This is a genomic window from Pseudarthrobacter cellobiosi (genome assembly GCF_023913755.1).
GTDB lineage: Bacteria > Actinomycetota > Actinomycetes > Actinomycetales > Micrococcaceae > Arthrobacter > Arthrobacter cellobiosi.
Window position 1 is genome coordinate 1 of record NZ_JAMXBJ010000034.1, and the last position, 57671, is coordinate 57671.

The 57671-nt window shown below is 64.7% G+C and carries 53 protein-coding genes, 1 pseudogene and 1 riboswitch (1 of these 55 running past the window's edge); of the genes and pseudogenes, 23 read left to right on the forward strand and 31 right to left on the reverse strand.

Features of this window, described 5'->3' with window-relative positions; all coding sequences use genetic code 11:
• Positions 1-101: 101 nt before the first annotated feature.
• The 15 genes and pseudogenes from NG696_RS04705 to NG696_RS04775 all read right to left on the reverse strand — a co-directional run.
• Positions 102-515: pseudogene (locus tag NG696_RS04705) on the reverse strand (MazG nucleotide pyrophosphohydrolase domain-containing protein); the annotation flags it as partial.
• Positions 516-576: 61 nt separating this feature from the next.
• Positions 577-1725, reverse strand: a complete 1149-nt coding sequence (locus NG696_RS04710) for an adenosine deaminase (RefSeq protein ID WP_252566458.1) — start codon at positions 1723-1725, stop codon at positions 577-579.
• 39 nt (positions 1726-1764) lie between these two features.
• Positions 1765-2493: a DedA family protein gene (locus NG696_RS04715; RefSeq protein ID WP_252566461.1), complete on the reverse strand. Its 729-nt coding sequence runs from the start codon at positions 2491-2493 to the stop codon at positions 1765-1767.
• Between the two features lie 105 nt (positions 2494-2598).
• A complete protein-coding gene (locus NG696_RS04720; protein ID WP_252566464.1) occupies positions 2599-3228 on the reverse strand; it encodes a DedA family protein in 630 nt (209 codons plus the stop codon).
• A gap of 5 nt (positions 3229-3233) precedes the next feature.
• Positions 3234-4547 carry a thymidine phosphorylase gene (locus NG696_RS04725; protein WP_252566467.1) on the reverse strand — a complete coding sequence of 438 codons (1314 nt, stop codon included), beginning with the start codon at positions 4545-4547 and terminating at the stop codon, positions 3234-3236.
• Positions 4544-4960 carry a cytidine deaminase gene (locus tag NG696_RS04730; protein WP_252566470.1) on the reverse strand — a complete coding sequence of 139 codons (417 nt, stop codon included), beginning with the start codon at positions 4958-4960 and terminating at the stop codon, positions 4544-4546. The genes NG696_RS04725 and NG696_RS04730 overlap by 4 nt, the downstream gene beginning before the upstream one ends.
• 5 nt (positions 4961-4965) lie before the next feature.
• Positions 4966-6291, reverse strand: a complete 1326-nt coding sequence (locus tag NG696_RS04735) for an ABC transporter permease (RefSeq protein WP_252574421.1) — start codon at positions 6289-6291, stop codon at positions 4966-4968.
• Complete coding sequence (locus NG696_RS04740; protein WP_252566476.1) at positions 6288-7655, reverse strand: ABC transporter permease; 1368 nt, start codon at positions 7653-7655, stop codon at positions 6288-6290. Before NG696_RS04740 ends, NG696_RS04735 begins: the two co-directional genes overlap by 4 nt.
• Positions 7648-9306, reverse strand: coding sequence for an ABC transporter ATP-binding protein (locus NG696_RS04745; protein ID WP_252574423.1), 1659 nt, complete (start codon positions 9304-9306; stop codon positions 7648-7650). Before NG696_RS04745 ends, NG696_RS04740 begins: the two co-directional genes overlap by 8 nt.
• Before the next feature lie 176 nt (positions 9307-9482).
• The gene (locus tag NG696_RS04750) at positions 9483-10592 is read right to left on the reverse strand and encodes a BMP family lipoprotein (protein ID WP_445260426.1); all 1110 of its coding nucleotides are present in this window, start codon (positions 10590-10592) and stop codon (positions 9483-9485) included.
• A gap of 296 nt (positions 10593-10888) precedes the next feature.
• The gene (locus tag NG696_RS04755) at positions 10889-11911 is read right to left on the reverse strand and encodes an NADP-dependent oxidoreductase (protein ID WP_252566480.1); all 1023 of its coding nucleotides are present in this window, start codon (positions 11909-11911) and stop codon (positions 10889-10891) included.
• The gene (locus NG696_RS04760) at positions 11908-12339 is read right to left on the reverse strand and encodes an organic hydroperoxide resistance protein (protein ID WP_104060963.1); all 432 of its coding nucleotides are present in this window, start codon (positions 12337-12339) and stop codon (positions 11908-11910) included. The genes NG696_RS04755 and NG696_RS04760 overlap by 4 nt, the downstream gene beginning before the upstream one ends.
• Positions 12340-12384: 45 nt before the next feature.
• Positions 12385-12819 carry a MarR family winged helix-turn-helix transcriptional regulator gene (locus NG696_RS04765; protein ID WP_252574426.1) on the reverse strand — a complete coding sequence of 145 codons (435 nt, stop codon included), beginning with the start codon at positions 12817-12819 and terminating at the stop codon, positions 12385-12387.
• Positions 12820-13000: 181 nt separating this feature from the next.
• Positions 13001-14200: an amidohydrolase gene (locus NG696_RS04770; RefSeq protein WP_252566489.1), complete on the reverse strand. Its 1200-nt coding sequence runs from the start codon at positions 14198-14200 to the stop codon at positions 13001-13003.
• A gap of 87 nt (positions 14201-14287) precedes the next feature.
• Entirely contained in the window at positions 14288-15421 is a 1134-nt protein-coding gene (locus NG696_RS04775; protein WP_252566492.1) for a mannose-1-phosphate guanylyltransferase, read from the reverse strand.
• A gap of 256 nt (positions 15422-15677) precedes the next feature.
• Here NG696_RS04775 and sdhC point away from each other — a divergent pair, with 256 nt between their 5' ends.
• The 5 genes from sdhC to NG696_RS04800 all read left to right on the forward strand — a co-directional run bounded on the left by sdhC (position 15678) and on the right by NG696_RS04800 (position 20094).
• A complete protein-coding gene (gene sdhC / locus NG696_RS04780; protein ID WP_308291944.1) occupies positions 15678-16058 on the forward strand; it encodes a succinate dehydrogenase, cytochrome b556 subunit in 381 nt (126 codons plus the stop codon).
• Positions 16059-16061: 3 nt separating this feature from the next.
• Positions 16062-16523 (forward strand): succinate dehydrogenase hydrophobic membrane anchor subunit, encoded by a 462-nt coding sequence (locus NG696_RS04785; protein ID WP_252566495.1) that lies wholly within the window; start codon positions 16062-16064, stop codon positions 16521-16523.
• A 122-nt stretch (positions 16524-16645) separates the two neighbouring features.
• Positions 16646-18445, forward strand: coding sequence for a succinate dehydrogenase flavoprotein subunit (sdhA, locus tag NG696_RS04790; protein ID WP_252566498.1), 1800 nt, complete (start codon positions 16646-16648; stop codon positions 18443-18445).
• Between the two features lies 1 nt (position 18446).
• On the forward strand, positions 18447-19229 hold the full coding sequence (locus NG696_RS04795) for a succinate dehydrogenase iron-sulfur subunit (RefSeq protein ID WP_058929685.1): 783 nt from the start codon (positions 18447-18449) through the stop codon (positions 19227-19229).
• Positions 19230-19323: 94 nt separating this feature from the next.
• Positions 19324-20094: an alpha/beta hydrolase family protein gene (locus NG696_RS04800; RefSeq protein ID WP_252566500.1), complete on the forward strand. Its 771-nt coding sequence runs from the start codon at positions 19324-19326 to the stop codon at positions 20092-20094.
• On the opposite strand, the gene NG696_RS04805 is transcribed toward NG696_RS04800, so the two are convergent.
• From NG696_RS04805 to glyA, 7 genes are all read right to left on the reverse strand, one after another.
• The gene (locus tag NG696_RS04805; protein ID WP_252566712.1) at positions 20051-21133 is read right to left on the reverse strand and encodes a YihY/virulence factor BrkB family protein; all 1083 of its coding nucleotides are present in this window, start codon (positions 21131-21133) and stop codon (positions 20051-20053) included. The two genes, NG696_RS04800 and NG696_RS04805, sit on opposite strands and share 44 nt — an antisense overlap.
• A gap of 37 nt (positions 21134-21170) precedes the next feature.
• A complete protein-coding gene (locus NG696_RS04810; RefSeq protein WP_252566503.1) occupies positions 21171-21767 on the reverse strand; it encodes a 2'-5' RNA ligase family protein in 597 nt (198 codons plus the stop codon).
• Between the two features lie 4 nt (positions 21768-21771).
• On the reverse strand, positions 21772-22815 hold the full coding sequence (trpS, locus tag NG696_RS04815; protein WP_252566506.1) for a tryptophan--tRNA ligase: 1044 nt from the start codon (positions 22813-22815) through the stop codon (positions 21772-21774).
• A 21-nt stretch (positions 22816-22836) separates the two neighbouring features.
• Positions 22837-23670 (reverse strand): exodeoxyribonuclease III, encoded by an 834-nt coding sequence (locus NG696_RS04820; protein ID WP_252574428.1) that lies wholly within the window; start codon positions 23668-23670, stop codon positions 22837-22839.
• Positions 23671-23680: 10 nt separating this feature from the next.
• Complete coding sequence (locus NG696_RS04825; protein WP_252574430.1) at positions 23681-24244, reverse strand: hypothetical protein; 564 nt, start codon at positions 24242-24244, stop codon at positions 23681-23683.
• A gap of 221 nt (positions 24245-24465) precedes the next feature.
• A complete protein-coding gene (locus NG696_RS04830; RefSeq protein WP_252566715.1) occupies positions 24466-25359 on the reverse strand; it encodes a bifunctional methylenetetrahydrofolate dehydrogenase/methenyltetrahydrofolate cyclohydrolase in 894 nt (297 codons plus the stop codon).
• 9 nt (positions 25360-25368) lie between these two features.
• A complete protein-coding gene (gene glyA, locus NG696_RS04835) occupies positions 25369-26667 on the reverse strand; it encodes a serine hydroxymethyltransferase (protein WP_252574432.1) in 1299 nt (432 codons plus the stop codon).
• A 129-nt stretch (positions 26668-26796) separates the two neighbouring features.
• Positions 26797-26882, reverse strand: a riboswitch (ZMP/ZTP riboswitch).
• A gap of 42 nt (positions 26883-26924) precedes the next feature.
• Between glyA and purU the strand changes: the two genes are divergently transcribed.
• The 3 genes from purU (at position 26925) to NG696_RS04850 (ending at position 29095) form a co-directional block, all read left to right on the forward strand.
• Entirely contained in the window at positions 26925-27785 is an 861-nt protein-coding gene (gene purU / locus NG696_RS04840; protein ID WP_252566518.1) for a formyltetrahydrofolate deformylase, read from the forward strand.
• 27 nt (positions 27786-27812) lie between these two features.
• Complete coding sequence (locus tag NG696_RS04845) at positions 27813-28493, forward strand: class I SAM-dependent methyltransferase (protein WP_252566520.1); 681 nt, start codon at positions 27813-27815, stop codon at positions 28491-28493.
• Positions 28494-28576: 83 nt separating this feature from the next.
• Positions 28577-29095, forward strand: a complete 519-nt coding sequence (locus NG696_RS04850) for a gamma carbonic anhydrase family protein (RefSeq protein WP_252566522.1) — start codon at positions 28577-28579, stop codon at positions 29093-29095.
• A gap of 70 nt (positions 29096-29165) precedes the next feature.
• Here the strand turns inward: NG696_RS04850 and NG696_RS04855 are convergent, their stop codons facing one another.
• Entirely contained in the window at positions 29166-30860 is a 1695-nt protein-coding gene (locus NG696_RS04855; protein WP_252566524.1) for a flavin monoamine oxidase family protein, read from the reverse strand.
• Positions 30857-32395 carry an amino acid permease gene (locus NG696_RS04860; RefSeq protein ID WP_252574434.1) on the reverse strand — a complete coding sequence of 513 codons (1539 nt, stop codon included), beginning with the start codon at positions 32393-32395 and terminating at the stop codon, positions 30857-30859. The genes NG696_RS04855 and NG696_RS04860 overlap by 4 nt, the downstream gene beginning before the upstream one ends.
• A 159-nt stretch (positions 32396-32554) precedes the next feature.
• On the opposite strand from NG696_RS04860, the gene NG696_RS04865 reads away from it, so the two are divergent.
• On the forward strand, positions 32555-34189 hold the full coding sequence (locus NG696_RS04865; protein WP_252574436.1) for a PucR family transcriptional regulator: 1635 nt from the start codon (positions 32555-32557) through the stop codon (positions 34187-34189).
• Here the strand turns inward: NG696_RS04865 and NG696_RS04870 are convergent.
• Positions 34168-34947 carry a carbon-nitrogen hydrolase family protein gene (locus NG696_RS04870; protein WP_252566718.1) on the reverse strand — a complete coding sequence of 260 codons (780 nt, stop codon included), beginning with the start codon at positions 34945-34947 and terminating at the stop codon, positions 34168-34170. The two genes, NG696_RS04865 and NG696_RS04870, sit on opposite strands and share 22 nt — an antisense overlap.
• A gap of 223 nt (positions 34948-35170) precedes the next feature.
• On the opposite strand from NG696_RS04870, the gene NG696_RS04875 reads away from it, so the two are divergent.
• The 11 genes from NG696_RS04875 (at position 35171) to NG696_RS04925 (ending at position 47868) form a co-directional block, all read left to right on the forward strand.
• Positions 35171-36361: an ROK family transcriptional regulator gene (locus tag NG696_RS04875; RefSeq protein WP_252566529.1), complete on the forward strand. Its 1191-nt coding sequence runs from the start codon at positions 35171-35173 to the stop codon at positions 36359-36361.
• A gap of 130 nt (positions 36362-36491) precedes the next feature.
• On the forward strand, positions 36492-38048 hold the full coding sequence (gene mmsA / locus NG696_RS04880) for a multiple monosaccharide ABC transporter ATP-binding protein (protein ID WP_252566531.1): 1557 nt from the start codon (positions 36492-36494) through the stop codon (positions 38046-38048).
• A 48-nt stretch (positions 38049-38096) separates the two neighbouring features.
• The gene (mmsB, locus tag NG696_RS04885; protein WP_252566533.1) at positions 38097-39380 is read left to right on the forward strand and encodes a multiple monosaccharide ABC transporter permease; all 1284 of its coding nucleotides are present in this window, start codon (positions 38097-38099) and stop codon (positions 39378-39380) included.
• Between the two features lie 50 nt (positions 39381-39430).
• A complete protein-coding gene (locus NG696_RS04890; protein ID WP_252566536.1) occupies positions 39431-40531 on the forward strand; it encodes a substrate-binding domain-containing protein in 1101 nt (366 codons plus the stop codon).
• A 248-nt stretch (positions 40532-40779) separates the two neighbouring features.
• Complete coding sequence (locus tag NG696_RS04895; protein ID WP_252566539.1) at positions 40780-42240, forward strand: ABC transporter permease; 1461 nt, start codon at positions 40780-40782, stop codon at positions 42238-42240.
• 2 nt (positions 42241-42242) lie between these two features.
• Complete coding sequence (locus NG696_RS04900) at positions 42243-42932, forward strand: ABC transporter ATP-binding protein (RefSeq protein WP_252566542.1); 690 nt, start codon at positions 42243-42245, stop codon at positions 42930-42932.
• A 34-nt stretch (positions 42933-42966) separates the two neighbouring features.
• Entirely contained in the window at positions 42967-44037 is a 1071-nt protein-coding gene (locus NG696_RS04905) for a Gfo/Idh/MocA family protein (protein ID WP_252566545.1), read from the forward strand.
• Positions 44038-44261: 224 nt separating this feature from the next.
• Positions 44262-45161, forward strand: a complete 900-nt coding sequence (locus NG696_RS04910) for a hypothetical protein (protein ID WP_252566548.1) — start codon at positions 44262-44264, stop codon at positions 45159-45161.
• Between the two features lie 92 nt (positions 45162-45253).
• Positions 45254-45892 carry a hypothetical protein gene (locus NG696_RS04915; RefSeq protein WP_252574438.1) on the forward strand — a complete coding sequence of 213 codons (639 nt, stop codon included), beginning with the start codon at positions 45254-45256 and terminating at the stop codon, positions 45890-45892.
• A 267-nt stretch (positions 45893-46159) separates the two neighbouring features.
• Positions 46160-47374: a serine/threonine-protein kinase gene (locus tag NG696_RS04920; protein ID WP_252566556.1), complete on the forward strand. Its 1215-nt coding sequence runs from the start codon at positions 46160-46162 to the stop codon at positions 47372-47374.
• On the forward strand, positions 47371-47868 hold the full coding sequence (locus NG696_RS04925) for a hypothetical protein (RefSeq protein WP_252566558.1): 498 nt from the start codon (positions 47371-47373) through the stop codon (positions 47866-47868). Before NG696_RS04920 ends, NG696_RS04925 begins: the two co-directional genes overlap by 4 nt.
• Positions 47869-48007: 139 nt before the next feature.
• On the opposite strand, the gene NG696_RS04930 is transcribed toward NG696_RS04925, so the two are convergent.
• Together NG696_RS04930 and NG696_RS04935 are read right to left on the reverse strand one after the other, a co-directional pair.
• The gene (locus NG696_RS04930) at positions 48008-50227 is read right to left on the reverse strand and encodes an NADP-dependent isocitrate dehydrogenase (protein ID WP_252566560.1); all 2220 of its coding nucleotides are present in this window, start codon (positions 50225-50227) and stop codon (positions 48008-48010) included.
• Between the two features lie 227 nt (positions 50228-50454).
• Positions 50455-50682, reverse strand: a complete 228-nt coding sequence (locus NG696_RS04935) for a hypothetical protein (RefSeq protein ID WP_252566562.1) — start codon at positions 50680-50682, stop codon at positions 50455-50457.
• 243 nt (positions 50683-50925) lie between these two features.
• On the opposite strand from NG696_RS04935, the gene NG696_RS04940 reads away from it, so the two are divergent.
• Positions 50926-51891 carry a trypsin-like serine peptidase gene (locus NG696_RS04940; protein ID WP_252566564.1) on the forward strand — a complete coding sequence of 322 codons (966 nt, stop codon included), beginning with the start codon at positions 50926-50928 and terminating at the stop codon, positions 51889-51891.
• A 259-nt stretch (positions 51892-52150) separates the two neighbouring features.
• On the opposite strand, the gene purH is transcribed toward NG696_RS04940, so the two are convergent.
• Positions 52151-53836, reverse strand: coding sequence for a bifunctional phosphoribosylaminoimidazolecarboxamide formyltransferase/IMP cyclohydrolase (gene purH / locus NG696_RS04945; RefSeq protein ID WP_252574440.1), 1686 nt, complete (start codon positions 53834-53836; stop codon positions 52151-52153).
• Between the two features lie 142 nt (positions 53837-53978).
• On the opposite strand from purH, the gene NG696_RS04950 reads away from it, so the two are divergent.
• Complete coding sequence (locus NG696_RS04950) at positions 53979-55331, forward strand: MFS transporter (protein WP_252574442.1); 1353 nt, start codon at positions 53979-53981, stop codon at positions 55329-55331.
• Between the two features lie 22 nt (positions 55332-55353).
• On the opposite strand, the gene NG696_RS04955 is transcribed toward NG696_RS04950, so the two are convergent.
• Together NG696_RS04955 and purN are read right to left on the reverse strand one after the other, a co-directional pair.
• Entirely contained in the window at positions 55354-56292 is a 939-nt protein-coding gene (locus tag NG696_RS04955; RefSeq protein ID WP_252566572.1) for an endonuclease domain-containing protein, read from the reverse strand.
• 153 nt (positions 56293-56445) lie between these two features.
• Positions 56446-57012 (reverse strand): phosphoribosylglycinamide formyltransferase, encoded by a 567-nt coding sequence (gene purN, locus NG696_RS04960; protein WP_252566575.1) that lies wholly within the window; start codon positions 57010-57012, stop codon positions 56446-56448.
• Between the two features lie 39 nt (positions 57013-57051).
• Here purN and NG696_RS04965 point away from each other — a divergent pair, with 39 nt between their 5' ends.
• On the forward strand, positions 57052-57480 hold the full coding sequence (locus NG696_RS04965) for a hypothetical protein (RefSeq protein WP_252566577.1): 429 nt from the start codon (positions 57052-57054) through the stop codon (positions 57478-57480).
• 27 nt (positions 57481-57507) lie between these two features.
• On the opposite strand, the gene NG696_RS04970 is transcribed toward NG696_RS04965, so the two are convergent.
• On the reverse strand, positions 57508-57671 hold the end of the coding sequence (locus tag NG696_RS04970) for a cell division protein PerM (RefSeq protein WP_252566579.1). It continues 1153 nt past the right edge of the window; the window shows 164 of its 1317 coding nt (coding positions 1154-1317); its start codon lies beyond the right edge, outside the window — the gene reads right to left on this strand; its stop codon occupies positions 57508-57510.

Below are 57671 nucleotides of genomic sequence, written 5' to 3' on the forward strand. Positions count from 1 at the left end.
AAACGCTACGTCTGCCGCGAAATTCATCCCATCCTCATCAAGATCCAACAACGCCACCAAACCCTTCAACAAGCCGCTTGACAACCATAGGAGCATCGAGATCCTGACCTTTCGGCCCGGTCGAGGAACTTCTGCGCCTTCGCCAGGGCCGGCAGTGCGTCCGGGATGCCTTCAAAGGGCCCCGTTCGCTCCGGACGTTCCGCAGTCTTCACGGCGTCCCATTTACGGACAATCTCCGCCACCGAGGCAGGGAAGGTGTCCTGCAGCGTGCCGTCGGGCCGGAAGACATGGGGATTGCGGCGGACCATTTTGGCGCTCAGCCCGCGGGCGACGTCGTCGAACGTGAACGTGCCGCGCTCCTCGGCGAGCCGGGCGTGCAGCACCACCTGAAGCAGCACATCGCCCAGTTCGCCGCGGAGCTCGGCGTCACCCGCGCCGGTCTCGATGGTCTCGGCAACCTCGAAGGCCTCCTCCAGGAGGTACTCCACCAGCGAGGCATGCGTGAGGGCGGCCATCCACGGGCAGTGCTCGCGCAGCTGGGCCACGACAGCGACCAGCCGATCGATGGGAGCCTGCTCAGCCAAGGTTGTCGTAGGCGTCGTTGATGTATTCCACCAACGCTTCCTTCTCTTCAAGCGGCAGGAAGGATGCCTCGGCAGCGTTAAGCGTGAGCTCCAGCAGATCGTCGAGGTCGTAGTCGAAAGTTTCCACGAGGAGTTCGAACTCGTCCGTCAGGGTGACGCCGCTCATCAGCCGGTTGTCGGTGTTGATGGTGACGTTGAAGCCCAGCTGGTACAGCATGTCCAGCGGGTGGCTCTCGATGCCCTCGCCGAAACCGGCGATCGCTCCGGTCTGGAGGTTCGACGACGGGCAGATCTCCAGGGCGATGCCGCGGTCGCGGATCCAGCTGGACAGGTCGCCCAGGGTGACCAGGCCGATGTTGTCCTCGTCGCTCGCGGCGTCGTCGTCTTCGTCGTCGAACTCCACCATGATGTCCTCGGCGATGCGGACGCCGTGGCCCAGGCGCAGTGCCCGGCCGTCAACGAGGGCGGACTGGATGCTTTCGAGTCCGGCGGCCTCGCCGGCGTGCACCGTCGCGGGGAAGTTGTGCTGGGCGAGGTACGTGAAGGCGTCCTTGAACCGGGACGGGAGGAAGCCGTCTTCAGCTCCGGCGATGTCAAAGCCCACAGCGCCCTTGTTGCGGTGGCGGACAGCGAGTTCGGCGATTTCCTGGCCGCGGTCTGCGTGGCGCATGGCGGTGATCAGCTGACCCACCTGGATTTCGCGGCCGCTTTCGGTCACGGCGTCCACACCGGCTTCGAGGCCTTCCTGGACTGCTTCAACAACCTCGTCCAGGGACAGGCCCTTCTGGAGGTGCTGCTCCGGTGCCCAACGCACTTCGCCGTATACCACGCCGTCGTCCGCGAGGTCCTCGACGAATTCCTTGGCGACGCGGATGAGGCCTTCCTTGGTCTGCATCACGGCCACTGTGTGGTCGAACGTCTCCAGGTAGCGGACCAGCGAGCCGGAATCCGCGGACTCGCGGAACCACTCGCCCAGGGCCACCGGGTCCGTGGAAGGCAGCGTGTGGCCAACGGCCGCGGCCAGCTCGATGATGGTGGCTGGACGGAGACCACCGTCCAGGTGGTCGTGCAGCGAAACCTTAGGCAGGCTCTTCAGGTCGAAATCGATGGCAGGGGCAGCGTCAACAATAGGCTCAGTCACCATCCAACCTTAGGGTCGGCAGGCGGCTTATGCCAGCCGCTACTTTCCCAGCTGCTCCGCCTCGGCCGGGGCAGACGCCAGCAGCGGCGAAGCCGCGGTATGCGCGGGCACGGAACCTTGAGGGCCGCCGTCGAGCCATTCATCCACAGTTTCGGCGTCATTGCGGGCCAGGTGCTTGTGCCACCAGCGCAGCAGGTGGTCGATCAGGATGCCCAGCACGATGGCGAACACCACGGCAATGCCTGCGCTGAGCAGCGGGTTGTTGTGGAGCCAGGGGAACGAACTGGCCAGTATCCCGATGCCGATGGAGTACCCCACCCACGTGATGCAAGCGAAGGCGTCCAGCAGGAAGAACCGGCGGTGCGCAAAGCCGGTGCTGCCGGCCACATAGTTGACCGCCACCCGGCCCCAGGGAATGTAGCGCGCCGTGAAAATCAGGACGGCGCCGCGTTTTTCGAGTTCATACCGTGCCCAGCCAAAAGCCTTCTGCACTTTGGGACGCCGCATCCACTTCCAGCGGTCAAGGCCGATCCTGCGGCCGAGCATAAACGCCATGTTGTCACCCGCGATGGCACCGATCAGTGCTGTCGCGCCCAAGATCCAAAGATTCGGTTCACCGCTGTGCCGGGAAAACGCGGCCAGCGCCACAATCAGCGTCTCGCTGGGAACCACCATGGCGAAGCCGTCAATGAAGAAGAACACAAGAAGGACCGGGTAGATCCACCATTGGCCCGCTGCATGGAGCACGGCCTCATTAATAAACTCCACGCGGGTCTTGCTCCTAGACGAAATGATGCAGCCGGAAGTGACGTAAATCGCTCTTCAGTGTCCCATGCCCGGGACCCTACCCGCTACGCGCGGACGCCGCAAACCCTAGGCTTCCGGATCCTTCAGCCGCTCCACCACAGGAACCTTTCCCCGGATGCGGTTAATGATCAGGTCCACCACGATTCCAAGGCCCACGGCGCAGACGATTGCGATGGCCGCGCCGAGCAGATGATTGTTTTCAAACCACTGGCCGAAGAACAGCCCGATACCCACGGAGTAGGAGGCCCAGAGCGTGGCGGAGAGCACCGTCAAGCCGACGAACCGCACGTGCGAATAGTGGGTCACGCCCGCGGTGAGGTTGACGGCAACCCTGCCGATGGGAATGAACCGCGCCACCAGGATGAGGGACGCCGGCCGCTTCCTCAGCTCGTCTCCTGCCCAGCGGAAGGCACTTTGCATCCGCGGTCCGCGCATCCAGTGCCAGCGCCGGGTACCCACCCGTCGCCCAATGAGGTAGGCGATGTTATCGCCTGAGAAAGCACCCAGGCCCGCGACCGCCATCAGCAGCCAGGGATTGGGGACGTCCGCGGTGGCGGCCACTGCGGCCAGCCCCACCACCACGGATTCGCTGGGTATCGGCGGGAAAAACCCGTCGATCAGGCAGCAGGCCAGCACAAGGAGGAGCACCCACGGCTGCCCGGCGGCAGCAAGGATGAATTCATTGATGGCCTGCATTGTCCCTATGCTATTCGGTCGATGATGAGCTGCTGGGCCGGGCGCGACCCTTCCGGGGCGATCGTGGCGGCGTGTTCAAGGGCTTCCTTGGCGCGCGCGAACTTTTCCGGCGTATCCGTGAGCAGCGTCATCAGCGGCTCACCCGCACGCACCACGGCACCGGGCTTTGCATGCATGCGGATGCCGGCACCGGCCTGGACGGCGTCTTCCTTGCGGGCACGCCCCGCCCCGAGACGCCACGCCGCAACGCCCACCGCCAGGGCATCAAGCCCCACCAGGACACCGTCGGCCGGGGCGTAGATGACCTCGGATTCCTTGGCGACCGGCAGCTTGGCGCGCGGATCTCCGCCCTGCGCTTCGATCATCCGGTTCCAGACGTCCATGGCCCGGCCGTCCTTCAGCGCGGCCCGGGGATCGGCGTTGTGGACGCCCGCGCAGGCCAGCATCTCTTCAGCCAGCCGGACGGTGAGTTCGACGACGTCTTCCGGGCCGCCGCCGGCCAGGACCTCCACGGATTCCTCCACTTCGATCGCGTTGCCAGCGGTGAGGCCGAGCGGCGTGCTCATGTTGGTCAGCAGCGCCACCGTGTTGACGCCGGCGTCCTTGCCAAGGGCCACCATGGTTTCGGCCAGTTCGCGCGCCCGGGCCTCATCCTTCATAAAGGCGCCGCTGCCCACCTTGACGTCCAGGACCAGGGACCCCGTGCCTTCGGCGATCTTCTTGCTCATGATCGAGGAGGCGATCAGCGGGATCGCCTCGACCGTGCCGGTGACGTCCCGCAGTGCGTAGAGCTTCTTGTCCGCCGGCGCCAGCCCCGCCCCGGCAGCGCAGATCACGGCGCCCACGTCCTGAAGCTGCGCCATAATTTCGTCGTTGCTCAGGGCGGCCCGCCAGCCGGGGATCGATTCCAGCTTGTCCAGGGTGCCGCCGGTGTGGCCCAGCCCGCGGCCGGATAGCTGCGGCACCGCCACGCCGAACACTGCCACCAGCGGTGCCAGCGGAAGCGTGATCTTGTCCCCCACTCCCCCGGTGGAATGCTTGTCGCTGGTAGCCTTCACGCCGCCGTCGGGCCGCCGGAGGCCGCCGAAGTCCATCCGTTCGCCCGAGGCGATCATCGCCGCCGTCCAGCGCGAAATTTCGGCGCGGTCCATGCCGTTGAGCAGGATGGCCATGTTCAACGCGGCCATCTGTTCGTCGGCGATGACCCCGCGGGTGTACGCGTTAATGGTCCAGTCGATCTGCTCCGGGCTCAGGGCGCCCCGGTCCCGCTTGGTGCGGATGATGTCGACGGCGTCGAATGCCTCAGTTGCCTGTGTCACCTTGGATCCTCCAGGTTTTGGGGACCAAATGCGTCGGGCAGCACCTGGTCCATGGTTTTGATGCCTTGTGTGGTCATAAGCTCCATGCCAGGCGCGCGGAATTCATAGAGAAGCTGCCGGCAGCGGCCGCACGGCATCAGCACGTTGCCCGCAGCGTCTACGCAGTAGAAGGCGCGCAACAACCCGCCGCCGGTCATGTGCAGGTTGCCCACCAGGGCACATTCAGCACACAGGGAGAGCCCGTAGCTTGCGTTCTCCACGTTGCAGCCGCTGACCAGCCGCCCGTCCTCGGTGAAGGCCGCGGCCCCCACCGGGTACTTCGAATACGGGGCGTAGGCGTTTTTCATGGCGCTCACGGCGGCCTGCTTGAGCGCCTGCCAGTCCACGGGGAGCGAAACCCGATCCCGTTCCATGGCCGTCAACCCTTGATGTACGGGATGCCGCTGGCTGCCGGTGGCCGGGACCTGCCCACCAGCCCGGCCACGGCCAGCACCGTCACCAGGTAGGGCAGCATGGCCATGAACTGGCTCGGCACCGGGGTTCCGATGATGGTCACAATGCTCTGCAGGTTGTCTGCAAAGCCGAACAGCAGGGCGGCGAAGAACGCGCCGATCGGGTTCCAGCGTCCGAAGATCAGCGCGGCGAGTGCGATGAAGCCTCGTCCGCCGGAGATTTCCTTCGTGAAGCTGTCGATCGCCACGAGCGTGAAGAACGAGCCGCCGATGCCTGCGATGGCGCCACCCAACGTGACGTTCCAGAAGCGGGTGGCGTTGACCTTGATGCCCATCGTGTCGGCGGCCTGCGGGTGTTCACCCACGGCGCGGACCCGCAGGCCCCACTTGGTTTTGAACAGCCCAACCCACACCACGATGACGGCGACGTACATCAGGTAGCCCACCAGCGACTGCTTGAACAGGATAGGGCCGAGGATCGGGATTCCGGAGAGGATGGGAATCTGGACGATGTCCAGGCCGGGCGGTGAGTTGAACTGGGCCTTGTCCGCCTGCATAACGGTGCTGAACAGGAAGCCGGTGACGCCGGAAATCAGGACGTTGAGCACCACGCCGACGATGATCTGGTTGACCAGGTACCTGATGCTGAACACCGCAAGCACCATGGACACCGCCGCGCCCGCCACAGCTGCCGCGAGCAGGCCCACAAAGGGGTTTTGCGTAATGCTGGCCACGATTGCGGCGGTGAAGGCGCCGCCCAGGAGCTGGCCTTCGATGGCGATGTTGACTACCCCGACCCGCTCGCACAGCACACCGGACAAAGATCCGAACACCAGCGGGACGGCCAGGGTGACCGAACCGGCGATGAGTCCGGCCAGTGAAATGCTGGGCGTCCGGGCACCGCCGACCACCCAGATGAGGAAGGCTGCGACAAACAGCACCGTAAAGGTGATGGTCAGCCAGGCCGGGGTGGGCCGGACCTTGGTCTTCAGATAGACGGAATAGGCCGCCAGCCCAAGCATCAGGACCGAGAGGGTGATGCCGCCCGGCATTGCGGGAACTTCAAGCACGGGCAGTTGGAAAAAGTCCCCGCCGGTGGAAATTCCGAACCTTGCGGTCTGCGCTGATCCCATCAGGCCGAAGAAAACAAAAGCGACGAGTCCCAGCGCCGAGAGCAGGACGGGGGTTTTCCAGAGCACCGGTTTGCCGGATGTTGGCTGGGCCTCGTCGGCTTGGGGCGATGTTCCTGGCGTTCCGCGTCCCGGCAGGGGCGATGTTGCTGTTGCGCTCATGCTGCGCCTCCGGTGGTTGCTGCCTGCTGGGTTTTTCCGGCCTTGGCTGGCTTCTTGCGGCGGGGGTTCAGCCCGAAGACTGCCCGGACCAGCGGCGGGGCCGCGATAAAGAGGACAATCAGCGACTGGACCACCAGGACAATGTCGATGGGTGTTCCGGTCTGGATCTGCATCTGCACGGCACCGGCGCGGAAGGCGCCGAACAGCAGGCCGGCAGCGAAGGTGCCCCACGGCGTCGAACGTCCCAGCAGCGCCACCGTGATGGCGTCAAACCCGTACGTTGCAGCGACGCCGTCTGTCAGGACCTTTTCCGTGCCCGCCACCTGGGCCACGCCGGACATTCCCGCCAGCGCACCGGCGATGGCCATGACCAGGATGGTGGACCGGGAGACGTTGATTCCGGCGGTCAGGGCAGCCTTCGGATTGGCTCCCACGGCCCGGAATTCAAAGCCGACGGTGGAGCGGTTCAGCAGCCACCACACCAGGACGGTGGCCGCGATGGCCAGGACGAAGCCCAGGTGCAGGCGATACTGGGAGCCGAAAATCTGGGGGTACACGGCGGTTGCGTCCAGGATGGGCGAGATCGGGTTGGACTCCCCCGGACGCTGGAACGCCGGAGTGTTCAGCAGGTATCCCAGGAAGTACAGCGCAATGTAGTTGAACATGATGGTCAGGATGACTTCGTGGGCACCTGTCCGGGCCTTCAGGAGACCAACCAGGCCACCCCAGAGGGCGCCTCCCACGATGCCTGCCACGAGGACGAGCAACAGGTGCAGGCCCAACGGAAGGTGCAGGGCGAAACCGACCCAGCCCGCCAGGATGCCGGCCATGATGATCTGGCCCTGGGCGCCAATGTTGAACAGGCCGGCCCGGAACGCGAGCGCGACGCCGAGGCCTGCCGTGATGAGCGGTGTGGCGATGGTGAGGGTTTCCATCAGCGGCGCGAACTGGACCGCGAGGCTCGAACCCCGGGGGTTGAAGACCGAGCCCTGGAACAAGGCAACGTAGGACTGTGTGGCGGCTTGCCAGACTGCGGAGAGGAAGTCTGTGGGTCGGGCGAACAGATACGCCGAGGTGGTGCTGACGCGCTCGTCCGTGGCGGCGATCAACAGTCCGCCCAACACAAGTGCCAGCAGCACCGCCAGGACTGAGACCATGCCGCTGCCGGTGAAGATCTTCCGGAGCAGCGTGTCCGGCCCGCCGGGCAGCTTTCCGCTTTGGGCGCTGGCTGGTACGGCTGAAGGGCTGATGGCGCCGCCGGCCGTGTCCACGGCCACCCCGGCGGCGGTTTCGTCCGCCGCCGGGGTTGGCTCGTCCGCTTTCGCTTGCTGGTCCGCATGCTTAGGGTGACGCTCTTCAGGCATGATCGCCTCCTTCGGCGCTGGAGGTTCCGCGGCGTTCTGCGGCGGCGGAGTCAGTCTTGTCAGCGGCTGATGTGTCAGCGCCGGTCTTGCTTACGCTCGTGGTACCTGAGCCGGTCTTGTCAGGGCTCGTCTTATCTACGCTCGCAGCGTCCTCTGGTGAGATGCCGGCCATCATCAGGCCCAGGACGCCGCGTCCGGTCCCTGCCGGGACGATTCCCACCAGCTTGCCCTTATAGAGCACGGCGATGCGGTCGGCGAGTTCCATGACTTCGTCCAGTTCGGTGGAGATGATCATGACAGGCGTGCCCTGGTCGCGTTCCGCCACGATCCGTTTATGAAGGAACTCGATGGACCCGACGTCCACACCCCGGGTGGGCTGCGAGGCAATGAAGAGCCGCAGCGGCCGGGACAGCTCCCGTGCCATGACCACTTTCTGTTGATTGCCGCCCGAGAGCGTGCCGGCCGCCAGCAGGCCCGAGGGTGTCCGGACATCGAACTCGTCGATCCGTGATTTGGCGTTCTCCAGGACCTTCGCCGGACTCATGCTGATGCCCTTGGCAAACGGCGGCTGATCGTACCGGTCAAGAATCAGGTTTTCGGCGATCGAGAACGTGCCGATGAGGCCGTCAACAGACCGGTCTTCCGGAACGAAGCCGACGCCGGCGTTAAGGACCTCCTTCACACTGCGGCCAACAAGTTCCACATCGTCCAGGAGGATGGAGCCGTGCACGCGGTCCTGGAGTCCGAGGATGGCCTCGGTGAGTTCGGTCTGGCCGTTGCCTTGCACGCCTGCGACGGCCAGGATCTCTCCGCGAGAAATGTCGAAGCTGAGGCCGTCCACGGTGTGCTGCCCGTTCGGGGCGATGACAGTGAGGTCTTTGACCTGGAAAGTCTTCTCTTTGGGACTGGCGGGTGCCTTCTCGAGTGTGAGGCTGACGGCGCGGCCCACCATCATGGAGGCCAGCTCCGCGGTGGAGGCGCCTGGATGCGCCGAACCAACAACTTTGCCCCGCCGGATCACGGTGATGGTGTCCGAGACAGCCTTCACCTCGCGCAGCTTGTGCGAGATGAAGACTATCGAGGTTCCGTTGGACTTGAGCTGGCGCATGATGTCCAGCAGCTCATCGGTGTCCTGGGGCGTCAGCACCGCCGTCGGCTCATCAAGGATCAGGACCCGGGCGTCGCGGACCAGCGCCTTGATGATTTCCACCCGCTGCTGTACGCCCACCGGGAGGTCCTCCACCAGGGCGTCGGGGTCGACATCGAACCCGTAGCGGTCCGAAATCTCCTTGATCTTGCGCCGGGTGTCATCCAGGTTCAGGAAGCCGCCGGTTTTGGTGGACTCGGCTCCAAGGGCCACATTCTCGGCAACCGTGAAAACAGGAACGAGCATAAAGTGCTGGTGCACCATGCCGATGCCGGCAGCCATCGCGTCGCCGGGGCCCCGGAAGTAAACAGGTTTGTCGTCGATGAGGATTTCGCCCTCAGAGGGCTCGTAGAGCCCGTACAGCACATTCATCAGGGTGGACTTGCCGGCCCCGTTCTCGCCCAGCAGACAGTGGATCTGTCCGGGTTCAACCACCACGTCGATGTGGTCGTTGGCGAGCAGCGAGCCGAAGCGTTTGGTGATCCCTCTGAGTTCAAGTTTCAAAACTCTGACCAATCTCGAAGCGTCCGGTGAATCCCACCGGACGGGATAGGTGGCTGCAGCACCAGCCTAGTGCGTGCAGTCCTGCGTGGGCGGTCTCGCCGACGCCGAATTCCAACGAAAAGCGCCACCGCCCGGCCAGTCGATGACCATCCGGGAGTGGCGCCTAGCGAGGATGACTAAGCCTTGGGGCTTGCCGCAGATACGACCTTCAGCTTGCCGTCGACGATGTCCTTCTTGAGCTGGTCCAGCTCGGACTTCAGGTCGGACGGGACCTGCCCGTCGAAGCTGTGGAAAGGTGCCAGCTGGACGCCGTCGTTCGCCAAGGTGCCGACATATGGCGTGTTGGTGAACTTGCCTTCCTTGTCGTCCTTGACCACGGTTTCAACGGCTTCGCCCATAAGCTTCATGACCGAGGAAAGCATGATGTCCTTGTATTCGGGTGCGGTCAGGAATCCGTCGGAGTCAACCCAGATCATCTTGACGTCCTTGCCGGCCGCTTTCGCCTCCATCAGGGCTGCACCGGCTCCCTTGCCCACCGGACCGGCGACGGGCATCACAATGTCCGCGCCCTGGTCAAGGAAGTTTTGGGTGAGCTGCTTGCCCTTGTCCTGCTTTTCAAAGTCGCCCGTGAAGCTGCCATCCTGGGCCGCCTTGTCCCAGCCAAGGACTTTGACGTCCTTGCCCTTCTGCTCGTTGTAGTACTTGACGCCGTCGGCAAACCCATCCATGAAAATGGTCACGGTGGGAATCTCCCTGCCGCCGAACGTGGCCACACTTCCTGTCTTGGTGGTGCCTGCGGCCAGGTAACCGGCCAGGAACGCTGCCTGGGCGGTGTCGTAGATGATCGGCTTGACGTTGCTGATGGGCGGGTCGTAGCCGAAGTCGATGATGGCAAAGTGGCGGTCCGGGTTGTCCGTAGCCTGCTTCTTGGTGGCATCACCCAGCAGGAAGCCGACGGTCAGGGTGAGATCGCAGTTGGCGGCAACCATGGCGCGGAGGTTTGGCTCGAAGTCGTTGTTGGTCTTGGACTCGGCCTGGTTGACCTTGATGCCCAGGTCAGCCTCGGCCTTCTTCAGGCCATCGTAGGAGGACTGGTTGAACGACTGGTCATCGAATCCGCCGGAGTCCGAGACGATGCAGCCGGTGTAGTCGCTCGCTGTTGCGGTGGCGGTGCCTCCAGCGTCAGGTGCCGCGCCGCAGCCGGTCAGCAGGAGTGCTGTGGCACCCACTGAGGCCATGCCTGCCATTGAACCGCGCTTGAACTTAGCGCGCAGTGTGTTCTTCAAATTTCCTCCAGGGAGAGAGTGGCGCTACGACTCGAATTCAATGAGTGTCCGTTTCTACACTGAAATTCTGTTTTCACTGAGGGCTTCGCAGCACTGCGCCGAAGCGCCTGATACAAGCAACATTAGTGGGCTGCAACACATCCGATACCACATTGAAGCCGGATCCCGAAGATTGTTGAGAATTTGTTACCAACCAGTAGAAAACCTGCGGTTCCGCACCCCTCACTTTAAGCGCGAACGGACACTTGGGGCCCGCCGGGCGGGGCCTCAAATGTCCGTTCGCGCTGGTGGGGGGCTTAGAGGCGCACGAGCATCTTGCCGGTGTTGGCGCCGTCGAGCAGGTCCATGAAAGCCTGGGGCGCATTCTCCAGCCCGTCCACCACGGTCTCGTCATACCGGACTGAACCTTCCGCCAGCCAGGCTGACATCTTGCCGAAGAATTCAGCGCTGTGCTGGCGCTGTCCGCTGACCAGGAACCCCCGCAGGGTGAGCTGCTTGCCGATGGCAAGGGCGAGGTTCCGCGGCGCCGGCGTGGGTTCGGTGGAGTTGTACTGGGCTATCGCGCCGCACATGGCCACACGGCCGCCCACATTCAGGACCGCCAGGGCAGCCTCCAGATGATCGCCACCCACGTTGTCGAAATACACGTCAATACCTGCGGGTCCTGCGGCCTGGACAAGCTGTTCCCGCACCGGCCCGTCGTTGTAGTTGAATGCGGCGTCGAAGCCCAGTTCCAGGAGCCGGGCCACCTTCTCCGCGGTTCCCGCGCTGCCGATGACCCTGGAAGCGCCCATCGCCTTGGCGATCTGGCCCACAAGAGAGCCCACGGCACCCGCCGCACCTGACACGAATACGGCATCGCCGGGCTTGAACTCGGCCACTTTGAGCAGCCCGGCGTACGCCGTCAGTCCGGTCATGCCCAGCGCGCCAAGGAACGCCGACGCCGGTGCAAGGTCCGTGCGGGCAACCGACGTTGCGTCTGCTTCCAGGACCGCGAATTCCCGCCAGCCGAGCTGATGGACGACGGCGTCCCCCACCTTGCGCCCCTCGGCCCTGGACGCGATGACCTCACCGATGGCGCCGCCGTCGAGCGCTGCATCCAGCGCGAACGGCGGGGAGTACGACTTGACGTCGTTCATACGGCCGCGCATGTAGGGGTCCACGGAGACGTAGAGGTTGCGGACCAGGATCTGGCCGTCCTGAAGCTCCGGCAGCGGTGACTCTGCCAGTCGGAAGTTTTCGGGACCGGGACGCCCTACCGGACGCGAGGCCAGGCGGATTTCGCGGCTGGATGATGGCAGTGCCGTTGTCACGCTCATGCTGCGAACTCCAGGATCTTGATGTCCACGGTCATGTTTCCCCGGGTGGCGTTGGAATAGGGGCAGATCTGATGCGCTTTGGCCACCAGGGACTCGGCCGTGGCGAGATCCAGGGCCGGAACCGCGATCTCCAGTTCAGCAGCGAGACCGTAGCCCACGCCGTCGTTCAGTGCGCCAAAGTGGATCTTGGCGGCCACGGCTGAATCGGTCAGGTCTGCGCGCTCCTTGCGCCCCACGAGGCGGAGGGCCGAGTGGAAGCATGCCGCGTAACCGGCGGCAAAGAGCTGCTCCGGGTTGGTTCCCTGGCCGTCACCGCCCAGCTCCACGGGGCTGGCAAGGCTGACATCCAGCTTGCCATCATTGGTGCGTGCGTTGCCGTCGCGGCCTTCGCCGGAAGCCAGGGCCTCGGCAGTGTAGAGAGTCTTCATAGGTGGTCCGTCCTGTTGGATGTGGATAACGGAAATCTTTGGCGCTCAGTGCGTGCGGTGAAGGGCTTCCGTGAGCCTTTCAAGAGTGGTGCGAAGCTGTTCCAGCTCCTCGGCTGACAACCCGGCGGCGTCCGCAAGGTGCCGAGGAATCCCGCTGGCCCTGCTGCTGAGCGAGCATCCGGTCGGCGTCAGGTGGACTGCAACACGGCGCTCATCTTCCCCGGACCGGCGGCGCTCCACGAGCCCCATGGCCTCAAGCCGCTTGAGCAGCGGCGATAGCGTGCCGGAGTCAAGGCCCAGTTCCTCGCCGAGCTCCTTGACGCCCTTCGGCTCCGATTCCCAGAGGACCAGCATCACCAGATACTGCGGGTACGTCAGGCCGAGGTCTTCCAAGACTGGGCGGTAGACCGCTGTTGCCGCGCGGGACGCGGAGTACAGCGCAAAACACACCTGGCGGTCGAGGCGGGGGGCTTCAGTCATACCTAAGACGATAGTCCACAATTCAATTGTGCACAACTTACCACGCCAAAGAGACGCGCGAACGAGCAGATAACACCCTCAAAACCGGGTTTTGAGGGTGTTATCTGCCAGTTCGCGCGGGAGGGCAAGGGCTTAAATGTCCGTTCGCGCGCCAGGGGTTAGATAGCTCGGGGCGCGGGGGCTAGAGGTCGCGGATGGTCCGGAGGGCCGCTGCCGTGAGGACCTGGATGCCCAGGCCCAGGGCGCGTTCGTCCAGGATGTAGTCACCGCGGTGCAGGTCGTACTCCTCGCCGCCGGGGGTCTTGGTACCCAGGCGCATCATGGCGCCAGGCCGTTCAGCCAGGAACCAGGCGAAGTCCTCGCCGCCCATGGACTGCGGCGTCAGCACTACGGCGCCCTCGCCGATTTCAGCGCGGGCTGCGGCCTCAATGAGCGCGGTCTCGTCCTCGGAGTTCACAACAGGCGGGACGCCCCTGGTGTGTTCCAGGTGGACATCCACCCCATAGGGCGCGGCCACCTGCTGCACGACTTCATCCAGGAGCTCGCCGGCGTCATGCCAGGCATCGCGGTCGAGGCAGCGCATGGTGCCTGACATGTAACCGGTGCCCGGGATGGCATTGGGTGCCGATCCGGCGTTGATCTGGCCCCAGACCACGGATACTCCGCTGCGGACATCCACCCGGCGTGAAAGCACGGCCGGAACGTTGACGGCGATCTGCGCCAGGGCGAAGACCAGGTCCTCGGTAAGGTGCGGGCGGGACGTATGGCCGCCGCGGCCGCTCAGCTCGATCTTGATGGTGTCCGAAGCGGACGTAATGGCGCCGATGCGCGTACCGATGCGTCCGACGTCGATCCTCGGGTCGCAGTGCAGCGCAAGGATGCGCGGCACACCGTCCAGGACGCCCTGCTCAATGCAGGACAGTGCGCCACCGGGCATGGTCTCCTCGGCAGGCTGGAAAATGATCCGGACCGAACCGCCCAGCGGGGACTCCTCGTGCATGCGCTGCAGGACCAGCGCGACGCCGAGCATGGCGGCGGTGTGGACGTCGTGGCCACACGCATGTGTGACGCCATGGTTCTTCGAGGCAAACGGCAGCCCCGTTTCCTCGATGATGGGCAGGGCATCAATGTCGCCGCGGAGCGCTGTGGCGATGGTCCCCTCGCCGATGTCGACGGTGAGGCCGGTGCCTTCAAGCCGCCGCGGAGCCAGTCCGGCGGCTTCGAGCCGCTCCACCAGCTTGTCTGTGGTGCGGAATTCCTTGAAGGAAAGCTCGGGGTGCGCGTGCAGATCCCGGCGAAAGTCGATCAGCTCCGGCAGGAGGGGTTCCAACCATGGCCGCACTAATGCGGTGGGCTCGGCTTCAGTAGTGTAATTACGCACTCATTTACTCTAGCGAGCGTCCACGGAATAGCGTCATCACGGCGGGCGCGTTACAGATTGTGCCGCGCCTGGACACTTCCGACCGGGTTACAGAACGTCGGTGTCGCCACTGGCCTTGAGCGCGTCAACGGCTCCCTTGACCCGCTGCGCATGCTGCTTGGTGGTCACCAGGAGGGCATCGCCCGTGTCAACGATGACCACGTCCTTGATGCCGATCAGGGCGATCACGCGCTTCGTGTCCGAAACCACCACACCGCTGGCGTTTTCGGTGAAAACCCGGGCGCCTTCACCGATAACGGTGACGTCATCGACTTCCCGCGCACTGTTGAGCCGGCCCACCGAAGCAAAGTCCCCGACGTCGTCCCATCCGAAGGTGCCCGGCACAACGGCAACATCGCCGGCAGCGGCGGCAGGCTCGGCCACCGCATAGTCAATGGCGATCTTAGGCAACGTGGGCCAGACGCGGGCTGTGACGGCATCACGTTCGGGAGTGTCCCAGGCCTGGGCGATCTCCTGCAGGCCCTTGAACAGCTCCGGCTGGTTGGCCTCAAGGTGCCTCAGCATCAGGGCAACGGGAGCCACGAACATACCTGCGTTCCAGACATACTCACCGCTGTCCACATACTGCTGGGCAACTTCCTCGTCCGGCTTCTCCACGAACTCCACCACGGCCTGGGCGCTGGGCGCACCTTCGATGTTGAGTTCCGCGCCGGCCCGGATGTAACCGAAGCCGGTGGACGGGTGGGTCGGCTTGATGCCGATGGTCACGATCTTGCCGGCGGCGGCCGTGTGGATGGCCTCGCGGACGGCCTGCTGGAACAGGTGGTCAGGACTGATGACCTGGTCAGCGGCGAAGGAACCCATGATGGTGTCCGGGTCACGCTGGTACAGGATGGCGGCAGCCAGGCCAATGGCGGCGCCGGAATCCTTGGGCTCGCTCTCCAGGACCAGGTCAGACTCCTGGACCTCGGGGAGCTGCCGGCAGACGGCAGCCCGGTGCGCAGTGCCGGTCACCACGAGCACGCGCCTGCCTGCCAGTGGCTCCAGACGGTCGTAAGTGGCGCGCAGCAAAGTGCTGCCGGACCCCGTGAGGTCGTGAAGGAATTTGGGAGCTGCTGCGCGTGACAGGGGCCAGAGGCGGGTCCCCACTCCGCCTGCCGGAATCACCGCAATAAAGCGGTTCAGGGGTGAATCCGGGCTTGTCACTTTGTCTGTACTCATCACCGCTACTTTAGCTGACAAGCCGTGAACTGCCCTTTCAGAACCCTCCGCCAGCTCCCGCGGGCGCGCCATGGTGTGGTGTTCGTCTCATCTGCAGGCAAAACGCAGGCATTGCGGGGTCACCAAGGAGTTCCTAAATTGAATAAGCTGTGAGCGAAGCCTAGATTTAGGCCTGAGCTACGAGTTGCTCTCGCAGCAGGCGTTCCCCCCGCGTGGATCTCATGCCAGCGCCGCTGTGTTGCAGGGAGGTTTATCAGTGCCGACAAAACCAGCTGGCACCTTGTACCGCGGCCGTGAAGGCATGTGGTCCTGGGTAGGACACCGGATTACCGGTGTAGTGATCTTTTTCTTCTTGTTGGTCCATGTGCTGGACACCTCATTGGTGCGTGTGTCCCCGGAGGCCTACACGGCTGTTATCGGTGCCTACAAGAACCCCCTCATGGCCCTGGGTGAAACGGGCCTGGTTGCCGCGATCGTCTTCCACGCCTTTAACGGCCTGCGGATCATCGCCGTCGACTTCTGGAAGAAGGGCGCCAAATACCAGCGCCAGATGCTGTGGACCGTCCTGGCCCTGTGGGTAGTTGTGATGGTCGGCTTCTCCATCCGCCACCTTTCCCTCGCCCTCGGAGGTTACTAAGCCATGACTGCAACGATCGAAAACCCGCGCAGCGGCAAGATCTCCCCCCAGTACCGCCGCACCGGCGCAAGCCGGGGCAACTTCGAAATGTTCGCCTGGCTGTTCATGCGCCTTTCCGGCGTAGTGCTGGTGGTGCTCATCTTCGGGCACCTCTTCGTGAACCTCCTGGTGGGCGAAGGCATCCACGCCATCGACTTCGGCTTCGTCGCCGGCAAGTGGGCTGACCCGTTCTGGCAGATCTGGGACCTCGCCATGCTGTGGCTGGCCATGCTGCACGGCACCAATGGCGTCCGCACCATCATCAACGACTACGCCGAGAAGGATTCCACCCGTCTCTGGCTCAAGATCGTCCTCTACGCGGCCACCACCGTGATCATCGTCCTTGGCACCCTGGTGATCTTCACCTTCAACCCGTGCCCCGTGGTTGACGGCGTTCCGCTGCCCGGCGGCTTCTGCCCCGCGTAGCCAGATCACCGCTGCCCGCGGTGAGCCGCAGGCTGTATTTTGCGGTGCAGGCAACATTTTGCGGTGCAGGCAACGCCCGCCCGTTGTTTTATAGCGAATTTTGAGAGAAAGAGCGCCCAAGTATGCAGGTCCATAAGTACGACGTCGTCATCGTCGGTGCCGGTGGCGCTGGCATGCGCGCCGCGATCGAGTCCGGTCAGCGCGCGCGAACAGCAGTACTGACCAAGCTCTACCCCACCCGCTCGCACACCGGTGCGGCGCAGGGTGGCATGTGTGCGGCCCTTGCCAACGTCGAAGAAGACAACTGGGAATGGCACACGTTCGACACGATTAAGGGCGGCGACTACCTGGTTGACCAGGACGCCGCCGAGGTCATGGCGAAGGAAGCCATCGACGCAGTGCTGGACCTGGAAAAGATGGGCCTGCCGTTCAACCGCACGCCCGAAGGCCGGATCGACCAGCGCCGCTTCGGTGGCCACACCCGCGACCACGGCAAGGCGCCCGTCCGCCGCGCCTGCTACGCAGCAGACCGCACCGGCCACATGATCCTGCAGACCTTGTACCAAAACTGCGTCAAGCACAACGTGGAGTTCTACAACGAGTACTACGTCCTTGACCTCCTGACGGTCGAGGAAGACGCCGTCCGCGAGGACGGCACGCCGTACAAGCAGAAGCGTGTTGCCGGCGTCGTGTCCTATGACCTTGCCTCCGGTGAGCTGCACGTGTTCCAGGCCAAGTCCGTGATCTTCGCCTCGGGCGGCGCCGGCAAGGTCTTCAAGACCACCTCCAACGCCCATACCCTGACCGGTGACGGCATGGGCATCGCGTTCCGTCGTGGCATCCCGCTGGAGGACATGGAGTTCTTCCAGTTCCACCCGACAGGCCTCGCCGGCCTGGGCATCCTGCTGTCCGAAGCCGCACGCGGTGAGGGCGCCATCCTGCGTAACTCCGAGGGTGAGCGCTTTATGGAGCGCTATGCCCCCACCATCAAGGACCTCGCACCGCGTGACATCGTGGCCCGCTCCATGGCCAACGAAGTCCGCGAAGGCCGCGGCTGCGGCCCGAACAAGGACTACGTCCTCCTGGACCTGACCCACCTGGAGCCGGCGCACATCGATGCCAAGCTCCCGGACATCACCGAGTTCGCCCGCACCTACCTGGGTGTGGAACCGTACACGGAGCCGGTTCCGGTGTTCCCCACGGCGCACTACGCCATGGGCGGCATCCCCACCAACATCACCACCGAAGTCCTGCAGGACAACGACACCGTCATCCCGGGCCTCTACGCCGCCGGCGAGGTTGCCTGCGTTTCGGTCCACGGCTCCAACCGCCTGGGCACCAACTCACTGCTGGACATCAACGTGTTCGGCAAGCGCGCCGGCATCGCCGCCGCGGAGTACGCCAAGACTGCTGACTTCGTGGATCTCCCGGAGGATCCGGAGGCCTACACCATCGAGCTGCTGGACATTGCCCGCAACGGCACCGGCGACGAGAAGGTGGCGGTGATCCGCAAGGAACTCCAGGACACCATGGACGCCAACATGCAGGTGTTCCGTACGGCTGACACGCTGAACCAGGTCCTGACGGACATCGAGTCCTTCGAGGCCCGCTACAAGAAGATCAGCGTCCAGGACAAGGGCAAGCGCTTCAACCTGGACCTGCTCGAGGCCGTTGAGCTGGGCTTCCTGCTGGAACTGGCCAAGGTCATGACCGTGGCTGCCCTGCACCGTGAGGAATCCCGCGGCGGACACTTCCGCGAGGACTTCCCGGAACGCGACGACGAAAAATTCATGAAGCACTCCATGGCGTACAAGGATGACCATGCCCCGGCCGACGGCTCGGCAGAGGCAATCGCCGGCATCCGTCTGGGCACCAAACCGGTTGTCTTTACCCGCTACGAGCCGATGGTGAGGAAGTACTAAGATGACCGCTGAACTTGCTGAGCCAGCCTCCAAGATCGAACTGCCCGCACACATCGGAGGCGGCGGAGAGATCCCGACATTCGACGTCACCCTGCGCGTCCGCCGTTACAACCCTGAGGTGTCCGAGGACGCCACGTGGGACGACTTCAAGGTGACCATGTACGGCACCGACCGCGTGCTGGATGCCCTGCACAAGGTCAAGTGGGAAATTGACGGCAGCGTTTCGTTCCGCCGTTCCTGCGCCCACGGTGTCTGCGGTTCCGATGCCATGCGCATCAACGGCCGCAACCGCCTTGCCTGCAAGACGCTCCTGAAGGACTTGGACACCACCAAGCCCATCACCGTTGAGCCCATCAAGGGCCTGCCGGTGGAGAAGGACCTGATCGTGGACATGGAGCCGTTCTTCCAGTCCTTCCGCGAAGTCATGCCGTTCCTGATCAACAAGGGCCACGAGCCCACCAAAGAACGCCTGCAGTCCGCCGAGGACCGTGAGCGCTTCGACGACACCACCAAGTGCATCCTCTGCGCGGCGTGCACGTCCTCCTGCCCGGTGTTCTGGACCGATGGCCAGTACTTCGGCCCGGCCGCGATCGTCAACGCCCACCGCTTCATCTTCGATTCCCGTGATGATGCCGGCGACATGCGCCTGGAAATCCTGAACGACAAGGAAGGCGTGTGGCGTTGCCGCACCACCTTCAACTGCTCCGAAGCATGCCCCCGCGGCATCCAGGTGACCCAGGCAATCGCCGAAGTCAAGCAGGCAATTCTCTCCCGTAAGATCTAATTCAGGTTCTTGCTTACGACGGCGTCACCCACCTTAGGTGGGATGGGCGCCGTCGTTGTTTAACACCTGACGGTACCAACGAAAGCAGCACGCGATGTCCCGCTCCGAAAAAGTCAGCTTCGAAGGATCCACCGGCGAGCTCCTTTCCGGCATCATCGACGTCCCGGAGGGGCCGGTCCGCGGCTGGGGTGTGTTCTCCCACGGCTTCACCCTGGGCAAGGACAGCCCCGCGGCGTCCCGGATGTGCAAGGCCCTGGCTGACACCGGTATCGGGATGCTCCGCTTCGACAACCTGGGGCTGGGCGAGTCCGCCGGCCATTGGTCGGAGGGCTCCTTCAGCCACAAAGTGGCGGACACCGTGGTGGCCGCCGAGTTCATGCGCAGCCAGGGGAGGGCTATCTCGCTGCTGGTGGGCCACTCCTTCGGCGGCGCGGCGGTGCTTTCGGCCGCCCGCCAGATCCCGGAGCTCGACGCCGTCGCAACAGTTGCGGCCCCTTTCTCACCCAAGCACGTGGCCCACGTCTTTGACGCGGCACTGGACAAGATCCTCAGCGAGGGCAGCGCGGAAGTGGACCTCGGCGGGAAACGCGTGGAGATCCGGAAGCACTTTGTGGAGGACCTGGAGAAAGCGGACCTCACGGACTGCATCCGGCAGCTGCATAAGCCGCTGATGGTGCTCCACTCCCCTACGGACAACACTGTGGGCATCGAGAACGCCAGCACCATCTTCCAGACGGCGCGCCATCCGCGGAACTTCGTCTCGCTCGAAGGCAGTGACCACCTGCTGACCGGCAAGGGCCAGGCAGCCCGGGCCGCCAGGATTATTTCTGCCTGGGCCGACCAGTACCTCGACGCCGGAAAGTAACTGCCGGGCTGCCCTGGTGCCCGGCGCCGGGGCCCTTTCCGTCGCTGTGGCCCTCCACGGGTACTTTGCCGGGCTGGACCTGTCGGGAGCCCCACAGGGCTTTGTCCTGGCCTGCGGGTTCGCTCCTGATGTCCTCTTCGCGGATGGTGGACCAGCCCGCGGACACGAGGTAGACCTGGCTGACCAGGTTGAACCAGATCAGCAGGCCGATGATGATGGCAAACGGCGCCAGGATGGGGTTCCGTCCCGCACCGGCCAGCAGTTCAGTGCTGAAGACCTGCAGGACGGTGGTGCCCACCGCGGCAAGGATGGTCCCCTCCAAGAGCGCCCGCCGGGAGAGCTTGAGCCCACCGGCCAGCCGGAACATGATGACGGCCGTGACCCAGTTGAGCAGCAGCGGCACACCGATCTTGATCACGGTGGTCAGCGGACCTGCCACCGTCGGATCCAGCCGCAGGAAGTCCGTGACCCAGCCGGCCGCCGTGCCAAACACCAGGGACGCTCCGGCGCTGATCACCAGGGCCACTCCCAGGAGCAGCAGGGTGCCGGCGTCGCGCAGTTTGAGGACAATCGGGTTGATTTTAAGGGGCGGTAACTGCACCACACCGCGCAGACCGTCACGGAGTCCGGCGATCCAGCCCAGGGACGTGATGACTGTAACCACGGCAGCAATCACGGCGGTCCAGCCGAGACCGTCCGGGTTCAGGAGGTCGTTCGGATCAACCAGCCCTTCTCCCCCGCCCACCTTCAGCAGTCCGGGCGCACTCTGGGCCACGCTGCCGATGATGGTGTCCAGCAGGGCAGGCTGGCCCCGCAGCACCAGACCGGCAACGGAGAAACCCGTGGCCAACAGGCCGGTGATGGAAAAGAACATGTTGAAGCCGATGCCGGCGCTCATCAACGGGCCATGCTGGAGGTTGTAGTGCTGCCACGCGCGCATCGGGCGGAAGGCATTAAGCCTGGCCAGCAGCCACTGGAGCATTGCCAGCGAGCTGGCCACCGGGCCGCCGTCGGACCTTCTGGCCTTGCCCCACTCCATCCGTTTCTGGATGACGGCGAGCTTGAGGCGGGCCTGTTCAGTAGGGAGCGGTGGCTCCGTTTGCGTCGGCGTCCGCGGCGAAGGACCCGCCGTCGTCAGTTTCGGTCCCAAAGTCCAACTCTTCCCGTAGCTGCCAAATGCCGTCGGCATCGTGCTCGTAAAGTCCCATGCTAACCACCGGGAAGGTCGCCCGGTAACTTTCAAGCACCGTTTCGGCTTCGTCCAGGCTTTCGGGCGCAACATCGTGGGCGATCGTGACATGCGGGTGGTACGAGAACGGCAACTCGCGTTGCAGCGGGCCGGTCTGGAGTTTTTCGTGGAGCTCCACGCAGGAGTCGAACCCGTCCTCGACGTTGATGTAAACCACCGGGGAGACCGGCCGGAACGTTCCGGTCCCGGCGATGGTGACCATAAACGGGACCTGCCGCCGCGCCACGTCGCGGACGTGCGCCTGGGTGGCTGCCCAGTCCTGGGTGGGCGTGGTAGTGATCAGCGTGATGTGTGCGGGCACCACCCCCGCCATGGGGTCCCCGAAGGAGGCGCGCCACCGTTGAAGTTCCTCGGCGATGGCAGGGGGGAAGCCCAGAATGACGCCTACGCTCATTCCTTCACTGACATTGCTGGCGGCCGACATCGAGCTAGCGGACGCCTGCGAGGCTGAGGGACGGCAGGAAGCCCATGCGCTCATAGACCTGGCCAAGGGTCACTGCGGCGATTTCCCTGGCCCGATCGGCGCCCTGGGCCAGCAGCCGGTCCAGTTCGGCCGGGTCAGCCATCAGTTCGTTGGTGCGGTTCCGCAGCGGCGTGATGAAGTCCACCATGATCTCCGCAAGGTCCACTTTCAGGTGGCCGTACATCTTTCCCTCGTACTCCGTCTCCAGCTCAGCCACGGACTTTCCGGTGAGCGTGGAGTAGATGGTGAGGAGGTTGGAGATCCCGGGCTTGGCTTCAGCATCGAACCGGACCTCGGATCCGGTGTCAGTGACCGCGGACTTGATGCGCTTCGCAGCGAGCTTGGGGTCCTCCAGCAGCTGGATGGAACCGTTGGGCGACTCCCCCGTCTTGGACATCTTGGCGCTGGGGTTCTGCAGGTCATAGATCTTGGCGCTGGCCTTGAGGATGGTGGCCTCCGGCACGGTGAACGTGTGGCCGTAGCGGGTGTTGAAGCGCTGGGCCAGGTTCCGGGTGAGTTCCAGGTGCTGCCGCTGGTCCTCGCCCACCGGCACGAGGTCCGTCTGGTACAGCAGGATGTCGGCTGCCATAAGCGTGGGGTAAGCAAACAGGCCAAGAGTTGCGGCGTCCGCGCCCGACTTCTGGGTCTTGTCCTTGAACTGTGTCATCCGGGACGCCTCGCCGAAGCCGGTGATGCAGTTCAGCGCCCAGGCCAGCTGCGCGTGCTCGGGGACGTGGGACTGCACAAAGAAGATGCTTTTGTCCGGGTCGATGCCGGCGGCAATGTACTGCGCGGCCACCACGCGGGTGCGCTTGGCGAGCTCGGCGGGATCAAAGTCCACGGTGATGGCGTGCAGGTCCGGGATGAAGAAGACGGCATCATATTCGGCCTGCATGTCCACCCAGTTGCGGACAGCGCCAATGTAGTTGCCCAGGTGCAGGGAGTCCGCCGTGGGCTTGGCGCCGGAGAGGATGCGTTTCTTGGTCACCGGGGAAGTCGGGCTAGTCATGGGGAGAAAAACCTTCGGGGCTTAGAGCCGGTAGTCCACTACCAGCGGGGCATGGTCAGAGAAGCGGGTGTCCCACGAGGGCGCCCGGTCAACCACTGCCGAGAACGCGGCGGCGGCGAGGGCCGGGGTGGCCATGTGGTAGTCGATGCGCCAGCCGGTGTCGTTGTCGAACGCCTGGCCACGCTGCGACCACCAGGTGTAGGGGCCGTCAACGTCGCCCGCCAGGCCCCGGTGGACGTCCTTCCAGCCGATGTCCTCGCCGAAGAAGCGGTCAAAATAGGCACGTTCGTCGGGCAGGAAGCCGGCCTTCTTGACGTTGCCCTTCCAGTTCCTGATGTCCCGTTGAGTGTGCCCCACGTTCAGGTCGCCCACCACGAGTGCGTGGTCGCTGTGCTTGGTGAGTTCAGGCAGGCGGGTGCTCATGACATCCAGGAATCGGTACTTGTCCACCTGCTTCGGGGTTCCCACCTCACCGGAGTGCACGTAGGCGCTGGCAACGGTCAGCTGCGCGGGGTTCCCCTCGCCGTCAGTCACCCTGAAGTCAGCCTCAACCCAGCGGCCGGCGGTGGCGAAGTAGTCATCGCCGATGCCGTTGCGGGTTTCCAGCGGCTCTTCACGGGACGCAATGGCGACGCCGGCACGGCCTTTGGCCTCGGCTTCGGCGTGCAGGATGTGCCAGCCATCACCGAGCAGCTGGCGCACGATCGCGTCAGGCGCCCGGACTTCCTGGAGGCAGAGAATGTCCACCTCGCGGGGCTCCAGCCATGACGCCATACCGTTCTTGTAGGCAGCCCGGAGGCCGTTGACGTTGACTGATGCGATGCGAAGGTGGTCCTTCTTCAATGCCGAGATCACCCGCACTACTCTAGTCGATGATGGTTCCGCTGACCGGTTCCCCGGTGCCGCCGGAGGCGCGGATCATGTCGCGGGCATTGGTGGCGGTGATCTCGATGGTCTCCAGCGCGCGGCGGATCGTATCCTGGTCCGCTGCCTCACCCTTGGCGTGTTCCTTCTCCACAACCTGGATCTGCACCTGGACAATCTTGAAGGAGTGGTCCAGCTTGAGGTCGCGGACTTCGTCCGCTTCGGTCCGCTCGTACACCATCCGGGTGCCGCCGTGGTCGGCCGAGGACGACGACGGCGCGCGGCCGGCTGCGCTGTTGAAGGCGTTCTGGGCTTCCGTCAGCTTGGCTCCGGCTTTTTTGGCGGCCTTCTGGATGCTGAACACCACGAACGCTGCAAGGGCCAGCCAGAAGGCGGCGATGATAGCGACAACCCAGCCCACAACGTCGTTCTGGTTCGCGGCAAAGATCACGGCAACGAGGAACGCGATGACAAAAACCAGCATTCCCGGCCCACTGATCCGGAGCATGGAGAAGCCGCCCTTGGACCGGCCGGACGGAGATTGAGTGTTACCCAGAGATCGCATGCGTCCATTGTCTCAAACGCAGCAGAGCCCCAACGCACCTTCCACCCCCGGCGAACACTTGCACGCTCCCAAGTAAGTAGCGCTATCTGTCGTTTTGAGCCTCCAAAACGACAGATAGCGCTACTTACTTGGGGTTGGGCACGCTTAACGGCCGACGGCGGTCCCGCGCCTTTCCTGAGAAGGTGCGGACCGCCGTCGGGCTTTGCTGTTAAGGAACGAAACTAGGCGATTCCCGCCTGGCGCTCCGCGGTCTCCACCACATTGGCGAGCAGCATGGCGCGGGTCATCGGCCCTACGCCGCCCGGGTTCGGGGAGATCCACGAGGCGACATCGGCAGCAGCGGGGTCCACGTCTCCGGTGACCACTGCCTTGCCGTTGCCGTCGTCCACACGGCTGACGCCGACGTCGAGCACTATTGCGCCCGGCTTGAGGTCCGCCGCCTTGATCATGTGCGGGACTCCCGCGGCGGCGATCACGACGTCGGCCTGGCGGAGTTCGGCGGCCAGGTCCACTGTGCCGGTGTGCGCCAGGATGACCGTGGCGTTGACGTCCTTACGGGTCAGCAGCAGCCCGACGGGACGGCCGATGGTCACACCGCGGCCCACCACGAGGACGCGCTTGCCCTTGAGGCTGATGCCGTGCCGGGTGAGGAGCTCCACGCAGCCCTTGGGCGTGCAGGGCAGTGGCGAGGTCATGGGTCCGCTGACGTTGGCTACCAGGCGGCCCAGGTTCATTGGGTGCAGGCCGTCGGCGTCCTTGTCCGGATCCATGGCCTCCAGGATGACGTCCTGGTTGATGTGCTTGGGCAAGGGAAGCTGCACGATGTAGCCCGTGCATTCCGGGTTCCCGTTCAGCTCACGGACCACGGCCAGGAGTTCGTCCTGCGTGGTTTCCTCGGGGAGGTCGCGGCGGATGGACGTGATGCCCACCTCGGCGCAGTCCTTGTGCTTGCCGCCCACGTACCAGGTGCTCCCGGGGTCGGAGCCCACCAAAACGGTGCCCAGTCCGGGGGTGACGCCCATGGCCTTGAGTGCGGCCACGCGTTCGGTCAGCTCGGCCTTGATGGCAGCGGCGGTAGCCTTGCCGTCAAGAATCTGTGCAGTTCCAGTTTCAATGGTCATGGATTACCACTGCTCGTGCTGCGGGTACAGCGGGAAATCGGCGGCGAGCTTGTCCACGCGGGACTGCAGTGCCTCGACGTCCGTGGCGGCGCCGGCCTTCAGTGCAGTGGCGATGATCTCCGCCACCTCGGTGAACTCGGCAGCACCGAAGCCGCGGGTGGCCAGGGCCGGGGTTCCGATGCGCAGGCCGGACGTGACCATCGGCGGGCGGGGGTCGAACGGAACCGCGTTGCGGTTCACGGTGATGCCCACGGAGTGCAGGAGGTCTTCGGCCTGCTGGCCGTCGAGCTGGGAGTTGCGCAGGTCCACCAGGACCAGGTGCACGTCGGTGCCTCCGGTCAGGACGGAGACGCCGGCGTTGGCGACGTCGGCCTGGTTGAGGCGGTCAGCGATGATCTTGGCGCCTTCGAGGACACGCTCCTGGCGCTCCTTGAATTCCTCGGTGCCGGCGATCTTGAAGGCCACGGCCTTGGCCGCGATGACGTGCATGAGCGGGCCGCCCTGCTGGCCCGGGAAGACGTTGGAGTTGATCTTCTTGGCCCACTCCTTCTTGGCCAGGATCACGCCGGAGCGAGGGCCGGCGAGGGTCTTGTGCACGGTGGAGGTGACGACGTCGGAGTACGGAACCGGGCTCGGGTGCAGCCCCGCAGCCACCAGTCCGGCGAAGTGTGCCATGTCGGTCCAGAGCAGCGCGCCCACTTCATCAGCGATGGAGCGGAAGGCCGCGAAGTCCAGGTGGCGCGGGTAGGCGGACCAGCCGGCGATGATGACCTGGGGCTTCTCGGCGATGGCCTGCTCACGCAGCTTGTCCATGTCAACGCGGAAGTTGTCCGGCTCCACCTGGTAGGCAGCCACGTTGTAGAGCTTGCCGGAGAAGTTGAGCTTCATGCCGTGGGTCAGGTGGCCGCCGTGGGCCAGGGACAGGCCCAGGATCTTGTCACCGGGAGTGATCATGGCGGACAGTGCTGCGGCGTTGGCCTGGGCACCGGAGTGCGGCTGGACGTTGGCGTACTCGGCACCGAACAGTGCCTTAACGCGGTCGATGGCCAGCTGCTCGGCGATATCCACATATTCACAGCCGCCGTAGTAACGGCGGCCCGGGTAACCCTCGGCGTACTTGTTGGTCAGGACCGAGCCCTGGGCTTCCATGACGGCGCGCGGGGCAAAGTTTTCGGAGGCGATCATTTCCAGGGTGCCGCGCTGGCGGCCAAGTTCCTGGTTGAGGACTGCTGCGATTTCGGGGTCAAGCTCGGCCAGCGACTGATTGCTGACGGCGGCTGTTGTGGTGGCGGTAGTAGTCACGAAAAACTCCTGGCTAGGGATACGGGCACTGCTAAGGTCAGGCTACCGGCTGGCGCACATCACCGCCCCTTGATGACAGGGCGTGAAAGTGAGCCGCGTCCTCAAAGGTTGCAGCTCCGGTAAAACATGACCCTCGGCCCAGGCGTACGATCCGTGGTCTTCGTGATTGCCGCTCCCTGGTGGTTAGCCACCCAACGCCAGTTGCGACCCCACCAGACTACCAAACGCGGGCGTGCCGCGCGGGTAGGCTTGTAGTCGTGACTGAAGAGCAGCTGAACCGAGCCTACGTATTGACATTGTCCTGCCCGGACCGCCCCGGAATTGTCCACGCCGTGGCCGGAGCGCTCCTGGTGGCGGGCTGTAATATTTTGGACTCGCAGCAGTATGGCAGCCCCGCAACCGGCAACTTCTTTATGCGGGTGGAAGCGACGACGACGGCCTCCCGGGCCGAGGTCCAGGCCGCCCTTGAGCCGGTGGTCCACTCCTTTGGCATGCAGTGGAGCCTCAACCCCGTGGGCCAGAAGGTGCGCACGCTCCTGATGGCCAGCACGTCCGCGCACTGCCTCAACGACATCCTGTTCCAGCAGCGCTCCGGCACCCTGCCCATCGAGATCCCGGCCATCGTCTCCAACCACCGTGACCTTGCCGGGCTGGCCGAGTTCTACGGCGTCCCGTTCCACCACATCCCGGTCACCCCGGACACCAAGGCCCAGGCAGAGGACAAGCTGCGCGGCCTCATGGCCGAGCACGATATTGAACTGACCGTTCTGGCCCGCTACATGCAGATCATTTCGGACGACCTGTGCGCGGAGCTCACCGGCAAGGCCATCAATATCCACCACTCGTTCCTGCCGTCCTTCAAGGGCGCCAAGCCCTACCACCAGGCTCATGCCCGCGGCGTGAAGCTGATCGGCGCCACTGCCCACTACGTCACGGCCGCGCTGGACGAGGGGCCCATCATCGAGCAGGAAGTCATCCGCGTGGACCACGCCCGCACTCCGGAGCAGTTCGTGCAGATGGGCCGGGACGTGGAAGGCCGCACTTTGACGCAGGCCGTCCAATGGCATGCCGAACACCGTGTGCTTCTGGACGGCAACCGGACTGTGGTCTTTAACTAAGCGGTCTCTTATTTAAGGTCGTGGGCCATGGACGCAGTTGAGAATGCAGTGGAGGAACCCGGCAGCGAGCAGCGCCTCGCCGAGTTCTATAACCGCCGCGCGGCGTCCGGCACGGAACATCCGCTCGCGCCCCAGCGGGTCGAACAGCGTGAGCGGTTCATCGCGTTGCTCAAGGCCGAGAGCCGCCACAACGTCCTGGAGATCGGCTCCGGCATGGGGCTCGATGGCCTGCAGTTCGTCCGGGCCGGCATCCATTACACCGGCGTTGACCTCTCCGAGGAGCACGTCCGCAGGTCCCGGGCGAAGGGCCTGGACGTCTCCGTGGCCAGCGCCCGGCAACTGCCCTTCCCGGACGGAACCTTTCCGGCCCTCTGGACCATGAGCACGCTGCTGCACGTCCCTGCCACTGATATCGATAGCGTCCTGGGCGAACTGGTGCGAGTCACGGCACCCGGGGCTCCCATCGCCGTCGGCCTCTGGTCCGGTGAGGATGAAGAGGTCCTGAACCCCGAGGACGACGTCGAACCCCGCCGGTTCTTCAGCCGGCGCAGCGACGCGACGGTGCGGCAGGTCTTTGGCCGGCATGGTGTCATCGAGGACTTTGTCACCTGGCCGGAAGGCACCGGTGAGGAATCCGGTCCGGGCGCGGGGAACTGGACGCAGCACTACCAGTTCCTGATCCTCCGCACCCCCGCCTCTCCCAACTGAGTAGCGCTATCTGTCGTTATGAGGGCTCATAACGACAGATAGCGCTACTCAGTTGGGGTGGGCGGATGTCCTAGGCTTGGCCCATGGCTCCTCTTTACACTTTCGCCGGCGACACCCCGGCCGTCCACGCATCCGCCTTCGTTGCCCCGACGGCGTCGATCATCGGCAAGGCCACGCTCGCTGAGGATTCGAGCGCCTTCTATGGGGTGTCGGTCCGGGCGGACACGGCGGCCATCGGCGTCGGCGCCGGCAGCAACCTGCAGGACAACGTGGTGCTCCATGCAGATCCGGGCTTCCCCTGCACGGTCGGGGCCGGGGTCAGTGTGGGGCACGCCGCCGTCGTCCACGGCTGCACGGTGGAAGACGACTGCCTGATCGGCATGGGCGCCACTGTGCTCAACGGCGCCGTGATCGGCACCGGCTCGCTCGTGGCGGCAGGTGCCGTGGTCCTGGAAGGCACGGTAGTGCCGCCCCGGTCACTCGTGGCCGGCGTCCCCGCCAAGGTACGGCGGGAACTCACCGACGAGGAGTTCGACGGCGTGAAGCAGAATGCCGCCCGCTACGTGGAACTGGCCCGGGCGCACCGGGAGCTGCACGGCTAGTCCCCACCCGCCCCTAACCTCGCAAGCTCGGCCAGGGAACCCTGCGGGCGTGGCCCCAGGCTCCTTACCCTCAGTCCAAGGCGATGGGCCCGATAGCGTCCAGGAGTTCGCCCGGACCGGGGTTGCCCGGCGCCGACGTCCCGCCCAGGTGGTTCACCACACCCCACACCGCGTTCAAGCCGGTGGTTACGGCGCCTTCGGCCCAGCCCGCCGTGAAGGACACATCATCACCGGCAAGGAAGATCCCGCGCTGGGCTTCGGGCAGTTTGTCCTGCTTGAAGTGCGTAAAGAGGCGCTGCTGGTAGCGGTAATGCCCCGGCAGGTTCGCTTTGAAGGCACCCATGAAGTTGGGGTCCGCTTCCCAGGAAACGGTGATGGGCTGGCCCACGATGTGGCTGGCGATGTCCACGCCCGGGTAAATCTGCTCGAGCGAGTGCAGCATCAGCTCAACGCGTTCGTCGGCGTCCAGCGCCAGCCATTTGAGCGCGTCATCGTTCCACGTGTAGGACAGCAGGATCACGGCGGGCTTGTCCGGGCCGTCATCCAGGAGGTAGGTGGCCCTGTTCAGCCGGTCCGTCAGGGTCATGGACAGCACCTCGCGGCCGGTGTCCGGATCGACGTCCTTCCAGAACGGACGGTCCACCATGACAAACGTCTTGGACGACTGCATGTAGTGCGAGCGCTCGATCGCAGTCCACAGTTCGGCCGGGAACAGCGCCTCCTCGGTGTGGATGCGAGTGGACAGCAGCCAGGACTGGCACGTGGTCACCACCGCAGGGTAGCTGGCCTCACGGCCCCAGCGCTCCCTGATCCGGAGGTCGCCATCGGGATCGCGGCGGATCCTGCCCACAGCCCCGCGGGGCGTGCCGGAGTGGAGCGACGCCAGGGACGTTCCGTCCGGCCAGTGGGCCATGCCCGACGGCGCGTGCTGCCACAGTGCCTCGGGCAGCCGTTGGGCTCCGCCGCTGATGAGCCGGTGCTGGTCATCGGCGTCGGTGTAGACCACGCGGAGGATTTCCAGGATGGAGTTGGGGAAGTCGGTGTCCCAGCCGCCGGTGCCGAAGCCCACCTGGCCAAAGGCCTCACGGTGCGCAAAGCCGGCTTCCTTGAATGACTCGCTCCCGGCGATGAACCCATAGAAGGTCTGCTCGTCCATGAGCGGCAGCAGCTCGTTCCAGAGCTCCTTGATCCGGCCCGTATCCCGGGCCCGGATGGCCTCCTGCATTTCGACGAACTTCGCTCCGTCGTTCACCGCGGCCTTCCAGGCATCGGCCACCTCGCGGAAGAACGGCGGCAGGTCCTGGGCGGTCTCGGCGTAGTACTTCTGGCCGGCCAGTTCGATCACGGTGCTGGACGTGACGGGTGCCAGGGGGTTGGGGAAATCCTGGGTGTCCAGCTCCAGCAGGTCCACGTAGTGGTAGAAAGCCCTGCCCGACACGGGGAACCGCATGCCGCCCAGATCGGCCACCACGCCGGGAGCGGACGGGAAACCGGCCGTCCGCAAGCGGCCGCCGATCTGGTCCGCTTCATAAATGACAGGGCGCAGGCCCAGCTTCATCAGTTCGTAGGCCGTGACGAGGCCCGAAAGGCCCGCCCCTACAACTGCCACCTCGGTGCCGTACAGCTCCGGCGGAACCGCGCCGAGCCCTGCCGGATGGGCGAGGTAGTGGTCGTAGCTGAACGGAAAATCGGGGTTCAGCATGGTGATGGGACCAGCCTGGGTGCTGGACGGGTCAGAAGCCGGGAGTTCGGTGGCGACGGTCATGAAAGCTCTGCCTTCGATTGTTCGGGGGTGGACAGCGTTGAAGATTCCTGCCTGCTCAGCTCACGGTATTCCTCGTGGCTCAGCGCCGCTACCCTGGAGTTCCGGCGTCCGTAGCCGAAGTAGGCGGCCAGGCCCACCAGCATCCAGACTCCGAAGGTCACCCAGGTATCGGCACCGAGGTTGGCCATGAGGAAGGCGCACATCAGCGCACCGAGGATCGGGGTCAGGGGGAAGAGCGGCACGCGGAACGTGCGTTTCAGCTCGGGCCTGGTGCGGCGCAGGTAGATCACGGCCACATTGACGAGGGCGAAGGCGAACAGGGTGCCGATGCTGGTGGCGTCGGCCAGCGCACCGAGCGGGACCAGCCCTGCGGTGAGGGCGACGGCGATGCCCACCAGGAGCGTGCCGGCCGCAGGGGTGCCGGTCCGGCGGGAGACGCGGCCGAAGATCTTGGGGATGAGGCCGTCGCGGGACATGGCGAGCAGGATGCGGGTCTGGCCGTAGAGGACAGTGAGCACGATGCTGGCGATGGCGAGGACTGCGCCGACGGCGAAGACGAGGGCGATCCAGGGCTGGCCGGTGGTTTCCTCCAGGATCTTCACCAGGGCGGCTTCGGTGCCGTCGAACCAGCCCCACGGGCGGGCGCCGATGGCTGCGACGGCCACCAGGACGTAGATGGTGGTGACGATGACCATCGAGAGCATGATGGCCCGGGGAAGGTCGCGCTTGGGGTTGCGGGCTTCCTCGCCTGCGGTGGAGGCGGCGTCGAAGCCGATATAGGAAAAGAACACCCGGGACGCGGCCGCGGAGACTCCGGCGGCGCCCATGGGCAGGAGCGGTTCGAAGTTGCCCGCATTGAAGGCGGTGAAGGCCACAGCGCAGAAGAAGAGGAGAATGCCCACCTTGACCACAACGATGGACGTGTTGATCCAGGCGCTTTCCTTGGCCCCGCGGACCAGGAGGATGGTTGCCAGCACCACGATGACCATGGCGGGGACGTTGACCAGGCCGCCGTCGCCCGGGGGCTGGGAGACGGCGTCGGGCAGGACCTGCCCGAAAACGGCCAGGGTCTCGTTTACGTACTGGCCCGCCCCGACGGCAACGGCCGCGACCGAGACGGCGTACTCCAGGACCAGACACCAGCCGCAGATCCAGGCCATGCCTTCACCCATGGTGGCGTAGGTGTAGGAATAACTGGAACCGGCAACGGGGACCATGCCGGCCATTTCCGCATAGGACACGGCGGAGAGCAGCGCGGCGAATCCGGCGATGGCGAACGAGATCCAGATCGCGGGCCCGGCCAGCGGAACGGATTCTCCGAGGATGACCAGGATGCCTGTTCCCAGGGTGGCACCGACACTGATCATGGTCAGCTGGAGGACCCCGAAGCTGCGGACCAGTTTCGGTCCGCCATGGCCGCTTTCCGCTTCCCTGACCATCTGTCCGATTGGTTTCCGGCGCAGCAGTTGCGCGCCCAGCCCGGGACGGCCGGCTGCACGGCCCGTGGCCGGTCCGGAGAGTGTTGGCACAGTCATCGTTGACGTCCGTTCGTGAGTAGTTGTCGGTTTCCCCCCACCCAGCGTAGGGGTGTGAGCCGCATCTCAGGCATGTGCAAAGTGACCTATAGTGTTCAAGCATGAGACGTAATGCACCACTGATGCGCAGCACTGAACTCTCCTGCCCGGGGACCCTCCGTGCAGCCTGATGCTGCGGAACACCTGGATGCGGTGACCCTCGGCCACTTCCTGGCAGCCCTCCCCCCGGACCTCACCGTCCTGCACGACGCCGGCAACGCCGGCGCGCCTTTGCGCTGGGTGGAGCCCAGCGAACTGGAGGATCCCACGCCGTACCTGCTGGACGGGGAGTTCGTGCTGACGGCGGGACTGCCGTTCCTGGACGACGGCGGAACGAAGAAAAGGGCGGAAGCGTACGTCCGGCGGCTTGTCGGCGCAGGCGTCGCCGCCTTGGGGTTTGGCCTGGAGCCCTACTTCGACGCCGTCCCGGACCATGTGCTGTTAGCGTGCCGAACGCATCAGCTCACCCTGGTGCAGATCCCCAGCAGCGTCCCCTTCGCCGCCATCGGCCTGGAGTTCTCCCAGCTCCTGGAATCCGGCAACGCCCGGGTCTTCCGTCAGCTGGCAGACACCAACCGGCAGCTGATGCGGGCGGTGCTGTCGGCCAGGCCCGAGCACGAGCTCCTCTCCGCCCTGGCGCAGCGGGTCCCGGTGTGGGCCCAGCTTTTCGGGGCGGACGGCCGGGTGCGGGCCCGGGCCGCAGCAGCCGGGACCGGCGGAACCGGCCCTGCGGCCGCCGTCGAGCCTTCCGCCCTGCAGCCCGTGCTGAAGCGGCTGCTCGCAGGCAACGGCCCGCGCGTGGAGACGGACTCACTGCCCACGAGCGGGTCGGCCCTGGTGTTCGGCCACCCCCTCCGAAGCACCAAGGACGCCACCCTCGGGGCACTGATCCTGGGTACGGACAGGGCGCTGACCCCGGCGCAGAACAGTGTGGTGTCCTCGGTGGTGGGGCTGCTGGAACTGCTGGTGCGCCAGCGCACCAGCGGCTCGCTCGCCCCCAGCCAGCTGGCAACGGCGCTGCTGCTGCATCCGGAGAGCCTGGCCGCCGGTTCAACCCGGCAGCTGAACGTCCTCAGGGACCTCTTGGCGCAGAGCGTGTCCGGAACCCGGTCCGGCGCCCTGCGGGTGGTCCAGGGTGTCCGCGCGGACGCCGCGGCGCCGGCGTCGGCGGATGGCCCTGTCCGGGAACTGCTGCAGTGGCGCAGGCTGTTCGACACGAAGATGGTGGAACTGACGGACTACGGGTTTGCGGCCGTCACCCGGTTCAAGGTGGACGACGCACTGCTGCATGAGGTGGAGGAGCTGGGCTGGCGCCTGGTGGTGGGCGATCCCACCGAAATGGCCGGCCTTCCTGCCGCCTACCAGCGCGCGGCGTCTCTGCGGTCCCGCGTCCAGGCAAGCGGGGAAAGCGTGCGTGTGGATGACGTCACGTGGTCGGTCGCGGGGCTGTTGGGACGCGGCGCCGGCACCATGCTTGCCGCCCGGCTGCTGGAACCGGTCCTGGCGCAGGAGCCTGACCGAATCAGCTCCCAGCTCGGTGTCCTGAAGTCGTGGCTGGGCGAAAACGGCAACTGGGATGCCACTGCCAAAGTCCTGGGGATGCACCGGAACAGCGTGCGGCGCCAGATCAATGCACTGGGCGAGCTGCTGGCCATGGACCTAGGTTCCGCCCAGGTGCGGGCGGAGCTGTGGATTGCCCTGCAGTACGTGGATGCTCTGGAGGACCGGATGGTTCAGATGCCCCAGGACCGGTAGAGCTCCGGGCGGCGTTCCCGGAGATAGGGCACCACGTCACGGGCATTTCGGGCGGCGTCCGGATCCACCTCGGCGAACAGGAGTTCGGCTCCCGGTCCCGCCGTGGCCAGCAGCGAACCATCCGGTCCGGCAATGACACTGCCGCCGAGGAATTCGCAGCCGTCCTCGGTTCCCGAGTGGTTGGCATAGGCGATGGTCAGCTGGCTTTCCAGCGCGCGGGCCCGGAGCAGGACCTGGGGAACCGTCTCGAAACCGTGCGCCAGTGCGGTGGGTACCAGCAGCAGCTCGGCTCCGCCCAGCGCGGCGGCCCTGACCGTTTCCGGAAATTCCACGTCGTAGCAGATCACCATTGACGTCCGGAAGCCGTTGAAATCGACGACGGCGGGAGCTGCTTCCGCGGGGCTGAACGCCGCGCGTTCGTCATCGCCAAAGAGGTGCACTTTTGCGTAGGTGAGAAGCTCAACCCCCGCGCTGTCCACGAGCGTGGAGGTGATGTGCCAGCTGCCCCTTTCCGTGACTGACGGCAGGCTGTAGACCAGTCCGATTCCGTGGCGGCGCGCGATGCCTGCCAGCGTCTCCCTGATGGCGGGAAGCCCGGTGGGGTCCAGCTCAGCGCGGAGCTGGAGCGGGGCGTAGCCCACGGCAAACAGTTCGGGCGTAAGCAGGACTGCTGCGCCTGCCGCGGCGGCCGCCCGGGCAGCCGCATCCAGCTCAGCGCAGTTTGCATCGACGTCGAGTACGCGGGCGTTTGCCTGCATCAGGGCCAGCAGCACCGTTTCCACCTCACATGATCGGGACGGCCACAGGAAGGATGCGTCCGCTTTTTCCAGCCTAGCCACCGGCCCTGAACGACATCCGGGGCCAATTGCACCGGCCGAAGCCACAGGAGGGACGGATCGTCCTATCTTTTTTGTCTCATCCGGCAGACTCCTTGCGTTAACTTCTTGACTACAACAGTCAAAGTAGGGCAGTCTTCTTTTCATGTCCGCCACACCGCGCTCGACGAGGAGCAAGCCAAAGAATCCGGGATCCCAGTCAGCCCTCCGGCAACTGAACCAGCAACGGATCATCGAGACCCTCATGAGCGGCCCGTCCACCCAGGCCGAGCTTGCGCGCCAGACCGGCCTCTCCACCGCCACGGTGTCCAACATCGTCAAAATCTTGCAGGACGCCGGCCTGGCGTCAACCGAACCGATCACCAGTTCCGGACGCCGAGCACTCAACGTAAGACTCAACAGCAACGGCGCGGTGGCAGTGGGAATCGATTTCGGCCGGCGGCATCTCCGCGTGGTCCTGGCATCCCTGAGCTACCACGTGATCGCCGAGGAATCCGTCCTGCTGCCGCTCGGCCACCAGGCCGAGGAAGGCATCCGGGCAGCCGTAGGACTACTGGACAAACTGCTGCAGCAAAGCGGCGTGGACCGGACCCTGGTGGTGGGCGCCGGCGTCGGAATTCCCGGCCCCATCGACCGCCGGACCGGCACCGTAGCGCAGGGCGCTATCCTCCCCGAATGGGTGGGCATCAACATCCTCCAGCATCTGGAGGAAAAGCTCAATATCCCCGTATTCGTTGACAACGACGCCAATCTTGGCGCTTGGTCCGAGGTCACGTGGGGGCCGCATTCGGGCGTGAGCAACCTGATGTTCCTCAAGATCGGATCGGGCATCGGCGCGGGCCTGATCCTCAACGGCGCGCCGTACTACGGCACCGTTGGCATTACGGGCGAAATCGGCCATGCAACGATCCACGAGCACGGGCTGGTGTGCCGCTGCGGTAACCGTGGCTGTCTGGAGACCATCGCCTCCACTACCACCATGATGGAGCTGCTGGGCCGCGGCGAAGACCCGCCCCTGACGCCGGCAGACATCGTGCGGAAAGCCCTCGCCCGCGACTCCGCAACACTAAGGGTGGTGGATGATGCAGGCCTGGCAGTGGGACGCGCCCTGGGCAATGTGGCCAATCTGATCAACCCTGAAGTGATCGTAGTGGGCGGTCCCCTCGCGGGGCTGGGCAACCTGCTGCTCGATCCCATCAGGCGGGGGCTCATCAGGCATGCAGTGCCGGTGATCGGCGAGACCACCAAGCTGACGATGTCTTCCCTCGGAGATAGCGCAGAGGCCTTGGGGGCTGCCGCGTTGGTGTTCCAACACGCCGGGATCCGGCGAACGTAGCCGTTTTGTTATCCGGCAATTGCGTTAAAGACTTGACGACAATGGGTGTGATCCAGTTTACTTTTTCATCAGACGTCCCTGCGCTTTGCGGGGCGGACAAAGAAGTCATGCATTGGAGGCGTAAGGGCAAATGACGTCCCAGACCACGCACACTGACCCGGTCATCCTGGAGATGCGTTCCATCACCAAGGAATTTCCCGGTGTCAAGGCATTGTCGGAAGTGAGCCTCCGGGTCAAAGCCGGCGAGATTCACGCTATCTGCGGCGAAAACGGCGCCGGCAAATCCACGCTGATGAAGGTGCTTTCGGGCGTCTACCCGTACGGCAGCTACGACGGCGACATCGTGTACCAGAACGAAGTCCAGCAGTTCAAAGACATCCGGGCCAGTGAGGCGGCCGGCATCGTGATCATCCACCAGGAGCTGGCCCTGATCCCGGAGCTCTCCATAATGGAGAACATCTTCCTGGGCAACGAACCCACCAAGCGCGGCGTGATCAACTGGGCGGAGGCGCGCCTCCGTTCCACCGAACTTCTGGCCCGCGTGGGGCTCAGGGAAAACCCGGACACCCCCATCAAGGAGATCGGCGTCGGCAAACAGCAGCTGGTGGAGATCGCCAAGGCGCTGAACAAGTCGGTCAAGATCCTCATTCTGGACGAGCCAACCGCTGCGCTGAACGAATCCGATTCCCAGCACCTCCTGGACCTGATGCTGGGCCTCAAGGGCAAGGGCATCACCTCGATCATCATTTCCCACAAGCTCAACGAGATCGAACAGATCGCCGATTCCATCACCATCATCCGAGACGGCAAGTCGATCGAAACGCTCGACGTCAAGGCCGACGGCGTCGACGAGGACCGCATCATCAAAGGCATGGTGGGACGGGCCCTGGAGTCCCGCTTCCCCGACCACACCCCCAAGATCGGCGACGTGTTCTTCGAGGTCAAGAACTGGACCGTGGCCCACCCGCAGATCCAGGACCGGATGGTCTGCAAGAACTCGAACTTCTTTGTGCGGCGCGGGGAGATTGTGGGATTCGCCGGGCTGATGGGCGCCGGCCGGACCGAACTGGCCCGTTCCGTCTTCGGCCGGTCCTACGGCCACTTCGTGTCGGGCCATGTCTACGTGGACGGCAAGGAAGTGACACTCAAGAGTGTCCACCAGGCCATCGACGCCGGCCTCGGCTACGTGACGGAGGACCGGAAGTCGCTGGGACTGAACCTCCTCGACGACATCAAGACCACCACGGTCTCGGCCAACCTCGAGAAGATCAGCAAGCGCAGCGTGGTGGACACCAACAAGGAGTTCACGGTCGCCGAACAGTACCGGAAGTCACTGCGGACCAAGGCCCCGTCGGTTGAGGAAGGGGTTGCCAAGCTCTCCGGCGGCAACCAGCAGAAGGTGGTCCTGGCCAAGTGGATGTTCACCGATCCTGAACTGCTGATCCTGGACGAACCCACCCGCGGCATCGACGTCGGAGCCAAGTACGAGATTTACGGCATCATCCAGCAGCTCGCCAACCAAGGAAAGGGAGTCATTGTGATTTCTTCCGAGCTCCCCGAACTGCTGGGGCTCTCGGACCGCATCTACACGATCTTCGAGGGCGCCATCACTGGGGTTCTCGATAAGGAGGAAGCCAGCCAGGAAAGCCTGATGAAGCTGATGACCTCCGCCCGAAAAGCCGCCTGATCCACTGCAGCCTTCCAGAACCTTCCAGATACAAGGACTGAAAAAACAATGAACGCGCTCAAGAAACTCTTCGGTGGCGACACCCGCCAGTTCGGCATGATCTTTGCCTTGGTGGCTCTGATAGTTCTCTTCCAGTGGCTCACAGGCGGCATCACGCTCACTCCGGGCAATGTCATCAACCTCTTCAACGGCAACTCCTACATCCTCATCCTCGCCATCGGCATGGTGCTGGTCATCATCGCCGGACACATTGACCTGTCGGTGGGCTCCGTGGCGGCGTTCGTGGGCATGGTGGTGGCCATCGCCATGCGGGACTGGGACCTCCCCTGGTTCCTGGCGATCCTGCTCGGCCTGGGCCTGGGCGCACTGATCGGTGCATGGCAGGGTATGTGGACGGCTTACGTCGGCATTCCGGCGTTCATCGTGACCCTCGCCGGCATGCTGATCTTCCGCGGGGCCCAGCAGTTTGTTGGCCAGTCTAACTCGATTCCTGTTCCGCGGGAGTTCCAGTACATCGGTGCCGGGTACCTCCCCGAAGTCGGGCCTGCCACCGGGTACAACAACCTCACGTTGCTCCTGGGTCTTGCCGGCGTTGCGTTCGTGATCTACAGCGAAGTCCGACGGCGGCGCACCGCCAAGGCGCTCGGCGCTGAGGTCTCGGAAACGTGGGTCAGTGTCCTTAGGCTTGTCCTGATCTGCGCGGCCATTCTCTACGCCACCTACCTCTTTGCCACCGGCCGCCCTGGCACGTCTTTCCCGGTCCCCGGCCTGATCCTCGCCGTGATGGTTCTGATCTACGGCTTCGTCTCTTCCAAGACGGTGGTCGGGCGCCACGTCTACGCAGTGGGCGGAAACCGCCACGCAGCCGAGCTGTCCGGTGTGAAATCAAAAAAGATCAACTTCCTGGTCATGATGAACATGTCCATCATCGCCGGACTCGCTGGAATGATCTTCGTGGCCCGCTCAACCTCCGCAGGACCGTCGGACGGTACCGGCTGGGAGCTGGACGCCATCGCTGCTGTCTTCATCGGCGGCGCTGCCGTGACTGGCGGCGTGGGTACCGTCATCGGATCCGTCGTTGGAGGCCTGGTCATGGCTGTGTTGAACAACGGCTTGCAGCTCCTCAGCGTCGGTGCCGACTGGCAGTCCATGATCAAGGGCCTGGTGCTGCTGGTGGCCGTGGCCATCGACGTCTACAACAAGTCGCAGGGCCGGGCATCGATCATCGGGCTGATGATGAAGAACTTCAACCGTCCGTCCGGCGGGCCAGGCACACCGCTGCAGCCGGATGAAACCACCTCCACCAAAGAAGTCATTTCCAGGGAAGCCTGAGCGATTCAGGTTCCGGAACCAACACCCCAAAAAAGAAAGTGGATCAAGAAATGCGAATGATTGGTAAAGCAGGAAAGGCAGCAGCAATAGCTGCGATCGCGGCACTGGCGCTGACGGCCTGCGGACGGGCCGAACCCGGCACCTCCAGCGGCACTACCGGTGGAGCCAGCGGCTTCGCACAGGACTCCGCCATCGGCGTCGCGCTTCCCAAGAAGACCAGCGAAAACTGGGTTCTGGCAGAGAAGCTGTTCAACGACGGACTTAGCAGCGCCGGTTTCAAGCCGACTGTCCAGTTCGCCAACAACGGCGTGGCTGAGCAGCAGAACCAGATCAGCGCCATGATCGCCAAGGGTGCCAAGGTGATCATTGTGGGTGCCCTCGACGGCTCCCAGCTGGGGACCCAGCTCCAGCAGGCCAAGGACGCAGGAGCCACCATCATCGCCTACGACCGCCTCCTGCTGAACACCGCAAACGTGGACTACTACGTGGCTTACGATAACTTCAAGGTGGGCGAGCTCCAGGGCCAGGCCCTCCTGGACGGCATGAAGGCCAAGAAGCCCTCCGGCCCGTACAACATCGAACTGCTGGCAGGTTCACCGGACGATGCCAACGCGAAGGTCTTCTTCGACGGCGCCATGAAGGTCCTCAAGCCCAAGATCGACGACGGCACGCTGAAGGTGGTCTCCGGCCAGACGACGTTCGAAAAGGCCGTCACCCAGGACTGGAAGGCTGAGAACGCCCAGCGCCGGATGGATACCCTCCTGACCGGCTCCTACGGCACGGCGTCGCTGGACGGTGTCCTGTCACCGAACGACACCCTCGCCCGTGCAGTCATCACCTCCGTCAAGGCGGCCGGCAAGCCGCTTCCGGTCATCACCGGCCAGGACTCCGAGGAACAGTCGGTCAAGTCCATCCTTGCCGGCGAGCAGTACTCCACCATCAACAAGGACACCCGCAAGCTCGTTGAGCACGCGATCGTGATGGTCAAGGATCTCCAGGCAGGCAAGACGCCTGAGATCAACGACGACAAGTCCTACAACAACACGGTGAAGACCGTACCCGCCTTCCTGCTGCCGCCGGTCATCGTGACCGCCGCCAACGTTAAGACGGCCTACGCGGACGATCCGGTACTGGGCCCGCTGACCAAGTAACGCGGTCTAACTAACGCGGTCCGCCGGTCACCACCGGTTTACACGGAATGCCCCGGCTCCCCACAGGGAGCCGGGGCATTCCGCGTCCCAACGCTCTCGCACTTAATGCACGCTTTTCACCAACGCTCTCTCACTGCCCTCTGCGTTTCACAGCCCAAACACAGCTTCGGCCGTCTTCCCGCACAGCCCCCGACGCGAGGGTAGGAGCAGATGCCGGCCTTCCGCCGGCCCCAGATCCTAGGAGTACAGTGAGCGTCCTTGCCCGGAGTGTTGGCAATGCCTTCAGAAACAAGGTCCGAACAGCTGCTGTGGTGGCAGTCCTGGCCGTCGCGATCGGACTTGCACTGGCCATGCTGGTGGCCAATCAGGCCGTCGGAGCCAAAGTCCAGGAGCTGAACGCATCCGTCGGGACCGTCCTGACCGTCAACCCGGCCGGCGGCCAGGGCTTCGAAGGCGGCGGCGAACCGCTGACTGCCGAGCAGGCCGCCACCGCAGCGGCCGTCTCCAACGTAACCTCCGTCGTCGGCACCAGCTCACTCCGGCTGCGGAACGCCGCCGAAGCGGCAGTGCAGACGGCGGCCGGCACCCAAGCCGGCCCCGGCGGCGGCCAGGGCGGTCCCGCCGGACAGAACGCCACCACGTTGACCACGAGCCTTACCGCAGCCATCGACGCTGGCACCCTAGGTGGACGGAACCAGGCCGCAAACGGCACCACCGGAACCACCACCGCGCAGCCGGTTCGCTCCCTCCCGATCACTGCAACCGGAATCGGCGGCGAAGTGGACACCACCGGCAAGGCCCTTGCCATCACCGAAGGCACTGGCCTGGGCGACTACACGGCTGAGTCCGCCAATGCCCTCCTGGGAACCACTCTGGCCGAGAAGAACAACCTGGCCATCGGTTCCACCTTCACCATCAACGACGAGACGTTCTCTGTGGCTGGCCTCTTCGATTCAGGCACCACGTTCGGCAACAACGCCCTGTACCTGACCCTCCCCACGGCCCAGACCATCGCGGAACTGCCCGGTGAGCTGTCATCGATGATCGTCACCGTGGACAGCATGGAAAATCTCGAAACCGCCAAGGCCGCGCTTGAGTCCGCCCTCGGCACCGACAAGGCCGACGTCACGCAGGGCCAGAACTTGGAGTCCGCCGTCAGCTCGCTCGGCAGCGTCAAGAACATCTCGTTCATCGCCTTCGTAGCAGCCTTGGGCACCGCCGGGCTGATCATCCTGCTGATCATGGTCATGCTGGTCCGCGAACGCCGCCGGGAAATCGGTGTCCTGAAGGCGATCGGAGCACCCAACCGCACCATCGGCCTGCAGTTCGTGCTGGAGGCGCTGGTCCTCGTGGCCATGGGCAGCGCGGTGGGCGCCGCCGTCGCCTCGTTTGCCAGCGGCGGCATCGCTTCCGCGCTGATCAGCACCAACACCACCACGACGGCGGCCACCACCACCGGTCGCGGGGCCGCCATGGCCGGCGCTGCAGGCGGCGCCGGAATGCCGGGCGGCGGGGCTGGCTTCCCAGGCGGCCAGGGAGGACCCCTTGGCGGCGCTTCCCAACTGCTGACATCGGTCACCGCCAGCGCCTCCCCCGGGGTCATCGCCGCCGGCATCGCAGCGGTGTTCGGCGTGGCTATCATCGGCGCGCTGGTCCCTGCACTGCTCACGGCACGCATCCGTCCCATCGAAGTCCTGCGAGGAGAATAGCCATGATTGAAGTCAAGAACCTGGTCCGCACTTTCAACTCCGGCGACCGCACCATCAAGCCGGTCAACGACGTCAGTTTTGTTCTGGAGCAGGGCACGCTGGCGTCCATCGTCGGCAAGAGCGGCAGCGGCAAGAGCACACTCTTGTCCCTCCTGGGTGCGTTGGACAAACCGACCAGCGGAGACGTCGTCGTCAACGGCGTGAGCCTGGCCGGGATGCCGGACGGCAAGCTGACCGAGTACCGGCGCCGGGATATCGGGTTCGTTTTCCAGCAGTTCAACCTGATCCCGAATCTTTCGGCGATGGACAACGTCATCCTGCCCATGGAGTTCGCGGGCGTGCGCAGGACAGAGCGTCGGCAGAGGGCAACGGACCTTCTGGAGCAGGTGCAGCTGGACCCGGAGAAGCAGGTGCGCCGCATCAACCGGCTGTCCGGCGGCGAGCAGCAGCGCGTGGCGATTGCCCGGGCGCTGGCCAACGAACCCAAGCTGATCCTCGCTGACGAGCCCACCGGCAACCTGGACGAGCAGACCGGTGACCACATCATCGAACTGCTCAGCTCGCTCAGGCGTGACCACAACACCACCATCCTTGTGGTCACGCACGACAAGGCGTTGGCCAACAAGACGGACCGCCGCTTCAGGCTCCAGCAGGGCAGGCTGACGGAAGAACCGGCGCGCGCCTTGGTCTGACGCCCGGACTGGTCTGAATGAGAGGATGGGCACTATGAGTGCGCCCATTGCCACACCGTGGCTGTCCAGCCAGTCCGATCCGGATCCCCGGTCTGCCACTGGAAGACGCCTGCGGTGGGGCGTCATAGCCACCGGCGGGATCGCGCGGTCAGTATCGCAGGACCTGGCACTGCTCCCAGACGCCGAGCTCTATGCCGTCAGTTCCCGCTCACAGGGCACTGCGGAGAGTTTCGCGGCGGACTACGGTTTCGCCAAGGCGTACGGGGACGACGACGGCGTGCCCGGCTACCAGCGGCTGCTCGCCGATGACTCGGTGGACGTTGTCTACGTCGCCACGCCGCACGCCCAGCACCACCAGTTTGTGCTCGCTGCGCTCAATGCGGGCAAGCACGTCCTGTGCGAAAAGGCGTTCACCATCAACGGCAGGGAAGCGAGCGAGCTCGTCGCGCTTGCCCGGGAGCGGAAGCTCTTCCTCATGGAGGCAGTGTGGTCCCGCTTCCTCCCGGGCATGCAGCGGGCGTTCGAGATTGCCGCGTCCGGGGAGCTCGGGGACGTGCATTGGGTGACCGCTGACCTTGGTTTTCCCGCGCCGTATTCCCCGACGTCCAGGCTGTGGGCCAGGCAGGCCGGTGGCGGCGCCCTCCTGGACATCTCGGTCTACCCCTTGCTGTGGGCAGTAGGAACGCTGGGGTTCCCGCAGACCGTCAGTGCCACCGGCTTCATTAATGACGACGGCGTGGACGCCCAGAATGCGCTGACGCTCGGCTACAACCATGGTGCCCAGGCCCAGCTGACGTCCTCGCTCCTGGCGTACGGTCCGCGGACTGCCACCGTGGCCGGCAGTCTGGGCTACCTCCAGAGTGTCGGTTCCATCAACAATCCGCGGGAGTTGGTGATCGGCGTCGGACGGGAAGGGCTGCGCAAGGAGGCGTTCGACGTCGTCGGCATCGGCTACACCTACGAACTGCGCGAGGTGACCCGCTGCATCCAACAGGGTCTGACCGAGAGCCCCGTCATGCCGCTGGAGGATTCCATCAAAACGATGCGGCTCTTTGACGGAGTGCGCGGGCAACTGGGCGTCAGCTACCCGAACGATGCCCACTGAATGATTCCCACTGAAGGGCAAAATCTCTCCGTTCGGGTCTATGACTTTCTTGTAAATAGGTTTGACACTCTCGCTTCGGATATCGATCTCGTTTCGGATATCGATGACTGAGTGACAAATTAGTAAGCTTGCTGGATTTATTATCCGTTTCCCTAGACTTCCTGCACGCGAGAGTCTTACGCTGTTGAAATCGTTAGGTCTCAACGGTACCGGGGGTGGTACGCATGGCTAAAGTTAGCTCGCCGTGGCGTGCGCTCCGGCCGCTCCTCCTCGCAGGTGCGGTGACCGCCACTTGGCTGACACTCTCCGCTTCAGCCGCGACGGCAGACTCGTCACGAGATTCAGGATCCCTTCTGGGCAGCCTCAGTTCATCGGCTTCGTCCCTGACTGCACCGTTGCCCGGCGCTGTCTCGCCCATTCTTGAGGCCGCGTCACCGGCTCCTGCACCCACCGGACTCCTGCAGCCAGTAGTAGGCAGTGTGGCGGGCACGGCTGATCAACTGATCACCGCCGTCCCTGCGGTGAAGAGCGTGGTTCCGGCGGGGACCGTCACGGCCGTGGCTGTCCCGATTGCCGCAGTGGTGGATACCGCTGCAAATGACCTGATTGAGACAGTCGCCCCTCCGCTCACCGATGCCGCACCGGTTCTTGAGCCTGTCCTGAAGCCCGTAGTGGATCTGGTAGATGCGACCGTTCCGTCCGCACCGGTCAAGCTGCCCGAGCTGCTGCCGCTTGAAGAGATTGCCGTTGCCGGGGATATCCCGACCGGCACTGACGCCCACGCTGCTTCAGGGCACATCACAGCTGATACCACCCCAAACTCCCCCGGCACTTCCGCGAACCTGCTGTCCGCTACGGGAATGTCGTCACTGCCGGTTCCGGCCGGCACAGAAATGCACGCAGTCCCGGCAGAAAGCCCCTGGACCGCCGATCCTTCCACGCCCCCAGCTGGACCTGCTTCCGGGGCCGGGAGCGGCGCATCGCCCTCCGGCGCCTCAGGCTCTGCTGTCTGGCTGGACGAGTTCGCTTTCAACCTGCCGCTTTCGGAAGCCTTCCCCATCAGCGGATCATCGGAGTACGCCCCTTCACCGGTGTCATTCGACCCCGGTTCCTCACCTGACTAGTTGAGCCCTGCTGCCCTTTTTCATGGGCAGGACACGGCCTCCAGGCGCTGAACAGCGCCCCACATCAACTTCTCAGGAGACATCATCATGAATTGCAACCTTCGCAGGGGGCTGCTCAGCACCCTCTTTGCCGGCGGGCTACTGGCCTTCGGCGCCACCGCAGCAAGCGCCGCGGACACAACCAGCGGACAGGACCTTTCCGCATCCGCCCTGGTCTCAGCAGCGGGATCGGCAACACCACCGCCGACGTAGCCGCAGCAGCGGACATCAATCTCGGCCTCGGTGCCGGCATCCTCGGCAGTACCGACGGCGGCTTGGCTGCCGTTGTTGATATCGATCTGGGCCTGGACACGTCCGGCAACCTTGATGACGCGAATGTTGATATTGATGCATGCGTCATCATCGGCGGCGGCACCGATGGCTGTGGAACCCCGGGTACTGAAACCCCCGGTACGGACACCACGGACCCAGGAACCGGAACTACCGGCACCACGGACCCAGGAACCGGAACTACCGGCACCACGGGAGGTGGCACGACCGGTATCACTGTTGTTCCCGCCGGCACCAGCACCGGTTCGGTATCTTCCGCAGCAACCACCATGGGCAACACCTCAGGCCAGGGCGGCACCGCCACCCTGGCCAAGACGGGCATGGATGCTTCACTGATCCCTCTCGCCCTCATCCTGCTGCTTGCCGGACTGCTGATGCTCAAGCCGCGCCGGAAGGCCTAGCGGACCCCGCACTCAGCGGACTGCGACGGCTAAGACCGTCAACGCACCGGCTCCGCCGTTCGCGGCCTAGCCAACTGTTCCGATAGGAGGTGGCCACCAGAGAGCTCAACTACCAGCACTTGTCCCTGTGACCGGAGGTCCGGCTGAGAAAGTCCCAATCACTTCTTAGCCGGGCCGTCGGCGTGCCGGCAGACGGCTTAAAGGATGCCCTACCGGCCGGTATTATTGAGCAAGAATAGTGCCGCAGCGCACCGGGAGGAACGGGTCATGGTGGCGAATTCGCCTAGCTCCACTAAGAATGAAGTGCTCGGCGGACGCTATCGGCTGGCGGACATAATCGGCCGCGGCGGCATGTCATCCGTCTACCGCGCCCGGGACGAAAACCTGGGCAGGGATGTCGCCCTGAAGCTCTTTGCCCCACAGGCACCGGATGCCAATGAGCTCAGGCGCCAGGAAGCCGAAATCCAGCTGCTGGCAACGCTCAACCATCCCAGCCTGGTCACGCTGTTCGATGCAGGCATCGATACCCGTGTCCTGGACGAACCTCGGCCGTTCCTGACAATGGAACTCGTGGAGGGCCAGGACCTCCGCAGCCGGATCAGGCACAGTGCAGTTCCCTTGGACGAGCTTGCAGTCATCGGGGCAGGCGTAGCTGACGCGCTGGCCTACGTGCACAGCCTGGGCATCATCCACCGCGACATCAAGCCCGGGAACATCCTGCTCGTACAGATCCGTCCGGGCGAACCTTTACGACCCAAACTCACGGATTTCGGCATCGCCAGGATGGCGGATTCAGCCCGGCTGACCGCCACGGGAACCATGGTGGGGACGGCCGCATATCTCAGTCCGGAGCAAGCCATGGGTTCTCCCCTGTCGCCCGCCACTGATATCTACTCACTGGGTCTGGTACTGCTGGAATGCGTCAAGCAAACCGTTGAGTTCCCGGGCAGCGCCGTTGAATCCGCGGTGGCCAGGTTGCACCGGGCACCCGAGATCCCCGCTGACCTTCCGGCGGAGTGGGCTGATCTGATCCGTTCCATGACTGCCATCGAACCGCTGGAACGTCCCGTCGCGTCCGATGTTGAATCCGTTCTGCGTCAGGCCCTGGTGTCACCCGTGTCCGCCCCGGGCGAGCTCGAACCGGCGACAACCCGCGTACTCCCGGCCATGCCGTTCAGGCCGCCGTCCATCGCCATCACCGCTGAATCAGACCTGCCCCTAGTCCGGGCCAGCAAGAAACAAGCGGATGTCACCCGCGGTTCCGACGCGCGCGGCTGGGTCCCGGACTTGTCTCGTCTCCGCCACACCGGAAGGCGGCTCTGGACGGTCATCGCATTGGGCGTGCTCGCCGCTGGAGCAGCCGCAGCGACGCTGACCTTCAGCCTGGCACCTCAGCCAACGCCCGACGTCGTTCCTTACCCCGCCGTCACCGGCACCTTGGGCGACCACCTCAAGGAACTTCAGGAGAGCGTGGAACCATGAGCCCTGCACCGAAGCACCGCGGGCGTTCGGCCACTGCCAAACGCCTGACAGCAGCAGCAGCAGCATTTCTGCTCGCCGGTTCACTGGCAGCGTGCGGTCCGGCTGAGACCGGCCTTCAACGTGATGCCGCCCGCCAACTCCAGGAACGAGTCCTCGGCGTCAGCCAGGCCGCAGCCAATAATGACCCCGCTGGAGGACTGGCAGCCTTGGATAGGCTCGAGGCCGATCTTGCCTCCGCTGCGGGGACCGGGCAGGTTTCCGAGGAACGCCGGCGCAGCATCACGACGGCCGCCACTGCCGTCCGCGCCGACCTGACGGCGGCCAAGGCCGTAGCCGACGCCGCAGCAGCGAAAGCTGCGGAGGACGCGGCCGCTGCGCAAAAGCAGGCAGAGTCGGACGCCGCTGCGGATGCGGCCCAAAAAGCAGCCACCGCGCCGGTAGCTCCCGCGCCCACAGACGACAAGGGAAATAGAGGCAAAGGCAAGGACGACTGACTGACGGGCAGACGGACGGCACATCACGTATTAACTCACCCGCGCTTCATCCGGTCCCGTCGACTAGACGAAGTCGACTAGACGAAAAAGGCGGCGCCCCGGTTTCCCGGGGGCGCCGCCTTCTAAGGTTTGGTGCCGCTTAGTTCAGGGTCGCAATGACCCTGTTCAGCGTGGCGGACGGACGCATCACGGCCGAGGCCTTGGCCTCGTCCGGCCGGTAGTAACCGCCGACGTCCACCGCTGAGCCCTGGACCGCGGCAAGTTCGCCGACGATGGTGTCCTCGTTGGAGGAAAGCTCCTTGGCCACAGCCGCGAACGATGCCGCCAGCTCCGCGTCCTCGGTCTGCTTGGCCAGTTCCTCAGCCCAGTAGCGGGCGAGGAAGTAGTGGCTGCCTCGGTTGTCCAGCTCGCCGGCGCGGCGGCTCGGCGACTTGTTTTCCAGCAGGAAGGTTCCCGTCGCCTTGTCCAGGGTGTCTGCCAGGACCTGCGCGCGGGCGTTGTTCGAGGTGGTGGCCAGGTGCTCGAAGCTGACGGCCAGAGCCAGGAATTCACCCAGGCTGTCCCAGCGCAGGTGGTTTTCCTTGAGCAGCTGCTGGACGTGCTTGGGAGCAGATCCGCCGGCGCCGGTCTCGAAGAGGCCGCCACCGTTCATCAGCGGAACAACCGACAGCATCTTGGCGCTGGTGCCCAGTTCCAGGATGGGGAACAGGTCCGTGAGGTAGTCGCGGAGCACGTTTCCGGAGACGGAGATGGTGTCCTCGCCCTTGCGGATGCGCTCCAGGGTGAAGGCAGTTGCCTTCACCGGGGACATGATTTCGATCTGCAGGCCCTCGGTGTCGTGGTCCTTGAGGTATTCGTTGACCTTGGCGATGAGGTTGGTGTCGTGCGCGCGGGTCTCGTCCAACCAGAACACTGCGGGCGTCTTGGAGGCGCGGGCGCGGGTTACGGCCAGCTTGACCCAGTCGCGGATGGGGGCATCCTTGGTCTGGCAGGCGCGCCAGATGTCACCCGGGGCAACCTCGTGTTCGATCAGCACAGCGCCGGTGCCGTCGACGATCTGCACGGTGCCGGCTTCCTGGATCTCGAACGTCTTGTCGTGGCTGCCGTATTCCTCAGCGGCCTGGGCCATGAGGCCAACATTCGGGACGGTCCCCATGGTGGTGGGGTCGAAGGCGCCGTGGGCGCGGCAGTCGTCCAGGACAACCTGGTAGATGCCGGCGTAGGAGCTGTCCGGGAGGACCGCCAGGGTGTCGGCTTCCTGGCCGTCCGGGCCCCACATGTGGCCGGAGGAGCGGATCATGGCGGGCATGGAAGCGTCCACGATGATGTCGGAGGGCACGTTGAGGCTGGTGATGCCCTTGTCGGAGTCCACCATGGCCAGGGCCGGGCCGTCGTCGAGGCCCTTCTGGATGAGCGCCTTCACGCCTTCACGGACGTCCTCCGGCAGCTCTTCGAGACCGCTCAGGATGGCGGCCAGGCCGTTGTTGGGACTCAGTCCGGCGGCGGTGAGCTGCTTGCCGTACGTCTCGAACAGTTCGGAGAAGTAGGCCTTCACCACGTGGCCGAAGATGATGGGGTCCGAGACCTTCATCATGGTGGCCTTCAGGTGCGCGGAGAACAGGACGCCCTCCTCCTTGGCGCGAACTACTTGGGCCGCCAGGAACTCGTCCAGCGCTGCGGCGCGCATGACAGTGCCGTCGATGACCTCGCCGGCCAGCACGGGAAAGGCCTTCTTCAGGACCTTGACCGAGCCGTCTTCGCGGACCAGCTGGAGGGCGATGGTGCCGTCGGACCCGATGACCACGGACTTCTCGTTCGCGCGGAAGTCATCAGACGACATGGTGGCAACGTTGGTCTTGGAATCCGCGGACCAGGCACCCATGGAGTGCGGGTTCTGGCGGGCGTAGTTCTTGACGGACAGCGGTGCACGGCGGTCCGAGTTTCCCTCGCGCAGGACCGGGTTCACAGCGGAGCCCTTGATCTTGTCGTAGCGGGAGCGGACGGCCGTTTCCTCGTCCGAGGAGGGGTTGTCCGGGTAATCCGGCAGGTTGTAGCCCTGGCCCTGGAGCTCGGCGACGGCGGCCTTCAGCTGCGGGATGGAAGCGCTGATGTTGGGCAGTTTGATGATGTTGGCGTCCGGCGTCTTTGCCAGCTTACCCAGTTCAGCAAGGGCGTCGCCGATCTGCTGTTCCGGGGTGAGGTAGTCACCGAACACGGAGATGATGCGGCCTGCGAGCGAAATGTCACGGGTCTCCACCTCCACACCTGCGGTCGAAGCAAACGCCTCGATGATCGGCAAGAACGAATAAGTAGCCAGCATCGGCGCTTCGTCGGTGTGGGTATAGATAATCTTGGACATGCGCGGGCGTCTCCCTGGAGGTCGGCTGATTTTTTGGAAATTTTGTTCTATTTCACCACCCCTAACTTACCTGAGGACACGGCTTTGAACCGTACCGGGGCGACCGGACGGCCCTGCATTACAGCGGACTGGGACATGGGAGAACGCCCGACGGCGGTGCGCACCCCGGGCCGCCAGCCGCCGTCGCGCTTTACCTCCGGGAGCCACCGGCGCAGGTGAGGATCCGGTCAGCGCCGCTTGTGGGGTATGTCACTGGGCCAGAGCTGCACGTACTTGGGGTCCTGCCGGCGCAGTTCCTCCGTCGCGGTGAACGAATGGACGGGATCGACGTCCCGCAATTGCACGGCTGCTGCGTAGGCCTCAACATCCGGGGAAGCGCCCTGGACGCTCCCTTCGGCTGCAAAATGCCGGCCATGCACGGCCGACTTCTTGGCGGACTTCCAGAAAGCAATCACGATGGGGCCCCAATTCGCATAGAGTCCGGAGCCCAGATCGGACGTGCCACTGTATAGAAAAAGTACCCTTCGAAAAGCGTTTTGACCAGAGCGGCGCACCGGTACCAGCCGATCCGGGCCGTGTTTGCGGAGCATACTCGAGGCGTCACTACTATTTACAAATTTGTCATGTCTCGATAAGTTACATGGGTCACGCGGTGGGCTCTGCTGGGAACGCCTTCACAAGTACAAGACAGGACAACAATGACGCGTACCAGGTCTCTGGCGGCCAGCCTCATGAGCCTTTCTGCAGCTGCCATATTGGCGCTGGTTGGCGCCGCTGGCGCAACAGCCGCTGCCCCGGCGTCGGACGACAAGTCGGCACCATCCGTTACCAGCGCTGCGGTGGACAGCACCGGGGTTGCCGACTACTGGACTGCAGACAGGATGCGCGCCGCCATTCCCGGCGACGTCCTCGCCGACAAGGCAGTGGAACGAGGCAACACCTCCAACGCCATTTCGGTGGAAAAGGGAGCCTCCACCAAGGTCAGAGGCACCAAGGCCAAGCCGACCATCGCCAAGCTTGAGACCCCGGTGGGCCACATCGGCAAGGTCTTCTTCACCTTGGGCGGCACTAACTACGTCTGTTCAGGCAACGCCGTCTCCACTGCCAACAAGAGTACGGTGGCCACTGCTGGACACTGCATCAACGAAGGGCCCGGCGCGTTCGTCACCAACTTCGCGTTCGTCCCGGCCTACGACAACGGCAACGCTCCATACGGCAGGTGGACGGCCAAGGCCTTGTACGCCCCCACCCAGTGGACCGCCAACGGGGACATGACGTACGACACTGGCTTCGCGGTCATGAATCCGCTCGGCGGGCAGCTCCTGACGGACGTCGTGGGGGGTTCCGGTGTTGCCTTCAACCAGCCGCGCGGCCTGACCTACCAGTCCTACGGATACCCCCAGGCATCGCCCTTTAACGGCGCCTCCCTCTGGAGCTGCACCGGCACGGCCACCAATGACACCAACAACCCGCAGTTCAATACCCAAGGCATCCCCTGCGACATGACCGGCGGTTCATCCGGCGGCCCGTGGTTCATCGGCACGGGCTCCGATGGCTTGCAGAACTCGATCAACAGCTACGGCTACAACGGGTCGTCCGTGATGTACGGACCGTACTGGGGCACTGTCATCTGGGAAACGTACAACTTTGCAGCAGCAGCCTAGGAAAACCTCGCCTGACGAGGCATCCGGGAACGGACCCGTCAGCCACAGCAAATCGGCCCAGACCCACGGGGAGATCCTCGAGTACTGGACCAAACAGCGAATGGCCGATGCAAAGCCCCGGGAGCTTCGGCTTCCGGAAGGGGGTCCGCGCCTCATGCAGCGGGGCGCGGACCCGGCACCACGTCCTTCCTAGCTGCCCGTTAAGGCCCGACGGCGCCTGTCCCCTCAGCGGGGACAGGCGCCGTCGACGTTTAACCGCTTAGTGGAAGAAGTGGCGGGCACCCGTGAAGTACATGGTGATGCCGGCCGCGTTGGCCGCGGCGACGACTTCCTCGTCCCGGACGGAACCGCCGGGCTGGACCACGGCGCGGACGCCGGCGTCGATCAGGATCTGCAGGCCGTCAGCGAACGGGAAGAACGCGTCGGAGGCTGCGACGGCGCCGATGGCGCGCTGCGGAGCGCCACTCGCGCTGGTATTGGACGCACCGCCGGCGCCGTCGACGTCGGACTCCACAGAAACGCCCAGCGTGTTGGCCCGCTCGACGGCGAGTTTGCAGGAGTCCAGGCGGTTGACCTGGCCCATGCCGATGCCCACGGCAGCGCCGTTGTCGGCCAGCAGGATGGCGTTGGACTTGGCCGCGCGGCACGCGGTCCAGGCGAAGGCGAGGTCCGCGAGGGTCTTTTCGTCAGCGGCTTCGCCGGCGGCGAGGGTCCAGTTGGCGGGGTTGTCGCCGTCGGCGTCCACCTTGTCGCTCATCTGGACCAGCACACCGCCTGAAACCTGGCGCATTTCTGCCGGGTAGCGGTCGTAGCCTTCGGGCAGTGCGAGCAGGCGGATGTTCTTCTTCTTGGCGAGGATCTCCACGGCTTCCGGCTCGAAGTCCGGCGCGATGACAACCTCGGTGAAGATGCTGGCGACGGTCTCGGCCATGGCCGCGGTGACCGTGCGGTTGGCAGCGATGACGCCGCCGAAGGCCGAAACGGGGTCGCAGGCGTGGGCCTTGGCATGGGCGTCGGCGATCGGGTCTGCAGCATCGGCGGAACCAACGGCGACGCCGCACGGGTTGGCGTGCTTGATGATGGCGACGGCGGGCTCGGCGAAGTCGAACGCGGCGCGGAGGGCGGCGTCGGCGTCGACGAAGTTGTTGTAGCTCATGGCCTTGCCGTGCAGCTGGTCGGCCTGCGCGATGCCGGCCGGGGCTGCCTTGTCCACGTAGAGGGCGGCCTGCTGGTGCGGGTTTTCGCCGTAGCGGAGAACCTCGGAGCGCTCCAGCGACAGGCCGGCGTAGGCAGGCCAGTCGATAATGCCGTCGCCGTCTTCATCCAGGAACTGGCTGGCAGTCCAGGTGGCCACGGCGTTGTCGTAGGACGCGGTGTGGGCGAACGCCTTGGCGGCCAGCCGCCGTCGGGTCTTCAGGTCAAAGCCGCCCTCAGCGGCGGCGGTGACCACGGAGCCGTAGAACGTGGGGTCAACAACAATGGCGACGGCGGCGTGGTTCTTCGCTGCCGAACGCACCATGGCGGGGCCGCCGATGTCGATCTGCTCAACGACATCGTCCTGCGCGGCGCCGGACTTCACCGTCTCAACGAACGGGTAGAGGTTCACCACCACCAGGTCGAAGGTTTCAATCTCCATGCCGGCGAGGGTTTCCATGTGCGCGGGGACGCGGCGGTCCGCCAGGATGCCGCCGTGAACGCGCGGGTGCAGCGTCTTGACGCGGCCGTCCAGCATTTCCGGAGACCCGGTGACTTCTTCGACTTCCTGGACCGGGATACCGGCCGCGGCGATCTTCTTGGCCGTGGAACCGGTGGAGACGATCTTCACGCCGGCTGCGTGCAGGCCCTTGGCGAGATCCTCCAGCCCGGTCTTGTCGTAAACCGAGATCAGCGCCCGGCGGATGGGAACACGGTCGATGGATACACGGTCAGGCTGCGTGGCGCTCACAAAAAGTCTCCGTCTGATCTCGCGGAACAGTGCCGCGGTTGGTGGGGATGGGCCCAGTTTATCGTGTTGTGCGGTTTGCCCCGCTTGCCGGCGGCAGTGTGAACGTCAGTGGGCACGGTTAGAGTTTTCACAGGAGGCTGCGATGAATACTTACACCACTGTGCCCAGCGGCGAACAGGTGGTCCAGGAACTGCCCTGGCGTTGGAAAGTCCAGGGGCGGATCTTCGTGATCGGCGGCCTCGGCTTTATGTTCGATGCCTGGGACGTGACGCTTAACGGCATCCTCATCCCGCTGCTCTCGACGCACTGGGCCCTGGCTCCCGGCGAAGTGGCCTGGGTGGGTACTTCGAACCTGATCGGCATGGCCCTGGGCGCGTTTGTGTGGGGCACCATCGCGGACACGATCGGGCGGAAGAAGGCATTTACGGCCACGCTGCTGATCTTCTCGCTGTTCACGGTCCTGGGCGCCTTCTCCCCCGATTTCATCTGGTTCTGCGTGTTCCGGTTTATGGCCGGCTTCGGTCTGGGCGGCTGCATACCGGTGGACTACGCGCTCGTGGGTGAGTTCACACCACGCAAGCAGCGCGGGAAGGTCCTCACCGCGATGGACGGCTGGTGGCCGGTGGGCGCGGCCCTTGCCGGTTTTGTGTCCGCAGGCCTCGTGGCCGTGTTCGGCGACTGGCGGCTGACCATGCTGGTGATGGTGCTGCCTGCGCTCCTGGTGTTCTGGGTCCGGCGCAGCGTTCCGGAGTCTCCGCTGTTCCTCATCCGCAAGGGCCGCCGCGAGGAAGCTGCCAAGGTCATCGACGACCTCGTGGCAGCAACCGGCGCCGAACCCCGCGCCTACAGCCTGCCCGATGCGCAGGAAGTTCCGCGGCTCTCCGCCGGCAGCGCCTGGCATCAGCTGCGGCTGGTGTGGCAGTTCAACTGGAAGATCACGGCCACGGCCTGGGCCCTGTTCTTCAGCATCCTGCTGGTCTACTACCTGTCCTTGACATGGATGCCACGGATCCTGATCGGCGCTGGTTTCGCCGAGTACAAGGCGTTTGTGACCACGGCGTCCATGGCGGCGGTTGGGCTTTTGGGTGTCGTTGTGGCCGCGCTGCTGGTGGAGCGTGTGGGCCGCAAATGGATCCTTGCCATCACGGGCCCGCTGTCCGCGCTGACCCTGGTGATCGTGGCGATTGTGGTGGACATCCCCACCGCCGCGATATTCTGGCTGCTGGCGTTCGGGTTTGTGGTGCAGATAGCAATTCCGGTGCTCTACGCGTACGTGTCTGAGCTGTACCCCACCGAGCTCCGCGGCACGGGTTTCGGCTGGGCGTCAACATTTTCGCGGCTGGGGGCTGGTTTTGGGCCCCTGATATTTGCGAACTACTTCTGGCCCGAGCTCGGCCTGGCCACGTCCTTCGCCCTGGCCGGTGGGCTGGTGCTGGTGGCCGTCCTGTGGATGGCGTTCTTCTCCCCCGAAACCAAGCAGCGCCGCCTCGAGTAGCCCCCGGCGTCGCCCCCCCCAACTAGGTAGACCAGCCGCGGTTCATCAGCGCTGAACGGACTTTGGCGACGGCGGCACGGGCTTCGTTCTCCATCTGCCGTCTCGAGATCCGGACCATCAACCACCCCGCCCTGGCAAAGTCCTCTTCGCGGGCAATGTCGCGGACGATCTGCGCCGTCTCGGAATGGCCTTCGCCGTCGTACTCCACTGCAACTTTTTGTTCCGGATAGGCGAGATCCGGTTGACGTACGACGCCGACGCCCAGTTCCACGGGAACGTTCAGTCGCGGTTCTGGCAGCCCGCGGTTCTCCAGTGCCAGCCTAAGTTTGGTTTCCGGGGCGGAGTCGGACCCGATCCGGGCCTGCTCAAGGGCAAGGCGCGCCTTCTGAATGCCGGGCGTTCCTTTGTGCCGGTCGAGCATTTCCGCCAGGCCGGCCGGCGTCGCATAGGGCTCGGATCTGCCCTCGAAATCAGGCCTGGGAATCCTCACCAGGTGATCGGCAACCACAGTCAGCTCGTCAATGCTCATCTTCCGGGCGCAATCCAGCCACGTCCGCGTCCGGGACGTGATCACCAGGCCGTTGTGGGTGACAATTTCGTCGGCAAAGAACTGGCCCCTGTGACCCTTCACCCCCGGACGGCGCATGATGGCTACTGTGTCCGGGCGCGAGATATGAATCAGTGGTTCATCGCTCCCCGGCAGGAACCCCGGGAAGGACCACAACAAGAACGCAGAGGCGTGCGAAGCTGCAGCGAACTCCGTGACCTGGGTGTACGGCCGGATGTTGGGCGCCAGGCCGTACCCGGCGTCGTCGTCCGCCCTTGGCACTCGGACTCCACGGGTGGGCCGCCCCAGACCCTGGTGACGTAACTGCCGTTCGGTGATCCCGGCGTCGGCCGCTTCTTTCAAAGTGAACGGCAGCACAGCCAGCGGCTGCGGCAGAGAACGTGGAACTTTCATGTGCCCATGTTGGCAGCCCCGCGAAAACGCCGCTGGAGTTATCCACAGGTTCCTGCCACCCTGCCAAACTAAGTAGCGCTATCTGTCGTTTTGGGCGGTCAAAACGACAGATAGCGCTACCTAGTTGGGAGAGGGTTGGGGGGGTGGGTGGGGTTAGGAAGCGGTGGCGAGGGCTGCCAGGGTGTTGACCAGGAGGCGGCGCTCCACCACCTTGATGCGTTCGTGCAGCGATTCCTCGGTTTCGCCCGGTTCAATCGTGACGGCTTCCTGGGCGATGATGGGCCCGGTGTCCACCCCGGCGTCGGCCCAGTGCACCGTGCAGCCGGTGACCTTCACGCCGTAGGCCATGGCATCGCGGACGCCGTGGGCGCCGGGGAAAGCGGGCAGCAGGGCGGGGTGGGTGTTGAGGTACTTGCCGTTGAAGGCAGCGATGAAGTCGGCGCTGACGATGCGCATAAAGCCCGAGGACACCACCACGTCCGGAGCGTACGAAGCCACGCGGGCGGTCAGTGCTGCATCCCATTCGTCGCGGGTGGGGAAGGAGTTGAAGTTGACCACAAACGTCTCCAGCCCGGCTTCCGAGGATCGTTCGACGCCGTAGGTCCCCTCCCGGTCGGCACCTACCGCGGCGATTTCCACGTCCAGCTCCCCTGCCTTGACGGCGTCGATGACTGACTGGAGATTGGACCCGGTACCGGAAACGAGGACTACGATGCGCATGGGTCTAGCTTATGGGCACGCTCGCGTAGGCTGGAAAACATGAACAACACCCCGGAACCGGCTGGCCAGCAACGGACCAAACAGCCGCTCAGCGAGGCCGCCAAGGACTCGCTCACCAAAACCCGCAACCTGTTCCGGATCTTCATTGTCACCGTGCTGGGCGCTTTCTTCGTCTACCAGCTCGACGTCAGCTACCTCTGGCTCACCGGCATCCTGACCGCGGCGAGCTTTGTGCTGGGTGTCCTCCTGCTGGTCAGGTCGGCCAGGCTCAAGGAGTCCAAGCTGGTCCTGTTCGGCACCATTTCGGGGCTGGTGGTATCGCTGATCATGCTGCTGGTCATCCTCGCTACGGCGCTGTTTTTCCGCCAGGTCCAGGACTTCCAGACCTGCTCACGCGAGGCCCTTACCGACCAGGCGCTCTCCAATTGCCGGGTCCAGCTGGAAAGCTCGCTGCCGGGTCTCCGGTAGCAGCCACACCAGCCGCAGCCACGAAGGTCAGCGGGCAAGTTCCGCTTCCTCATCCACGTGCTGCTGGCGTTCCAGCCACGGTCCGGCCGCATAACCGATCACAACGCCGATGCCAACCTCCGCGGCAATCCAGAGTCCCATCCACAAGGGGTCGGGTCCGATGGCCGTGAGGCGGCCCAGCCCGGCGGAGC

Coding starts and splice junctions, on each gene's coding strand:
- NG696_RS04800 (WP_252566500.1), top strand. CDS start 19,324: ATGTCCCGCTCCGAAAAAGTCAGCTTCGAAGGATCCACCGGCGAGCTC.
- NG696_RS04875 (WP_252566529.1), top strand. CDS start 35,171: ATGTCCGCCACACCGCGCTCGACGAGGAGCAAGCCAAAGAATCCGGGA.
- NG696_RS04730 (WP_252566470.1), bottom strand. CDS start 4,960: ATGGAACGGGATCGGGTTTCGCTCCCCGTGGACTGGCAGGCGCTCAAG.
- NG696_RS04860 (WP_252574434.1), bottom strand. CDS start 32,395: ATGACTGTGCCAACACTCTCCGGACCGGCCACGGGCCGTGCAGCCGGC.
- mmsA (WP_252566531.1), top strand. CDS start 36,492: ATGACGTCCCAGACCACGCACACTGACCCGGTCATCCTGGAGATGCGT.
- NG696_RS04765 (WP_252574426.1), bottom strand. CDS start 12,819: ATGACTGAAGCCCCCCGCCTCGACCGCCAGGTGTGTTTTGCGCTGTAC.
- mmsB (WP_252566533.1), top strand. CDS start 38,097: ATGAACGCGCTCAAGAAACTCTTCGGTGGCGACACCCGCCAGTTCGGC.
- NG696_RS04735 (WP_252574421.1), bottom strand. CDS start 6,291: ATGAGCGCAACAGCAACATCGCCCCTGCCGGGACGCGGAACGCCAGGA.
- NG696_RS04900 (WP_252566542.1), top strand. CDS start 42,243: ATGATTGAAGTCAAGAACCTGGTCCGCACTTTCAACTCCGGCGACCGC.
- NG696_RS04950 (WP_252574442.1), top strand. CDS start 53,979: ATGAATACTTACACCACTGTGCCCAGCGGCGAACAGGTGGTCCAGGAA.
- NG696_RS04775 (WP_252566492.1), bottom strand. CDS start 15,421: ATGAGTACAGACAAAGTGACAAGCCCGGATTCACCCCTGAACCGCTTT.
- NG696_RS04890 (WP_252566536.1), top strand. CDS start 39,431: ATGCGAATGATTGGTAAAGCAGGAAAGGCAGCAGCAATAGCTGCGATC.
- NG696_RS04785 (WP_252566495.1), top strand. CDS start 16,062: ATGACTGCAACGATCGAAAACCCGCGCAGCGGCAAGATCTCCCCCCAG.
- NG696_RS04930 (WP_252566560.1), bottom strand. CDS start 50,227: ATGTCCAAGATTATCTATACCCACACCGACGAAGCGCCGATGCTGGCT.
- NG696_RS04965 (WP_252566577.1), top strand. CDS start 57,052: ATGAACAACACCCCGGAACCGGCTGGCCAGCAACGGACCAAACAGCCG.
- NG696_RS04760 (WP_104060963.1), bottom strand. CDS start 12,339: ATGAAGACTCTCTACACTGCCGAGGCCCTGGCTTCCGGCGAAGGCCGC.
- NG696_RS04825 (WP_252574430.1), bottom strand. CDS start 24,244: ATGCGATCTCTGGGTAACACTCAATCTCCGTCCGGCCGGTCCAAGGGC.
- NG696_RS04805 (WP_252566712.1), bottom strand. CDS start 21,133: ATGGAGTGGGGCAAGGCCAGAAGGTCCGACGGCGGCCCGGTGGCCAGC.
- NG696_RS04855 (WP_252566524.1), bottom strand. CDS start 30,860: ATGACCGTCGCCACCGAACTCCCGGCTTCTGACCCGTCCAGCACCCAG.
- NG696_RS04940 (WP_252566564.1), top strand. CDS start 50,926: ATGACGCGTACCAGGTCTCTGGCGGCCAGCCTCATGAGCCTTTCTGCA.
- NG696_RS04850 (WP_252566522.1), top strand. CDS start 28,577: ATGGCTCCTCTTTACACTTTCGCCGGCGACACCCCGGCCGTCCACGCA.
- NG696_RS04845 (WP_252566520.1), top strand. CDS start 27,813: ATGGACGCAGTTGAGAATGCAGTGGAGGAACCCGGCAGCGAGCAGCGC.
- NG696_RS04910 (WP_252566548.1), top strand. CDS start 44,262: ATGGCTAAAGTTAGCTCGCCGTGGCGTGCGCTCCGGCCGCTCCTCCTC.
- NG696_RS04955 (WP_252566572.1), bottom strand. CDS start 56,292: ATGAAAGTTCCACGTTCTCTGCCGCAGCCGCTGGCTGTGCTGCCGTTC.
- NG696_RS04810 (WP_252566503.1), bottom strand. CDS start 21,767: ATGTCGGCCGCCAGCAATGTCAGTGAAGGAATGAGCGTAGGCGTCATT.
- sdhA (WP_252566498.1), top strand. CDS start 16,646: ATGCAGGTCCATAAGTACGACGTCGTCATCGTCGGTGCCGGTGGCGCT.
- NG696_RS04755 (WP_252566480.1), bottom strand. CDS start 11,911: ATGAGCGTGACAACGGCACTGCCATCATCCAGCCGCGAAATCCGCCTG.
- NG696_RS04795 (WP_058929685.1), top strand. CDS start 18,447: ATGACCGCTGAACTTGCTGAGCCAGCCTCCAAGATCGAACTGCCCGCA.
- NG696_RS04740 (WP_252566476.1), bottom strand. CDS start 7,655: ATGCCTGAAGAGCGTCACCCTAAGCATGCGGACCAGCAAGCGAAAGCG.
- NG696_RS04720 (WP_252566464.1), bottom strand. CDS start 3,228: ATGCAGGCCATCAATGAATTCATCCTTGCTGCCGCCGGGCAGCCGTGG.
- NG696_RS04920 (WP_252566556.1), top strand. CDS start 46,160: ATGGTGGCGAATTCGCCTAGCTCCACTAAGAATGAAGTGCTCGGCGGA.
- NG696_RS04905 (WP_252566545.1), top strand. CDS start 42,967: ATGAGTGCGCCCATTGCCACACCGTGGCTGTCCAGCCAGTCCGATCCG.
- trpS (WP_252566506.1), bottom strand. CDS start 22,815: ATGACTAGCCCGACTTCCCCGGTGACCAAGAAACGCATCCTCTCCGGC.
- NG696_RS04925 (WP_252566558.1), top strand. CDS start 47,371: ATGAGCCCTGCACCGAAGCACCGCGGGCGTTCGGCCACTGCCAAACGC.
- NG696_RS04870 (WP_252566718.1), bottom strand. CDS start 34,947: ATGCAGGCAAACGCCCGCGTACTCGACGTCGATGCAAACTGCGCTGAG.
- purN (WP_252566575.1), bottom strand. CDS start 57,012: ATGCGCATCGTAGTCCTCGTTTCCGGTACCGGGTCCAATCTCCAGTCA.